We start from the raw sequence: 57671 nt of genomic DNA, 5'->3' as shown, positions 1-57671 counted from the left end.
TTCTTGAGTTCGTCCAACGAATCGCGTTCAATGTCGCCTGCCACCAAGAATGTGAAACGGGCAATATCCTCTTTGAAGATTTCCGAGATGGATTCACGCACCCAGCGTGTTCCGAATGTAACGCGCGGCTGCTGCTCGCGAATGAGCGTGGAACCACTTCGTATATCAATACTCTGCTGGAACAGCGCGATGCGCGTTTCGGCCCAAAGCTCTTTACCTAAAAGCAAAGGTGAATTGGCGCAGACGGCCAGCACCGGACCGGCAATGGCCTGCGCCCAATTGTACATGGCAACGGCATCATCCTGTTCTATCTGCAAATGCGCCTGAAAACTGGTGTTGCATGCTTCAAAGACAATGGAATCGTGCTTGGCAATGAGTTGATCCACCCCTTGAATATTCAACTCGAAATCTCCGCCTTTGTGTTCCCGCATTACGCGGTTCAACTCCGCAAACCGTGGATTCGCGGTCATGTGTTCAAACTCAATATGACGAGGTGTGATCGTAGGAAGAATGCCTGTGAGGATGATATGCATGTTGCGCTTTTCGGCCTCCTTCTCTGCCCTTCCCATCAACTGGCGCAACTGATGCTCCATCCGCTCGAAAGAGTCTTCCGTCAGTCGCTGTGGGTCAAGGTTCAGTTCCAAATTGTACTTGGCCAACTCGGTTGTGAAATGCGGATCGCTGAGTGCTTCCAACAGTTCAGAACTGGCATCTTCCGGTTCCCAGTTGCGGTTGGTGATGCAGAATTCCTGCTCCGCACCAATGCGCTGCACGCCCGATTCGAACAATCGTTTCTCGACCATCAGATCGAACGCATCAATGTCGTGCAGAATATGTCTCAGAAAATTGGCGCGTTCGCGCAGATCGGTAATGGAACGTACAGATTGCTCTCCCATATTACAATGTTTGGCAAAAGGTAGCAATTGCAACAATTTTTACCTTAGCACAAATTCAAATCATCGAAATGAAAAAACTATTACTTCTACTTTCAATTGCGGTAAGCATGACCGCCACAGCTCAGCAGATGGATCACATCTCATGGGATTATCAGGGTGAAACCCGCGAATATTTGCAGTACGTACCAGCTGTTTACGATGGTCAGGAAGCTGTTCCGTTGGTAGTGGCGCTGCATGGATTGGGCGACACCATCGGCAACTTCCAAGGTGTCGGTTTCCAGTACGTGGCCGACACGGCCAATTTCATTGTGGTGTATCCGCAGGCACTTGAGTACATTTTCCAAGGTCTCTTCAATGTGGGAACTGCATGGAATTCGGGTGCGGGGATGGATGTTCCCGGGTTCGGGACCATTTATCCGAATGAGAATATTGATGATGTCGGTTTCTTGAATGCGCTGATGGATACCGTTAGTTCTCACTACAACATCGATCAGAACCGGATCTATGTGACCGGTTTCAGCATGGGCGGTTTCATGACCAATAGAATGGCCTGCGAGTTAAGTAACCGTGTTGCTGCCACGGCCTCTGTTGCCGGAACCATCGGAAGCGGCATCACGTGCAATCCGGGAACTACGATGCGCGTATGTCATTTTCACGGAACGAGCGACACGAACGTTGGCTACGGAACGGATGGCGGTGGTGCTCAGGACAACAATTTTGGCATGAGTGTGACGGAATGGCTCAATTTCTGGACCACGAACAATGGCTGTGGTTCCGTTTCGCTTGAGGGACGTTTCCCTGATACGGCCAACGATGGCTACACGGTGGATTACCTTGAATACGCGGGCTGCACAGATAACACACGCGTGGTGCATTACAAGGTGAACGGTGCGGACCATGTTTGGCTACCCGACAGCCAATCTGGAAGTGATGTTTACTACACGCTGGAAATTTGGAAGTTCTTCCTTGGACTTTCTCCGAACAATTTGAGCTTGGCAGGAATTGCAGATGCAGAAGTTGACCGGATCGGTGTTTACCCGAACCCGACAACAGGAACGTTGCGCATCGATAATGCTACAGCAAAACTGAAGCGCATCGCAGTTTTCAACATGACAGGACAAAAGGTGAAAGAATTCTCCGGGCTTTCAAGGATCATTGATGTGAGCGACCTGCAAACAGGCGTTTACCAGATCATGGTGGCAACGGAAGACGGAATCTTCTCCAATTCGTTTGTGAAGGAGTGATCTGAAACATTCATCCGATGAAATAAGAGGGCCGAAGCGATTTCGCTTCGGCCCTCTTTCTTGCGTAACTACCTCGTTCTTCCCCCCTATCCTGTTTCTTTACTGTTTCACCAGTTTGCGTGTAAACTGCTTTTCGCCTTGCGCAATAATGAGGAAATACATTCCGCTCGGGTGCATGCTGATGTCAATATGGTTGCGGTAACGACCATCGAAGTTGTTGAGGATCTCTTCATAGATCTTCCTTCCAGACTGATCGAAAATGAGAACACGTGTATCCTTGTCCTCTGCCAGTTCGAACATGAGGTTGAACTGTCCGTTGCTCGGATTCGGTGCAAATTCAATCTTGTTTTTCGGAAGATCCTTTTTGAAATTGACTGAGGCTGGTTTCGCCAACATGGCTTCTTCCTCCTTGCTGCAATCCTTCAGCTCAATGACCACATTCACTTCCTTGACAACATCAGGAGCATAACGCATGATGCGCGTATGATGCGGTGCCAATGAGCGCTTTCCCAATTCGCCTTTGGCGGAACTTACTTTCCCATCCCGTTCGAATTCTACGGTCAGTTCGTCTCCAACCTTCTTTTTAGCGATCAACGCAGAAACCTCCTTGAAATCGCTCACCGAACTTCCATCCAATTTCAGTACGCGATCGCCAGCTTGGAGTCCCATCTTTTCGGCTGCGCTTCCTTCAACCACCGAACCCAATTCCACTCCTTCAGCATCGGTTTGTTTTCCTGGAGTTACTCCCAAGAATGGCATCTCGTTATCCTTCACATCAAGATCGAAGTTCATATCCTTCAGTTGCTCCATGAACTCTTCATCCATATTGATGCCGTGGTCGAAGAAGAACTGCTTGTCGTTCGGGTCGAACTGCCTCTTAAAAACCCGAATGTTCTTGGATTCACCCAGCGTTACTTTCTCTTCCTGCTGAACTCCATCGCGCAGATATTTGACAATAATCTCATCACCTACATTTTTGGAAGCTATCAGATCCCGCAATGCTTGTTCCGAAGTGACAGGATCATCATCAACTTCAATGATCACATCATCTTCCTTGAACCCTGCCTTCTCCGCTGCGCTTCCTTCCACAATGTCTATTACCAATGCTCCTCGAATTCCGTTTTCATCATACGTGGAAATGAAAACGCCAAGCTGTGCCTTCGTATCTTCTTCCTCCATATCATCAAACCAAGTAAGATCCTCATCACCGAAAACGCGTACTTTCAGGTCTTTGCTGGTATCTCCGCCAACTTCCTTCTTCACCTTTATTTCGATGCGTTCTCCAGTACCCTGGATGTCAATATCCTTCAGCACATCCAGTTCCCTGAGAATGGCCTGAATATCCTCGCCATCTACAGCATCGAGCTCTTTGGATATTTTCTTGGTCTCACCATTTTCGGAGACCTCAATATCGATTTTCAATTTTTGGCTCTTGCTTTTCGAATCGGCATTCTGTGCCTGTCCGTAAGTGAACAGACCTGCCACCAGCATGGCGATGACCGTACTCGACTGAAATAAAAGGTTGAACTTTTTCATGGCTATCATTTTTTGTTCAACCAAAGTTAGCCGAGACGATTTTTGCCAAATGTTAGCGCATGTTAATGAGTGTTAACCACATAAAAGTGGAACTCTGAGAACTTCGTTTAAAGTAAAATCTTGATGGATAAGACCGTGTCCTTCGAGTAGACCCTTACAATGTAAAGTCCAGGTTGCAAACCTGTAGGAAGCGTGAATCTATCCGAGTTCGGGTTGAAGATCCCAACCAAGCTTCCGTTGGCGGCAAAAACTTCCACCATCTGCATTGCATCCGTTGCCCTCAATTGCAGCGATTCACCATTTCGAATGACCTTCACAGGCGATTCGTTGGATACATCCTGTAGCCCATTCGGTACTTCAGTATCGTTACAGAAATCGTAGAATTGGAAGTTCAGGACATTCCCAGAACTCCAGTTGAACGGTTGACTGATACTTGGTGAGCCGTACCAACTGTCGGCAGCCACCGTCATGGTCGGACCTCCGCCTGACGGCTGACCGAGCGCATAAAGTGTATAACTGTACCGCGCATGTGGGAGACAAAATCCTTTGAACCAGTACTGTTCATTCGCAGTCATGGTAAGCACGCCCGAATCGATGATCGAATTGGTGCTATCAAGCAGGCTCCAAGCGAAATCACCGAGCACCAACGCACCACCCCAATTCTGAAAACCGATGATCAATGAATCGCATCCGGCATTCGGGCAAAATGACTGATCGGGACTCCATTCGCACTCAAGGTTTTGGAAGAAACCACTATATAACCTCAAAGTGCCATTGAATGTCGAATTCGAATCATGAACTCCTGGCCGTACATTCAGCAAATGCACAGATTGTTGTCCAATACCGAAATAATTGACCGTTTCGAGAGCAACTGTATCGCCATTGTCATCCAGCAGAACGAACCCAGGATAATCGAATATCTCGTTGGTATTATGATTCATCACCTTTACCACAATCACAGAATCGGTAAATGAGCTGTACTGAATGGACACGAACTCCAACGAATCGCACGCGGTTTGTGCGTTTGCTAAGGTTGAAATGAGAAAAAGGAAAAAAGCGAAAAGGTGTTTCATGTTGAATGGCTTCAACAAAGAAACGCAATCAAGATCGATAAAACTCAATCAACAGGCATGGAATCACTTATTAGGGAATCTCTCGGTAACGGCCAACCACTCAAGTTGATAAGAGAACCTTGGCAAATCCGTCACCGAGTTCACAATTTTTAACAGAACACAAGAGTTCTTAACGGCAGCTACCGAGGTTGTCCCTTATTTTCGGGCCTTCTATGATAGAACTGTCGGGAATTAGGAAGTCATATCAGGTCGGGATCAATCGGCTTGAGGTGCTCAAGGGCATCGACCTCACCATAAAAGAAGGCGAGTTGGTATCCATTATGGGTTCCTCAGGTACGGGCAAATCCACCTTGCTCAACATTCTTGGAATTTTGGACAGCTACGATTCGGGAACCTACCATTTGGATGGGACCCTGATACGGAACCTCAGTGAGACCAAAGCGGCCCAATACCGCAATAAGTTACTGGGGTTCGTATTCCAAAGCTTCAACCTCGTTGGGTACAAGAATGCGATGGAAAACGTGGCCCTGCCGCTCTATTACCAAGGAGTTGGCCGCAGAAAGCGGAACAAGACCGCATTGGAATATTTGGAGAGTGTGGGGCTGCTTGATTGGGCAGAACACCTGCCAAGCGAGATGAGTGGTGGCCAGAAACAACGCGTGGCCATTGCCCGTGCGCTCATCACCAAACCAAAAGTGATCCTTGCAGATGAGCCAACCGGTGCGCTCGATAGCAGAACATCAAGCGAGGTAATGCAGTTGCTGAAGGATGTGAATGCTTCGGGAATGACGGTGGTGATAGTAACGCACGAACACGACATTGCATCACAGACCGATCGGGTCATTCTTATGAAGGATGGGTTGATTGAAAGCGATAACTATAAAGTAGCTCCGACCAATGTTTGACCTCGACAAATGGCAGGAGATATTTGAAACGATCAGCAAGAACAAACTCCGAACGTTCTTGACAGGTTTCAGCGTGTTCTGGGGCATCTTCATGCTCATTATTCTGCTTGGTTCAGGAAATGGACTCCGCAATGGATTTGAAGTAGAGTTCAAGGACGATGCCATCAACAGCATCTGGATCTACCAAGGGCGCACCACCATTCCGTACAAGGGAATGAAGCCGGGAAGGCACATCAATTTTACCGATGACGATATGGAGGTCATTGACGATGGGAAAGTTGCGGGATTGGAAAACGTGGCCTCCCGCCTTTGGCTCGCCAACCAGAACTTCGTTTACGGTAACCGAAAAGGGAACTTTCAACTTATTTCCACCCATCCGGGACAATTCTATGCTGAGAATGCCACCATGGTCACTGGTCGTTTCCTGAACCAATTTGACATTGATGAGCGCAGGAAAGTGGTCGTTCTGGGAATTCCTGTGCAGGAGGAACTCTTTCCCAATGGAGACCATTTGGGCAAGATGATCGAGATCGGTGGCATCGCTTTCAAGGTCATCGGTACCTTTAAAGATGGTGGTGGCAACCGCGATAACAGACGCGGCTACATTCCCATGACGGTGGGACAGATGGTGTTTGACCGTGGAAGAAACGTACATGCCATCAGTTCTACCATTGGCGATGCCACACCCGAGGAAAGTCTGGTGATCGAGCAGAAGATCCGCGACCGGCTGGCCTCCTTGCATCAGTTCTCGCCAGAAGACAAACGGGCCGTTTGGATTCACAATACAACCGACAGCTTTATGAAGATCGCCAACCTGTTCAGTGGTATCAGCCTTTTTGTCTGGGCCATTGGCATCGGAACCATCATTGCCGGCATCGTGGGCATTGGCAACATTATGATGGTGGTAGTAAAAGAACGTACGCGCGAGATCGGCATCCGCAAGGCATTGGGTGCTTCTCCGTTCTCGGTGGTCTCGCTCATTCTTATCGAAGCCACGTTCATTACCAGCATTGCAGGTTATTTGGGCATGGTGGCAGGGGTCTTCACGTTGGAGGCCATCAGTAATTCATTGGACGACCCAGGCATCTTCCAAAACCCTTCTGTTGACCTTGGAACAGTCGCCATTGCCACGGCCGTTCTTGTGGTTGCAGGTCTGCTTGCGGGGCTCATTCCCGCGTTGCGGGCCGCATCCATCAGTCCCATAGAAGCATTGAGAGACGAATGAGCCTATTTGACCTTGACAGATGGCGGGAAGTGTTTGACACCTTGGGTGCCAATCGACTGCGCACCATGCTCACGGCATTCGGGGTGGTCTGGGGCATGTTCATCATTGTGGTGATGCTGGGCGCAGGTTCGGGGCTGTACAATGGAGCCATGAAAGAGTTCCAAGGCTTTGCCACCAACTCGCTTTACCTCTGGACCCAACGCACCACCATGCCATACAAAGGATTGCCTGCTGGACGCTGGTTCCACATGAGCAATGAGGACACAAAGGCCATTCAGGACCTTGTGCCGGAAGTAAAAGTGATCGCACCACGGAATGAAGTTGGCGGCTGGCGCGGATCGGCCAATGTGACCCGTGGGGTTCACACAGGGGCTTATGGCATAAAAGGCGATTATCCCGAAGTGATAGAGATCCAACCGTTCGATCCGGACCAAGGCCGATTGCTGAACCGCTTGGATGTGGATCAGAAACGGAAAGTTGCGGTCATCGGCTCCAAAGTGGTGAACGATCTTTATGATGAAGGTGAGGAAGTGATCGGCAGCAATGTTCGCATCAATGGCGTGTATTTTACCGTGGTCGGCACGTTCCGTTCGCTGAAAGCAGGGCGCGAGGCGGAGGATGACGCACAGAGCATCTTTATTCCGTTGAGTTCATTTCAGCAGGCGTTCAATTACGGAAATTGGGTGAGCTATTATGGTTTCATGCCCATCGATGGCGTTTCGGTTGCGGATATGGAGGCCAAAATTCTAAAGGTTCTAAAGGAACGCCATCACGTGCATCCAGATGACCCGTTTGCCTTCGGCACCAACAACAATGAGGAGGAATTCCAACGCTACGCGAACATCTTCACAGGCATCTCCTTCCTCACGTGGTTCGTAGGAACGCTGACCTTGGTGGCAGGCGTTATCGGGGTTTCCAATATCATGCTTATCGTGGTAAAGGAACGCACCAAAGAGATCGGCATCAGGCGCGCCATCGGTGCCAGCCCGCTCAGCATCATCAGCCAGATATTGCTCGAAGCATTGGTGCTTACTTCCTTGGCAGGATACATTGGCATTGTGCTTGGCGTTTGGACCGTGGAATATGCCGGGCCGCTGATAGAACATGAGTACTTTGATAACCCCCAGGTGGATTTCAATGTGATCATGGCGGCACTTGGTGTACTTGTGTTCGCTGGCTGTTTGGCAGGGTTCATTCCCGCCTATCGAGCCTTGGAGATAAAACCCGTGGAAGCATTGAGAACTGAAAATTAATGGGTTACGAACTACGAATAAATACGAATATCCGAATGGCGGCCGCAGATCGCGTCACATTCGTAATTCGTCCTGTTCGAACGCATTCGCAATTCACATCAAAAAGACCTGAACATTCAACCTTGAACTTAGCTATATGAAATCATTTGTGAGAATACTGATCGTGATCGTGATACTGGGAGGATTCGGATATACGCTCTGGCATCTGTACGAGAAATCGCAGGAACCGCCTGTGGTATTTGAAACCGCCAAAGCCTTCCGAACGGACATCATCAAAAAGACCGTTGCCACGGGAAGCATTTCTCCCAAAAAGGAAGTGGCCATCAAACCCCGCGTTTCTGGCATTGTGGAAAAGGTTTTTGTGGAAGAGGGCCAGATGGTGAAAGATGGTGATGCCATTGCCAAGGTGAAGATCGTGCCCGATATGGTGAGTTTGAACAACGCCAAGAACCGCGTGCAAATGGCGGAAATAGCTGTGGAGAATGCGCAGCAGAACTTCAACCGACAGAAACCGTTGGTCGAACAGGGCGTGATAGCGCAAGCTGAGTTCCAACCCATTGTAAACGCCTTGATGAACGCCAAGCAGGAATTGGTGGCTGCAGAGAACAATCTTCAACTGATACAGGAAGGTGCGTTGAAGGCCGAAAGCGGAAGTTCGAACACTATCATCCGTTCCACCGCAACAGGAATGGTACTGGAAGTGCCCGTGAAGGAAGGAAGCTCGGTCATTGAGAGCAACAACTTCAACGAAGGAACCACCATTGCCAGCATTGCCGATATGGGCGAAATGGAATTTGAAGGCAAAGTGGATGAAAGCGAGGTGGGCAAGATCAAAGAAGGCATGGATCTGCTCATCACTATCGGTGCGTTGGAAGGCCACACGTTCCACGCCACGCTCGACCATATTTCGCCAAAGGGAGTGGAAGAGAATGGGGCCATTCAATTCAAGATCAAGGCAATGGTCAAACTGCAGAAAGATGTTTTTGTCCGTTCGGGCTACAGTGCCAACGCAGACATTGTGCTTGAAAGACGCGATAGCGTGCTGGCCATTCCAGAGGCATTGCTCATCTTGGGCAAGCATCCCGACTCAACATTTGTTGAGGTTGAAACTTCGCCTCAGGTATTTGAAAAGCGTTTGGTAAAACTCGGACTTTCAGATGGCATCAAGATAGAGGTACTGTCAGGCATCGACACATCTGACAATATCAAGAAACCGATGTGATCAACTTTCCTCCGTTTGCCGAATGGAATCAAACCATTCCAAGGCTTTCGCTTCATTGTCAAACACCTTGGTCGGGTAGCGCTCTTTGCGTGGCTTCAGGTAGAACTTGGCCAAAAGTCGGTGCGCCAACGATTTGATCACAATGGCCTCTGCCCGCTTTATCCTTTCCAGTCCGACATTCTCGTAGGTACGCACGTCAACCGTTATTTGGGTTGAAGCATCTGGGACCAGTAGATTGAAGATCTTCTTGTCTTTGATGTCATTCCAAATGGCGGCAATGTTCTCTTCCGAAGACTCTTCGGTGAACTCGACATCGGCATGCAAATAGGTTTTTACAACATCTCCATCAATCAGAATAAGCGCGGTGGGGGTTGTCACTTTTTTCAAGATGTACTTAGAGGTGTGAGGTTCTGTGGTGTACATGTTCCATTATTCTTTGGAAAACGGTTTCGTCTACTAAAAGTAGTGTTTTGTCGGGTTGAAATTCCCTTTCATCGAAACATTATTGTCATTTATGCAACAATTATGCGCATTCATTCCTTTAAATGGGCTGTTCATTCCTTCCATAAACTCAGCAACCACTTTGTGAGATCCGCGTTCTGAACGCGTAAGACCGCTGGCAAAAGCAATCACGCAAAACAGCCATGTGTTGTAGCTTTGCCGAAAGAACCTCAAACCATGAAAAGACAATTACTTGCCTTCATTGCATTTCTTCTGAGTACAACCGCCATATTGGCCCAATGTCCAACGGGGCAATCGGAAATTGCCATTCAAATTCTTACGGATAGTTACGGATATGAGACGGACTGGATCCTTCTGGATCATAATGGCGATACGCTGACCATGGGTGGACAGAATGGTGCGTATGCCGATACTACTTGGTATGGCGATACTATTTGCGTTCCAGAATCGGAGTGCATGCGGTTTGAGATACATGATGCGTTCGGTGATGGTATCTGCTGTGGTTATGGAAATGGCAGTTACACCGTTTTTGTGGATGGCAGCCAAGTGCTGACAGGTGGTAATTTCAGCAGCCAGGCATTCACCCTTTTCAACTGTCCTCCCGGTTCCGATTGCAGCGATCCGCTGGTGGTTACAGAAGGCACGTATGTTGCTCCATCAAACAACACGTGGTATTCGTTTACTCCTGCACAGAATGGAACGTATGCGGTTGAAACCTGCAATAACGGCTGTAATACAAAGCTTTGGATCTATGACCATTGCAATGGCCTGATCTGGGGCGAGGACAACATTGGCACCATCTATTACGACAACGACCAAGGTGGATGTGCGCCACAGGCCATGATCGGTTCTGCATTGCTTGAGGCAGGTGTGCAATACTGGATACGGATTGGAAGCAACAACGGAGATTGTACGGGAGATATCAATTGGTCGCTGTCGTACAACGGTCCTATCGTTGGTTGCATGGATCCGAATGCCTGTAACTACAATCCCTTGGCCACGGTGAACGACAACAACTGCATCTACCCGGGCGATCCGTTGTGTCCGGATGGTCCCGACCTTACGGTCGATTCGGCCGCATTGGCCAATTCGCTCTATGTGGATCAATATAATGTACCTGCCAACGATTGTTCGGTGGCCGAAGGCTGCATGAACGGTTACGGAACACGTGACATCATCCGATTCTCCACGCACATCAAAAACATCGGAAATCTTGACTACTATATCGGAAATCCAAGTGCCAATCCCGATCAGTTCGACTTTCAGAACTGCCACAATCACGTGCATTATCGCGGCTATGCCGAATACAAACTGTACGACACGCAGGGCAATCTCATCCCCATCGGTTTTAAAAACGGTTTCTGCGTAATGGATCTTGAGTGCAGCGGGGGCGGAACGGCTCAGTATGGCTGTAGCACCATGGGCATCTCTGCCGGTTGCGGTGATATTTATTCCTCCGGACTTTCCTGCCAATGGATAGATGTAACCGACATCGACACGGGTCTTTACACGTTTGTGAACACTTGCAACTGGGACAATTCGCCCGATGCACTCGGACACTACGAGACCAGCCACATGAACAACTGGGCGCAACTGTGCATCTATATTGGTCGCGATGCAAGCGGTAACCTGTTTGTGAACCAACTGCCTGATTGCCAACCGTATGTCGATTGCTTTGGGCAGATATATGGAAACGCCCAACCCGACTGTAACGGGCTGTGTGGTGGCCCTGCACTTCGTGGCGACCTGAACACGGACAGTCAGCAGGACCTTGTAGATGCGCACACGTATGTGAGCAGCATTTTGGCCCATGATATAACTGCCACCAATTGCAACGACCTGAACGCAGATGGCGAGATCGATGTATATGATGCTTCGCTATTGGTGGACTGCTCATTGACCATTGATGGTCAGAACACAGGTTCCAACCACAATCACTGCCATTTTCCTTACGGGACGCTGAATATCTACGACACGGTGGAATTCAGTATCGGAAATGTGGACTATAACCAACAGTACATCGACATCTACATCAAGAACCCCAACAACTTTGTGGTCGCGTACCAGTTCGAGATGTCGGGATTGACCATTGAAAGCGTGGAGAATCTCGTGGATCCCAATGCTTACCCGATAGCACCGCAATGGAGTTTGGGAGGCCGCGAAGTGATCGGCATAAGCTACCAGGATTCATTGGTCCCAAAGTATCAGAACGCTACTCCTTTGTGCAGAATTCATTACTTCTCGCTTACCGACACACTTGTCTGTATCTCGCACATCAAATCTGTAGTGAACCAATATTATGAGGAGACTTTGACACAGGTGGATCCATTCAATACCTGCCTATTGGTCCACACGGGTGTGGATGAACTGGTAGATGGTGGCATTGGGCTCAGTCTGTATCCGAACCCCATGCAGGAAAGCACTACGCTGAAGATCGAAAATCGCTTCAACACGAACATATCAGTGCAATTGGTAGCACCTTCCGGACAACTGGTTCGCAATTACGGAAATGTGACCTCTTCCATGCTCAACATACAGAAAGCCGATCTGAGTCCGGGTATGTATTTCGTGCAGGTGATGGACCGGAAACGTGTTCTTTCGAGAGCGAAGCTGATGGTGCAGTAAGGTTTTGATTCATCTGTCAATTGTGAACCTTCGTGTCTGTGATGGGTTTCACTTATTACGACTCAATTTCTGAATTATGGACGAAAGAGACTGGAAAGAAAAGCTCACGCCAGAGCAGTATCATGTTCTGAGAGAAAAAGGAACTGAGCGTCCTTTCACGGGCAAGTACGACCTGCATTTTGAAGATGGCAGTTACTACTGTGCCGGATGTGGCACCAAGCTGTTCGATTCCGGTTCGAAGTACGATAGCGGTTGCGGATGGCCTGCCTTCTACAAGACCGCAGAAAAAGGCGCAGTAATTGAAAAGACGGACCGAAGCCACGGCATGATACGCACCGAAGTACTCTGCGCCAACTGCGGTGGTCACTTGGGGCATGTGTTCCCCGATGGTCCGCGCGATAAGACCGGCATGCGGTACTGCATCAATTCCGTTTCGTTGGAGTTTAAAAAGTTATAGCGTGTTCTTCCGCTGGATATGAATGCCCAACATCTGAATCTAAGGGAAGATTATCGTATGTGGTTCCTTTATGCAAACTGAAACATTTCAAATTTGGAAAGTTCAAAACAAGAGGCAATTTTTCTGGTTTACCCGACCAATCAAGTAAGAACTCAACTTGAATCCACCTAAACAACCATTCAACAACCGGCCCTTAAAGTCTAATCAATTTTTCTTGCAGCCAACGACTTGCAGCTTGAAACTAAATATCTACATTTGCACTCCCAAAATTTTGGGCTAATACGAAAGAAATGGACGCAATACTTAATCACGTACGAGATACTTACAGCACACGCATGGAGCACCCAGAATTCAAAGCTGGGGATACCGTAACGGTTGAATACCTTATCCGCGAGGGAAACAAAACGCGTCCACAGCGTTTTCAAGGCGTGATCATCCAAAGAAGCGGAACAGGCGCTACTGAGACTTTCACTATCCGTAAAATGTCTGGAGGTGTTGGTGTTGAGCGTATCTTCTCTTTCAGCAACCCAAACTTGACCTCCATTGAAGTGAACAAGCACGGAGTTGTTCGTAGAGCACGTATTTACTACCTACGCGATCTTACTGGTAAGAAAGCTCGTATCAAGGAAAAGCGAATGAAGTAAGCCGAAAGGCTTTTCAGATAGAAATCCTCACCGACTTCGGTGGGGATTTTTTGTTTACAATAGTTGACGCTGTCACTAAAGCGTAAAATCTGTAGAAGTTAAATTCGCACCATGAAAAAGGACGAAGTACCACAGGATGACGAGAACCTTTTCGAGGGCAAGTTCAAAGTGGTGAAATATGCCGTGGATGAGAACGGCAACTACGGAACCGTTGGCAGCGTGGGTTGGGAACCTGAGAACGTGGTGCTCAATCAGGCTTGGGAAGAAATAAACAAGAAGGTTGAGGAAACCAAGAAGAAGATAGCTGCTGGAGAGCTAAGCCCTCTCGCCTATCACATGGAAAAGAACATCATGGATGTGGCCATGTTGGCGCAGTACATGGATATTTCGAAGCGGAATGTGAGCAAGCATTTGGAGCCTGCGGGCTTCAACTCGCTGGATGACAAGACCTTGAAGCGCTATGCTGAAGTGTTCGATATATCGGTGGAAGAGTTATTGAAATGTTAGTTATTGGTTATTGAGTTGCTGATTCTCCGAATAACCAGTAACCAATAACTCTTTAGTACAAGGATGAACGTAAAAATCGACTTTAAACACCGCCAATCAGCTCATTGCGAGACGGGCGTTATTTCCAATTTGATGCGTCACCACGGTCTGGATGTTTCGGAACCGATGGCATTGGGCATCGGTTCTGGGCTGTTCTTCAGCCACATGCCGTTCATCAAAGTGAACGGACTGCCCGTGACCACCTACCGCATCATGCCAGGCGATATTTTCAAGAAGTTCTCGCAGCGAACTGGTGTGGAGATGAAACGCCAGAAGTTTTCTGATCCTGAAAAAGCAATGGCTGAACTTGACCGAGTTCTGGAGCAAGGTCTGCCCGTTGGTATGCTTACCAGCGTGTTCTATCTGCCCTATCTGCCACGTGCATTCCGCTTCCATTTCAATGCACACAACGTGGTGGTCTACGGAAAGGAAGGCGATGATTACCTCATTTCCGACCCCATTTTGGAAGAGCCTGTGACCATTGATCGCAGAATGCTGATCCGTGCGCGGTTTGCCAAAGGAATGCCGAACACCAGCGGCCGCATGTATTATCCGACACACGTTCCGAAAGATGTGGATCTGAACAAAGCCCTCATCAAAGGATTGAAGTACACGGCAAAGGATATGGGAACCATTCCGTTGCCGATTTTCGGTGGACGCGCCATTGGCTTTCTGGCTTCGCGCGTTGCCAACTACGAGAAGAAATACGGCAAGGAAGAAGCGAAGAAGTACCTCGGGAACATCGTTCGGATGCAGGAAGAGATAGGTACGGGTGGTGCGGGTTTCCGCTTCATGTTCGGGGCGTTTTTGCAAGAAGCGTCTGCCAGATTGGGAAATCCTGTCTTGCACAAGAAGAGTTTGGAGATCACCAAGATCGGTGACCAATGGCGCAACTTCGCCTACGATTGTGGACGCATGTGTAAGGACCGCGCAGACAACCTTACCTATCAGGATCTGGCCGACCAGCTTTCGGACATCGGCAGGAAGGAGATTCTGTTCTTCCAGTCCATTCACAAAATGAAATTCTGATTTGGACGCCATTTCCATATCGGGATTGGTGCATCGCTACAGCGGTGCGGCAGAAGCGGCCGTCAACGGCCTCGACCTGCGAATTCCGAAAGGTGCGTTTTACGGTCTCCTTGGCCCAAATGGTGCAGGAAAGACCACAACCATTTCCATCATCTGCGGTATTCTGAAACCGACTGCTGGTGAGGTTTCCATTCTTGGAAAGAGTTGGAAGAATGACGCAGTTGGAATTAAAAAGTCCATTGGCTTGGTGCCGCAAGAAATTGCGTTGTACGATACAATGACGGCTTCGGAGAACCTTCATTTCTTCGGGCAGATGCTTGGATTGAACCGAAAGGAAATCCAGCAGAAAACGGATGAGTTGATGGAAGCATTTGGACTTGCGGAACATCGCGGCAAGCAGTTACAGAATTATTCGGGTGGTATGAAGCGCAGGGTGAACCTGATGGTGGCACTGATGCACGACCCCGAAATCCTCATCTTGGATGAACCGACCGTGGGCATTGACGTACATTCAAGGCACATGATCAACACGTATTTGCAGGAGCTGAACCGTGGCGGAATGACCATCGTTTACACGTCTCACCAGCTGGACGAGACCGAAAAGCTCTGCGATCAGGTCTGCATCATCGACCACGGAAAACTGCTGATCGAAGGCAAAACCTCCGAACTGCTTTCAGACGGACACAGCCTGCATCATCATTTCATTGAACTGACGGGCAAACAATTGAGGGATTGATGGTGTGTGGCAATGAAATATCGAAGTGTCACCCTGAACTTGTTTCAGGGTCTATTCAGATGCTGAAACAAGTTCAGCATGACAGCAAGCGTCTCTGTGCATCTCCATTTCTCAATTTCCCTCTGTGCAATAATACTCTTAGCGTCTTTGCGCCTATGCGTGAAACAAAATGAAACTCCTCGCATCCATAACGAAAGAATGGCTGTTGCTGCTCCGCGACAAAGGCGGCCTCGGCATCCTTTTCCTCATGCCGATGGTGCTCGTTATTGTGATGGCAATCGTGCAGGACGCGCCTTTCCGGGATTATCAGGAACAGAAAATCCCTGTGCTGTTCGTCAATCAAGACAGCGGTGAGATCTCCAAAGCCATCATGCACGCCATTCAGGAAGGAAAAACCTTCGTGGTGGTCGATAGCTTGAATGGAATGCCGATCGATAGCGCGCAACTCGCGAAATCCATCAATTCGGGCGATTACCAAATAGGCATTATTGTAAAGAAAGGTTTGGGTGGTGAATTGAAGCAGATCGTTGATGCACAGGTGGAAGGAATGTTAGCTGGGCTGATGCCAACGGACGAACCGACCGAAGTCGAAAAACCGAACCTCGAACCGTACATCACGCTACTCCTCGACCCTACTACGAAACACACTTTTAGAAGCAGCATCCGAAGTGCCATCAAGCAGTTTTTGAGCGAACTGGAAGGGCGAATGATCATTGATGGCCTCAGTGACCGCTTGGCAGAAATGACAGGCAAACGCCCCGAAGTGGACCTTTCCTCCAACGGAATTGTACAGCTGCGAGAGAAAACCGCCACAGGTAAGATCATGGCAACGGATGTGGCCAATAACTCCACGCAGCATAACGTGCCAGCATGGACGGTCTTCGCCATGTTCTTTATCGTTATTCCACTGGCTGGAAACATGGTGCGCGAACGTACCGCGGGAACCATTACCCGCTTGCGAACCATGCCAACCAGCATGTTCCATTTCTATGCGGGCAAATTGCTGAGCTACAGCGCAGTCGGACTGCTGCAAGCCTTGCTGATGATCAGCGTTGGTTTCTGGCTCATGCCGAGCATTGGCCTTGCCAAACTGGATCTTGGAAGCGGTTTCTTCCCATTGCTTTATGTGGCGATTGTAGCAGGTTTTGCCGCCACCAGCTATGGTTTGCTTGTCGGAACCATCTTCAAAACACTTCATCAGGCCGCCATTTTCGGAATTGTTTCGGTGGTGATCATGGCAGCCTTGGGCGGCATTTGGGTTCCGCTGTACATCATGTCAGACACCATGATCTTCGTTGGACATCTCTCGCCCATGAACTGGGCCATGGAAGCCTTCAATGGTGTTTTCCTGCGTGGCGAAACCGGTTCAGAAATAATTTTGGGTTCGTTCAAACTTTGGGCTTTCGGGATTGTTTGCTTCGCAGGATCACTCTTGCTTGAACGTAACCGACAAAGCTGAGTGGTTCATAATTTTGGTACAGAAAATCTACTTATTCCATGAAAGGAAAATATGATGTTGTAATACTCGGTGGCGGCCTTGCGGGCCTCACCCTTTCGCTTCAACTGAAGAAACAGAACCCCGACATCCGTGTGCTGGTGCTGGAAAAGCGCGATGACGCGGCTCCCGATGCGGCCCATAAAGTGGGCGAAAGCACCGTAGAGTTGGCCACACATTACCTACGCGAGGTGCTCGGACTGAAGGATTACCTCGACCGCGAGCAACTGCCAAAGCACGGACTGCGCTTCTTCTTCTCGCCCAAGCACAAGGAAACCATCCACAAGCGTGTGGAATTGGGACCGAAGGTGCTGCTGCCCGTTCCGAGCCATCAGCTGGACCGTGGCGTGTTGGAGAACGACCTTGTGACGTTCAGTCGCGAAGCTGGGAATGAAGTAATACTCGGTGCTAAGGTGGACAGCGTTGACATGGGCACGGAAAAGCATTCGGTGACCTACACCGTGAATGGTGAGCAAGTGACCACCGATGCGCGTTGGGTGGTGGATGCCTCTGGTCGCGCCAGCATTCTGAAGCGGAAATTCGGTTTCGCACAAACGCATCCGCACGATGTGAATTCGGCATGGTTCCGAGTGGATTGGAAGATCGACATCGACACATGGAGCGATGACCCGAAATGGCATTCGTACGTAGAGCCTGGACTGCGCTATCTGAGCACGGTTCACCTCATGGACAAGGGTTATTGGGTGTGGATCATTCCGCTGGTGGGCGGCAAAACGAGTGTCGGCATTGTGGCCGATCCCGCCATCCATCCGTTGGAAACGTACAACAAACTCGATAAGGCGTTGGCGTGGATCGAGCAGTGGGAACCGCAGCTTTCCAAAGAACTGAAAGCGAAGACGAGCGAAGGCGGCAAGATCCTGGATTTCCTTCAGATGAAACATTTTGCGCACGGTTCGGGCGAGTTGTTCCACACCGACCGTTGGACGGTTGTGGGCGAAGCTGGCCTGTTTGCCGATCCGTTCTACTCGCCTGGTTCCGATTTCATTTCGATGGCCAACACATGGACGGCCGACCTCATTCAGCGCGACCTGAAAGGCGAAGACATCTTCTTCCGCACCAAATTCTACTCGGAAGTGCTGCGCGCGCTGTTCGATAACTGGATGCCGATCTACACGGGCCAATACCCGATGTGGGGCAGCACGCAGGTGATGGTGGCCAAGATATTCTGGGATTGGGGCGCGTACTGGAGCATCAACACGCTGCTTTTCATCAATAACGGCCTCACCAACCTCGACCTGATGCGACAGATGACCGCTGGGCCGAAGTCGCTGCTGCAACGCTATGGCGAACTGAGCCGCCAAATGCAGATGCTGTTCAAAGACATGATGCCGTACGACACGGCCGACATCACCGAACGCTACACCGACCCGTTCGACCTCGATTTTCTGCGCAAATTCCAAGAAGATATTGTGGAGAAGGAATACACTACGCAGGAAATGCTCGACAAGCTTTATTCGAACATCGGTGTGCTGGAACACGTGGCAGCCGAAACGTTCCGACTGTTCAGCAACTTGGCGCACGGAACTTCGATGGATATTGAAGTTGACCCGTACACCATGAGCCTGAACGGTGACCGCAAACTGGAAAGCGTGAACAGCGTGGTGCTACCACGCCACGAACACATTGCAAGTCAGATGAGGCGCATGTGGCTGTATCCGTATCCTGAGACGGTTGAGGTGTAAATAGCTGATACGAATTACCAATCTCGCTTCGCGATACGAATATGACGAATGCCGTAACCTGCAGCCTAATTCGCATATTCGTATTCATTCGTAATTCGTATCAGCCAAATTGAGTATTACCGAGAACATAGTAACCGTAGTGGCCACGTTCCAAAAGGGACGCACGCTCAGCGAACAGGAACTTGGTTTGGATGAACTCATTGCCGAACTGAACAAGTTCGAACCGCGTTACCGTTCGGTGGCATTTGAAGGTGCTTCCGTAGGTGTTGCGTTGGCAAATTCCATGGAAACTTGGAAGGTTTATGCTGAGAAAACGGCAAAGCACGCCACTCAAGTTCATATCGGTTTGGGCTGGGCAATTGCTGAACAACCCCCTAAATCCCCCAAAGGGGGACTTGAACTCCGAGACACACTATCTCAGATCGCACCTGAAATGCAGGTAAAGGTTTTGGATGGATTCGGGTATTGGAATGGGTTGTTTCAAAGACGTGCCACCATTCGAACTCAACAAATTCCTGAGAATATCACACCCGAATACCAAGCTGGATTTGACCAAGGTGTTGGTCGCGCCATTTGGTATGTCACGAAAGGAGAAGTTTCCAAAGTGGTGAACATCCTCAACCATTTTTCTGAAGACCGAAGACCGAACCTGTGGCAAGGCATTGGTGTGGCTTCAACTTATGTTGGTGGCTGTTCGAATGAATTGATTTCCGAGTTGAAATCAGCGGCTGGTGAGTTCAAATTGAACTTGAAAAAAGGGATTGAGGCAGCTGAAGAAAGTTTGCGGAAGGCTCAATCCTGAGCAGCTAGCATCTTTGCTAAGACTACTTCCAGTTTATCAAAATTCTCCTCGTTCTTTTCGGGTGCGAACTTTCGGATGGTGTTGCACAGATCAAGGTCGTCAAAGATCATTTTGAACACAACCGAAGTTTGATCGGCTGAAACTGTGTCAAAACTTACCTCTACTCTGAACAGCGGCTGCGAAAGCCGATACCACGAAAGGAATGTCGGCCGTTCAATACGTTCGAAAACCGCATGGTTCTCATAGTTGCCTTTCTCAGGTCCGTGCATGGTAAAACGCCAATGGCCTTCAGGTCGCAGGTCGTATTCATGGAATGTGTTGGTAAAACCTTTCGGTCCCCACCACGCAGCCAAATGTTCGGGTTCTGTCCACGCACGGAAAACCAATTCCAGCGGGAAATTGAAAACCCGTGTGCTGACGATTTCCAGTTCTGTACTCATGGTCTAAATGTAGCAGAGTTTCGACCACCCCCAACCCTATCTTTTCTGGAAGCTGTCCAAAACCGCTGTCACCGAAAAAGATGGCGTATCAAAATCAAATAAAGAGCCCCTTCCTTCGTCAGGGAAACACGCGGACGAGTTGGTGCTTCGATTTGCTTCGCTGAGGAACGAAGCGTCCCACATATACAAGGGATGTAACCATCCGGACAATCGTCTTACAAAGATGGGAGTTGTCCCCCTTTGGGGGATTTAGGGGGTTGCTACCAATACAAATCCGTGCTGGTTCCCTTGGTAATGATTGTAAATGAGAATGGTCTTCAGGTCGCCTGAAATGGGTTTCTGAACCGCCATTTGAGGCACAGGTTTTCCGTTGACCAATTGTGCTGCAAACCACGTGGCAAAGGCACTTGCCGAAGGGTTTTCTCCAAACAGATTTTTAAATGAAAGGATTCCAGTTTCTGGGAAAAGTTGCTTCGCAAAATCGTCATACCAGTTATCGGAATTGGCATCGCCCGAATAGCCGAGCATCAAAGCATCAATGTCTGAAACGCTCAGACCGTTACGTTCCAACAGCCGTTTGGCCTTGGAAGTAAGGTCATCCAAGGTCGGATAAGAGATCATGTCGGCATCAACAATTTCCGCAATCGCGTTTTCGGAAGTCGGTTCGAGGATGAACATGGCCGCTCCTTCGCCATTCACCGCGCCAGACGTTCCGCAACCGATGAGTTTGTCGGTAGAAACCTCCTCTTTCTTGATAAAACCTGCCAGCGTTTCGATACGGTATTGTGCCTGAGAGATTTCTTCCACACAACCGACCATCAGGCTTTTGGCTCTTCCTTCAATGAAAAGCAGGTCGGTATCCATCAGGCAATTCTCGAACGAAAGTCCTTTATTGCTGTGCGTGTTATTGTAACCGCTGTTGGCAGCCATCAGTGCCAATCCACCAGCAGGAGAACTGGGCGCGCCCTGCACAAAACCCGTTGGTGTAAGTGTTCCTTCTTCGTATTGAATGATCTGATTGAGGAAACGGTGGCACTCTTCCATGCCGCCATCAGTCGTTCCGATGATGATGCCATCGGTCTTCCATTTTTGAAGCAATGGCATTCCCGCGCCCGTGGCCATTCGGTTCGATTTGCCCATTCTGCGGAGTTGACCGCGTGGAATCTCCTCATAGCTCGGTTCTACGGCCTGCAATTGCGAACCTGCGTAAACGAGAGGTTCGGTTGAGAAGAAGTCTTCGTCAAAAGTTTTCTGGGGCGATATACAGGTCAGGTCTTTAATAAACATGATTGCGTTTTTGACCCCCTCCCTCCGCCTTAGGCGGAGTACTCCCCCTTTCGAGGGGGAGAGCTGGCACGCTGATCAAATGTTGGATCGAAGACCAAGCTCCCCTCCTTTTGAAGAGCTCGCCCTGAGCTTGCCGAAGGGAGGGGCTGGGGGTGGTTATTTGAAATCCGTAGTTCAAACCTTTGAAAGAATAAGTGAACTGCAATTGCCACCGAACCCGAACGAATTGGAAAGCACATGATCGATCCTGACTTTGCTGAATTCCGTTTGTGGTTTGGAATTGAACTCAGGCATTTGCGTTTGCCAGTTCAAGGTTGGGTAGATTTCCTGATGCTTGATGCTGAAAAAACTGAAAACAGCTTCAATTGCTCCTGCCGCAGCAAGTGTATGACCTGTGAAGGATTTCGTGGAAACATACGGTGGAATCTCCCCGAATATCTGCGTCATTCCATGTACTTCGGTGTAGTCGTTATTCTCTGTTCCTGTTCCGTGGGCGTTCACGTGATCAATGTCGGAAGGTTGGAGACCGGCCGTTTTCAATGCGCCATTGATGGCGCCACGAACACCAACTGCCTCTGGCGACATGGAACTCGGATGATACGCATCGTTGGTGTTTCCGTAGCCACGGACCTCGCCCCAAATTTCTTTTCCTACGGCATCCTCTTCCCTCTCCAGAACCAAGTAGGCTGCGCCTTCGCCCAAGTTCAAACCTTTGCGGTTGGCATCGAACGGGCGCGTGATCTCATCCGAGAAAATTTGCAACGAATTGAACCCATTGACCGTGTATTTCGCCAAGCTGTCCACTCCGCCCACAATAGCCCTTTTGGCTTTCCCTGCTTTGATCATCCGCGCACCGAGCATGATGGAATTGGCTGATGACGAACAGGCCGTGTTCATGGTATCCGTGTAACCACGCAACCCGAATGCTTTGACCAATTGCAGCGTGTGTGCCCCACTTCGGTACGAATTGACGTAGGGCGATGGCTTCTCATTCGTATTCGCATCCGCATAAATGGCATCCATCTCCACCATGCCGCCAACGGTTGTTCCTGAAAGCAAAGCCGTGTCGAACGATCTTAGGTCTTCTACTGAAAGGCCAGCGTTGGCTACTGCTTCGCGGAAAGCCACGAATGCCAACAGTTCTGTACGTGTGAGACCTTGCTGGTTCAGATGATCGAATTCCTTCCGCAGTTCCTCATTGCTCAGTTTCACTTCTCCGAAAAGCAATTCATCCGCGTAGCGCGAATCGAGGAACTTGGCCTTGCCAATTCCCGTTGTGCAACTTCTGAGGCCTGCGAGATTTTCTGCTGCATTATTCCCGATGGCGGAAATAACCCCAATGCCGGTGACCACCACACGGCCCATTGGCTTACGCTTCGGCTTTCTTGGCCAAGATGTAATCGGCCATGGTATTCACAGTAACCAGCACTTTGCGTCCTTCCTGCGGGTCGGTCATTTTAATGCCGTACTCGCGCTCCAAAAGCACGCTCAACTCCAACGCGTCAATAGAATCCAGGTCGAATTTGGGACCGAACAACTGATCATCATCGTCAATATCCTCCGGGGTAAAATCAAGTAAATTCAGATACTCGATGATCTGCTCTTTCAGTTTGGTCTTGAGTTCGGCTGCTTCCATCTAATAGATTTGGGTGAGTCGGTTATTGGGCTGCAAATTAAGTTACAATTGATCAGATATGCCATTAACCAAAGTCAAATGGAAAAGTTCTGATCATTGGATCAGTTTGACGTGATCACAAACTCGGTGCGCCTGTTCTCTGCCCTGCCAGCCTCGGTATCGTTCGATTTCACAGGCTTGGTCTCTCCGAACCCTTTATAAGAGAGGCGCGATGCGCTGATACCGTTCTTCACAAGAATATCGTAAACCGCCTTTGCCCTGTTTTCGGACAGTTTGAGGTTATCCGCTGGCGAGCCGACATTATCGGTATGGCCGTGGATGGCCACTTTCATCTTCGGATTCTTCTTCAGGTACTCCGCAAATTCGCCCAGCAGATTGATGGACTCTTTGTCGAGGTTGTAGCGGTCGGAACCGTAGTGGATATCGTGCAGTTTATATGCCTCGCCCACCTTCACCTGCTTCACTTCCACATCCACTTTCTTGATGTCGTTGAGGCTGCTATCGGCCGTGGAAAGGTAGCGTGATGTGAACGCGGAACCTTTCTTCTCCACGGTCATCACCAGGTCGTTGCTGAAATTCATCACCGCCACGTACTCGCCCGTCAGGGTGTCGACATCAACCTCATGCACCTCCTTGGTCTCCATGTTCTTGAATTTGATGGTGGCATCGGTGATGCGCTTGTTGTTCTCGTCCTTCAAATGGCCTTTCAGGAAGAGCACCTTCTCTGGCCGCGCCTCCCTGTAAAGCGGAAAGCTGAACATGTCCCAACCGCCCACGCCATCCTCGCGCTCGTTGCTGCTGATGAAAGCCGTCTTTCCGTCTACGGCCACAAAGAAGCCGACATCGGCACCTTCTGTATTGATGGGAAAGCCGATGTTCTGCGGTTTGGTCCAATGGCCGAGCGAATCGTGGCGGGTGTAGTAGATGTCGAAATCTCCGATGCCATTGTGGCCATCGGAACTGAAGTAGAGCGTGTGGCTGTCCTCGTGGATGAAGGGCGATTTCTCGTGGCCTTTGGTGTTGATGGTGGTGCCGAGATTCTTGGCAGGGCCCCACGTTCCGTCTTCCTGTAGTTCAGAAACGTAAAGGTCCATGTTGTCGATGCTACCGATGGAATCCTCGCGGATGGAAACGAAATAGAGCGTTTTACCATCGGGCGTTACAGCTGGCTGTCCTTCAAAGGAGTTCTTGCCGTTGATGTTCTCTCCCAAGTTGATCGGCTCGTCCCAACCGTGATAATGCCAGTCGGAATAGAAGATGTCGCAGTTCTTGTAGCCATCGGCATTGTCCTCGCAAATGGTGAGGAACATGCGCTTGTTGTCGATGGTGAGGGTGGCGCTGCCCACATTTTCGGTCACGTTGAAGGGTTTGGGCATGGGCGTCCCGTCATCGAACTCGCCATTCGGTAATCGCTTGCTGCGCATGAACTCTTCTATCTCGCGTGGCGTGAGGTCGTTCTTGCGCTTGACGAAATGCCTTCGGATGTACAGCGCCACTTCATTATCGGGCGAGATGATGCCGAGGTAATCGTTATCGCGCGAGGAAATGCCCTTGACCACCGTGGGATTGAACGGCACGGGGTGCGAATACAGCGAATCGTAATAGGCGCATTGCGGCACCCATTGCTCCGCTTGCAGATATTTCTCCTCATAGTCTTTGGGGTACCATTCGGGGTTGTCGAATTCCATCTCCAGAAACTTCTTGAAATTCTCCCCTGCCTCCTTGAACTTCTTGTTCTGCATCTCAATGAGGCCCATGTAGTAGTAGGGGTACATGTGGTAGGTGGGACAGAGGTCGGCCACCTCCTTCATGGGCTTGTAGCCGAAGCCGATGCCTTTGCTGAACGGGTCTTTCTCTGCCCTGCTCAGCTGGTCGTATGCCTTGGCGAAGATGGCCCCGAAATGCTCGGGTTCCTGCTCGATGATCTGGTTGTATAGCTCTCTGCGCACCGATGGTTTGCGTTCGTTCTGCGCTTCCTCCCAAAGTTTCTGAACCTTTTTATTGCCTGGCATGTCGCAGGCATCGGGGTTCTGCGCCTGGAGCGTGAACAGAGACAAGAGACACGGTATAAGGACGGAAATTCTTAGAACAGGCATCTTTCGCTTCAAAATTGGTATCTGATATCTATATTGACGGTTGGCAGAAGGGGGCAAGAAAGCGGGACGACCGCAAACCGCGAATCATTTACTGTTGACAGTAGACCATTATCTGTTTGCAGTAGGTCTTCTACTGTTGGCAGTAGACCTTCTACTGGTGACAGTCGGTCTTCTACTGTTTGCAGTAGGTCCTCTACTGCTGCCAGTGAGCCTTTTACTGTTTGCAGTAGATCTTCTACTGTTGGCAGTCGACCTTCCACTATCGATAGAAAACCATCTACTGTTGACAGTAGCTCATCTACTGTTGTCCGCAGATGGCTTCTTTTCTTCAATGACCGTTGACCGTTGACCATCGACTATTGACCTTTACTTTTTTGGTTTACCGAACAGTCCTTTCAGCGCATTCTCCGCCTCCTTCTTGGCGCGGTCCTCGGCCTCTTTCTTCAATCGCTCTGCCTCTGCACGGGCGCGCTCCTCTGCTTCGCGCTTGAGGCGGTCGGCCTCTTCCTTGGCTTTGCGCTCCAATTCCTCCTGCTGCTTTTTCAGTTCGTCCTGTGCCTGCTGCTTCAGGTCTTCCACCACATTGCCCGTACCGCCACCGCTGGTGCCTTTGAAGGCAGGCGTGATCTTCGGATCCTTGAAAGTTCCTTTTACGAGGATGTCCACATCGATGCTGTTGCCCGCGCTGAACTTGGCCCCGAGCGAATTGGCCTGCGCCACCAGTCCGTTGATGACCGCATTGGCCTGACTGCCGAGCGCGCTGGTTGGCACGCTGGTGCTGATGACGTAATCCATGGTCTCATCGAAACCGTGGCTGCCGAAGATGTTGGCCGAAACGGGTCCGATCTTCACATCGAAAGGCGAAACATTGACGCGGCCGTTCAGGAACTTGAAGCTAAGATTCACATCCTTCACTTCAGGATTTTTGAACGCGTTGATCTTTACCACCTGCGCGATCTTGTCCAGTGCTTCCGTTCCAGTGATCTTCAGGCTTGGCGACATCAGTCTTCCCCCGCCCGTAAGCGAATTGTAATCGACCTCGGTGCCGCTCTTCATCGCTCCCATCACGTTGAATTTCACAGATACCTTGCCCTCGGTATGTTCGGCAATGGGCGCCAACTTCTTCACCGTTCCAAAGGTGTTGTAAGCCTCTTTCAGCACCACGTTCTGCACGTCCAGATCGTAGTTGAGTTTTGGTTTCGCCTCGTTGCTGCTATCGTAATAGCCGCTCATGGCCACCGAGCCGCCAAGCGTGTTGAAGGTGAGTCCGCGCAGATCGGCCTTGCCGTGGCGAACCGTGATCTGCCCTTTGGTGTTGAGCAGGTTGATGTTGTCATACACCACTTTTTTGATGTCGGTATTGAGCGAAAGGTCGAGGTTCTTGGGAATGACGAACGGCTCGTTCGATGTCTCACCGCCCTGTGGCGTTCCTTCCGTTTCGGCAGGAGCCTCTTCCGAAGTGCTGAGCCCCGCCAACTCGTTGCCTTCAAGCAGCGTGCTGTTGAAGGTGAAATCGCCTTGCAGAACGCCATCGCTCATCACATAACCAAGGTAGTTGGTGATCTTTCCTTTCATCTTGAAATCGGACTTCCCTGCCTTGGCATCCAATGAGGCCAGCTCCAAGAATTTGGGCGCAAACTTGAACTGCGCGTACTTCACCTCTACGGGAACGGCCACCGAGGCGGTGCTATAAACGATGTCCATCAGAATGAACTCGCCCGTGGCATTGAACTTGTCGTAGCGGCCTTTGTCAAGGTCCGACTGTCTGCCTTTCATCTGCGCATCCGCGATGATGGTCCCCGAAAGTTTGTCGCCCTCCTCCATCGGAATGGCATCGGCCAAACTGGTCAGGTCGATCTTGCCTTTGAAGGAGGCATCGATGTTCGGATCCGAAACAGGGGTTTTCACCAGCGCCCTCACATCAAACGGATTCTCCGCCAATTGGAATTTGAACTGCTTGAGGTCGATGACCGTGAAATCGACATCGCCACCCGGATTCATCACATTCAGGTCGATGGCAATGTTGTCCACACTCTTCGGTAGATCGGGATATTTGAACTGCCCGTTGCCCACTTTCAGATTGGTGGTGAAACCGGGGATCGTGTTGTCGTTGTAAGTTCCCTTCACAATGCCGTTCAGTTCCAGCGAACCGCTGGCCTGCACATCGGCAAAATCTTTGGCGTAGATGGCCGGTACCAGCGACAGCACCTCTTTGAACTCCGTTTTGGCCGCAGCATAAGCAAGATCGAGATTGATGTCATTCTCGTTCGGCATGCTGATGGTTCCATCCCAAGAAAGATGCAGCCCGTTGATGCGGAATTCGTTGTTCTTCAGCGTGTAGCTGTTATTGGCGAGGTCGGCATCCACAGCCGCGTCCAAGGCCAGTTCCACTCCGTTCAGGTAGGAGATTCCGCCCATGGCGAGCTTGGTATTGTCCATCGTCACGTTGGTTTTCATGTTGGTCTGGTCGGCAGAGAAATCGCCACCGAGGGTCAGGTTCAGCGCATCCGTGCTAAAGGTCATTCCGCCTTGCTTATCGGTATACATCACCTCCAGCCCGCTTATCTTGAATTCCTTGAGCTTGACGCTGAAAGCACCCGAAGATGATTCGGTCGTTTCCGCCTCCGCAGCATCCTCACTTTCTGGAACGATGTCGTAGTTGGCTTTGCCGTTCTCGAGCACGATCACATTCGCCAAACCATCCGCCAACGTTATCTGGTTGACAACGGGCGAACCGTTGAAGGCACTCATCAGATCCACATCCAATGCCAATGTTTTCAGATATACGAGTGTGCGACCTTCAAAATCGCCCTTGCCTGTAACGGAAAGCTCTCCGATACCGACATACAGATCGGGAAAAGAGCGCAACAGAGAAATGTTGACATCACCGAAATCGATGGTGGCGTTGAGGTTGGCGTTCGCCTCCTCTTTCACCGCTTTGGTGATAGGTTCTTTCAATACAATTGGCACCACAATAATGGCCGCCACAAGAAGTACGAGTATGACTCCGAATGCGATAAGTAGTTTTTTCATGGTCTTTTGGTTGATGTTCCTGTAACAGTAACTATTGTTCTTGTTTGATGTCGAGACCTTCAAGATGTTTAGAACCTTGAACGTCTCATGTTATTATGGTTTTTCAGAGAATTCCTTTTGAAGGATCTCGATGAGCAATTTTTCCAGCATGGGCAGTTCATTCACCGTAGTATCGTAAACTGTTGTAAGAGCTATGGAGTGGTAGTCATGAAGAATGAAATTTCGAAAAGATTTGACCTTGTACCACGGGTATTCATATTTGGAAAGACGGTCAGAATCAACATGCGACAATGCCTCGGCTATGATCGTATATTGATAAAGACAAGCTGAATGCACAACCATATTTCTTTCAAACTCATCACGACCAATTCCTTCACAGAAGCCTGTGACCTTGCGAATAGCTTCAATGGCATGTCTGACCCTGTCTGCTTCGGTAACGCGTTTATCCCTCATAGATGATCTGAAGATCTTTGGCAATGTTCTTTTTGAATGCTTCTCTCAGAGCACCTGTCATGGCAAGGTCAACTTTTCTGTTCAGTTGATTTTGAAGCACATGCTGTATCTCTGCGAGATCGAACAGCGTGAATATCTGTTCTCTCGGCACCTCGATCAGAATGTCCACATCACTGCTCTCGTCCTGATCTCCTCGTGCAAAAGATCCGAACAACCAAGCCCGCTTCACGGCCTTCTGAGTGGCAAAATAGTCGTGTATCCGTTGACGCACCTCCGCAGGCGTAAGCGAGACAGAATAGCCGAAAACGGGTTCTTCAACCTTGTTTCCATCTTTACTATCCGAACCGTTGTCGCTCATTTTAGCTTGTCCTTTATAGAGAATTTAAAGGTACGTGAATCGATACATCTATATTGTTCTCAATCTAATTTCGTCCAAGCTTCACGGTCGAGTTGATCTTCGGAAGCCGCCACAATGGTAGCAACAGTACAATCGCCCGTAACGTTCACTACCGTTCGGCACATGTCCAAAATCCGATCCACGGGAAAGATGATGGCGATCCAAGCAGGATTCAACCCAACGCTTTCCAGCACAATGATCAACATGATCAACCCTGCACTTGGCACGGCAGCCGAACCGATGGAGGCAAGCGTTGCGGTGAGAACAATGGTCAATTGCTGTGTGAGGTCGAGATTCACCAAATGGAACTGCGCCAAGAACACCACAGCGATCGCTTGGTACATGCTGGTTCCATCCATATTCACCGTGGCACCGATAGGCAGTACGAAACTGGTCGTTTCCTCACTCACACCCAGATTGTCCTGTACGCATTCCATGGTCACAGGCAGCGTAGCCGCACTCGAACTCGTTGAGAACGCCAAGAACTGCGCAGGCGAAATGGCACGGAAGAATCGCTTGTAGTTCATCCCTTTCACCATCAGTTTGGCCAACATCGGATAGAAAATGAAGATCATAAACGCTAAACCCACAACCACCGTAAGGCTGTACCAACCCAAACCTTTGAAAATTTCTATCACGGCATTCGGGTCGTCTCCAGCCATTTTGGAAATGACACCCGCCAGCAGCGCAAACACGAAGAATGGCGCGGCCTGCATCACGATGTCCACCATTTTCAGGAAGACCTCATTCATGCCATCCACAAAGTTGATGACAGGTTGCGCTACATCGCGTGGAATGGATATGAGCGTAACTCCGAAGAAGATGGCGAAGAAGATGACCTGCAGCATCAATCCGTTGTTGTTCAGCGAAAGGAAAATGTTGCTCGGCACCATGTCTACTACAAACTGCAACGGGCCGTCATCCTTCGTTCTGTGTGCCGATTGCATCTTGGAAGCAAGGCTGGCATCTGGTTCTTCAGCCGACATCAAACCACGGACGGTTTCTACTCGCGCAGAATTCGTCTCATCGCACAGCAGACACTTCTGGTCTTTCACCTCCACTTGTTCCTGCTGCGCCCAAAGTTCGTAGCGGATGCGGTTGTCCGTCCGCTGTTCCTCATCCACCAATTTTCCTGGTGAGAACGAGTTGACCAACAGTAACCCGATGGAAACAGAAAAGACCGTGGTGAGCAGATAGAATAGCAGCGTCTTGGCGCCCATTCGCCCAAGCTTGGCCGTGTCGTGCAGGCCAGAGATTCCTTTGATGATGGAGAACAGCACCAACGGCACAGCGATCAGCTTCAGCAGGTTGATGAATATCTTCCCCCAAGGATCGATCCAATTGATGGTGAACTCACTCCAACCGAGTGCGCTGGAGACGAAAGCGAAGATCACACCGAGCACAAGGCCAATGATGATCTTCCAATGCAATGCGAGGTTTTTCATACGGTTGTGGTTGGCTTCGAAATTAAGGAACTGACATCCGAAAACCGACCTTTTCACCAAAGCGTTTCACTAACTTTATACACATGAAAATTACCGTGGACATTGACGACCAGCACTATGATGAATTCATGGAATTGCTGAAGACGCTTGATTATGCAAGAGCAAGTCAGGAGTATGAAATTCCGCAATGGCAGCAAGACATTGTAATGGAATGCGCTGCGAAGATCGATAGTGGCGAAATGGAATTGCATGATATAGATGATGTCATGAAGCGGGTTTTTGATGATAAATGAGGTTACGAATTACGAATACCGCAAGCGGTACGAATATGACGAATGCTTTCTCCCCTGCCATTGGTTTTCTTTTAAGCAGGTTCGCATATTCGCATTCAATTCGTAATTCGTAACGCAGATGTCAGCACTTCTGATAAAGAATATCAAGCAGCTTGTTCAGGTTCGGGAAGAAACCAGCGACCCCGTTCGTGGAAAGGAAATGGGGGAACTTCCAAGCATCGATAATGCTTGGGTGCTGATCAAGCACGGAATCATTGAAGATTACGGTTCGATGAATGATGGTAGGGGCTCGATGCATCAAGCCCAAACAGTGATCGATGCTTCTGGAAAACTGGTACTTCCCGCTTGGTGCGACAGTCACACGCATTTGGTTTTTGCGGATACGCGAGAAGAGGAATTCGTTGGTCGGATAAAAGGTTTGACGTATGAACAGATCGCAGCGGCTGGTGGTGGTATTCTGAATTCAGCTAAGAAACTGGCGAACACCTCATCAGACGAACTCATTCGTAGCGGTATGATGCGGTTGAACGAGATCATGCATCTCGGAACGGGCGCTGTGGAAATTAAAAGCGGTTACGGACTTTCCGTGGAAGGCGAGTTGAAAATGCTGCGCGTCATCAAGCATTTGAAGGAAAACCATCCGCTCACTATCAAAGCCACTTTCCTTGGGGCGCATGCCATTCCTGCCGAATACAAACAGAACCGTGAGGAATACATCCGACAGATCATTGAGGAAATGCTGCCCGTAATTGCCAAAGAAGGTTTGGCCGATTACATCGATGTGTTCTGCGAAACCAATTACTACACGCCTGAAGAGACTTCGCGCATTCTGGAAGCGGGCAAGAAACACGGACTGAAACCGAAGATCCATGTCAATCAGTTCACTTCCATTGGCGGTCTTCAGGTTGGAGTTGAGCACCAAGCCATTTCCGTGGATCACTTGGAAGTAATGACCGAACAGGACAAGAAGGACCTTGCCCTCAGTAATGTCATTCCAACAGTGCTTCCCTCCTGCTCGTTCTTTTTGGGAATTCCGTATGCACCAGCACGCGAACTGATCGAGGCCGATCTGCCGCTTTGCCTGGCTACTGATTACAACCCAGGCAGCACCCCGAGCGGAAACATTCCATTCGTGGTTTCATTGGCCTGTCTGCGGATGAAATTGCTGCCCGAAGAAGCCATCAATGCAGTGACCATGAATGGTGCCTTTGCCATGGAATTGCAGCACGAACTCGGCTCCATCACCAAAGGAAAAAAGGCCAACCTCATCATTACCAAACCCATCAATTCCATCAATAATATTCCCTACAGTTTTGGGAGTAATTTAGTGGAGACGGTTATCATTAATGGCTATGCTGTAGGGGCGTATGGCAATACGCCCGCATGACCAATCCGTATTATAAACTGGGCGTATTGCCATACGCCCCTACATTAAGAAAATGAAACAACTCATAGAATGCGTTCCGAACATCTCTGAAGGACGCGACAAAGCCAAGATAAATGCCATTGCCAGCGTGGTGGAAACCGTGGAAGGCGTCAAACTTCTGAATGTCGACCCTGGTGCGGCCACCAACCGAACGGTGATCACGTTTGTGGGCGAACCTGAACCTGTGATCGAAGCAGCCTTTCTGCTCATCAAGAAAGCGGCAGAGCTCATTGACATGAGCAAGCACACAGGCGAGCACCCGCGTTTTGGCGCTACAGATGTGTGTCCACTGATTCCAATTGCGAATATTGAGATGGACGAAGTGGCGAAATACGCCCATAAACTGGGTGCGCGTGTTGGAAAGGAATTGCTCATTTCAGGGTATTACTACGAGAACGCAGCCTCAGAACCGAAACGCAGAAACTTGGCTGCTTGTCGCGCTGGTGAGTACGAAGGGCTGATAAAGAAACTGGCCGACCCTGCGTGGAAACCCGACTTCGGACCAGATGAATACAACGACCGCGTGAAGTATTCGGGCGTTACCGCCATTTCCGCGCGTGATTTCCTTGTGGCTTACAATATCAATCTCAATACAACTTCCGTGCGCAGGGCCAATTCCATGGCATTCGACCTACGGGAAAATGGTCGTGTGCTGCGCGAGGGCGACCCGATCACGGGCGAAATCGTGCTGGACGAGAAAGGCGAACCGAAGCGCGAACCAGGTGCGCTGAAAGCCGTGAAAGGCATCGGTTGGTACATTGAGGAATACGGCATTGCGCAGGTTTCGCTCAACCTCACCAACATCAGCATCACTTCGATGCACGAGGCGTTTGACACCGCTTGCGAGAAGGCCAACGAGCGTGGCATCCGCGTAACGGGTTCGGAGTTGGTCGGGTTGGTGCCGCTGAAGGCTATGACCGCAGCAGGCAAGTATTTCCTGCGCAAGCAGCAGCGTTCGGTGGGTGTTTCGGAAAGTGAATTGGTGAAAATTGCGGTGAAGTCATTGGGATTGGATGACCTCGCTCCTTTCGACCCGAAAGAGCGCATTATTGAATACAAGATGCGGCAGGAAGACACCAGCAAGAAATTGGTAGACATGAGCCTGACTGCGTTTGCGGATGAGACCGCGAGCGAAAGTCCTGCGCCCGGTGGCGGTTCCATTTCGGCTTATGTGGGTGCGTTGGGTGCTTCGCTGGCCACGATGGTTGCCAACCTCAGCAGCCACAAACGCGGTTGGGACGACCGTTGGGAGGAGTTTTCCGTGTGGGCCGAAAAAGGTCAGTCCATCAAAGACGAGCTGTTGCACTTGGTGGATGAGGACACGGCTTCGTTCAACGCCATTATGGCGGCTTTCGGGCTACCGAAAGGAACCGATGCCGAGAAGATTGCGCGTTCGGAGGCCATTCAGACGGCCACCAAATATGCCATTCAAGTGCCTTTCCGTGTGATGGAGGTTTCGCACAGTTCGTTCGGGTTGATCAAGGCCATGGCCGAAACGGGCAACCCGAACTCCGTGACCGATGCAGGTGTTGGTGCGCTCTGCGCTCGAACTGCCGTGATGGGCGCGCACCTCAATGTGAAGATCAATGCCGCTGGCCTCAAAGACAAGGAATTTGTGACCGACATTCTTGCACGCGCCAAACGCCATGAAGACGAGGCGATTGAAATGGAGCAGGAAATCTTGAAGATTGTGGAGGGGAAAATCAAATTGCCCACGGTTTAAACCGTGGGCAATAGAATCGTAGGCAATGAAATCGATGGATATTCAATGACCGATAGCCCACGAATTAATTCGTGGGCTATGAGAATGCCCCAGAGACACCAACCATTTCAATGGTTTTTCTAAATTCAGCGTATGCATTCGTACAATCAAATATGGATACATGCCATTTGGGCAACCAAAGACCGCCAACCGTTCGTTACGTCCAGAATAGAAAAGGCCGTTTTTAATTTCATGCGCAAACAGTTCGAGGAATCAGGGTGCCCTGTTCGCATCATAAACGGCATGCCAGACCATGTTCATTGTCTGTTTCTGCTGAACCCGAAAAAATCGGTTGCAGAGGTCATCAAGCAGATTAAAGGCAGTACATCGCATTTCATCAATCAGAGTAATTTTATTGAAGAGCGGTTTTCGTGGCAAACCGGATATGCGTGTTTTTCGGTGAGCGAATCGGTTGTTGATAAGACGTTCAGATACATTCGAAACCAAAAGCAGCATCACGCCAAAAAGACATTCCAAGAGGAATACAATGCGTTTTTAGATCTGTATGGTCTGAACAAAAATGGTTGAAACCCGCCAGCCCACGATATTAATCGTGGGCAATAACGACCGAACCCCAATTCCATGACATGAATTGAAGGTTGAAACCATTTCCGTGAACGATGCCCACCCATAGCCCACGGTTTAAACCGTGGGCTATGCGGATGCGCCCGAAAACGAACCATTTCAATGGTTTGTCGGTATCTTACCCGCGCCAAACGCCACGAAGACGAGGCCATTGAAATGGAGCAGGAGATTTTGACAATCGTGGCGGGGAAGATTTAACCAACGAATATTCAATTGCATTCAAACACAGCAATTCTATATGAGTAGTACCAGTAATAAATTCGAGTTGTGCGATTCCACTTCAATTGGAAAAGCCATGTCCATTATTGCGGAACTCCATTCGAATAATCAATCCGATAAACGCTATTACAAATCTCTCCAATCCCTTAATTGCACGATTGAAGATTTGCAGAGAAGTTTTTACTTCCTCTTCGACTGTATCAACTTTTGTACGAAGGAAACCAAGATTCATAATAATCTCGAGTATCAACAATCGTTGGAAGTGCTTCAGAGCATTATGATGCTAACATACTTGGGCGTGGAACCCGATGACATTCCGTTTGAATTAAGGGGAAATCTTGCTTTTGGAAAGCATTTCGAATTAGACAAAAACCTTGATGAACGGGAGTTATCTTACCTTGAACTAATTACTTGGCGGAAAAAGGAACACTGGTCATATTATGCAATCGCCTATGGATTAGAATCGAAATTGGGACAGTATTGCGCAAAGAAGGCTTCTGAATAAAAACTGAGAAATGACCTCCAACCACATCAACTACATCGAACTCTACGCCAAGGATCCGGAAGCGGTAAAGGCGTTCAGATGCGCGTCATGCTGAACTCGTTTCAGCATCTACAGAAAATCAGATCAGACCCTGAAACAAGTTCAGGGTGACGGGCTTGGCGGGCGTATCGCTGAACATCGATCACTCCAACCTCTCAATGGCCCACCCGGTGCCATCGGCCACCAGCCAGGTCTTGAATTTGAGTTTGGTGTTCTTGTTCAGGTCGCTCACAATGCGGGCGGGGCCGTTGGCCTTCCCTTTCCAATTCCATTCGTTGCGGTGCACAAAGTAGAGTTCGCCTACTTCCAGGCGCTTCAACTCGTTGCGTACCCAATGGCCGCGCTTCGATTCGAGCAGGCCGCCCTTGGCGTCCAATGCTTCCCTATCCATTTTACCCGAATGCTTTACAACAGGTGGCGGTAATCGTTTTACTGGTCTTCCCATGACGAAGGTGTTTTTTGAAACCTTATCAAAGGTAAGAATTCCCTTCTTCAATACGCATGCCTCGTTATCCGTACAATTGGTAGAGTTAGCAGTTCATTTAGAAGAGTCAGTTGAACACCTATGGAAGTTAAAAGCATACTTTATAGAGTTAGCAGCACATTACATAGAGTTAGCAATTCATTCCGTAGAGTTTTCAGTTCAATTAGGAGAGTTAGCTGAACGTATAAGTACTTTATCCATACGTTACCATACGTTAACAGCACGTTTTGGACCGTCTAAATGCTCAGCTAAGCAGAAGAATTTAACGGCTATAGGTGTGAAGCAGACAAAGAAACCCCATAACCTTTCCGTTAAACGGTTTTTCTTTCTTTACTGACCAATTATGGATCTATGACCTCCAACCACATCAACTACATCGAACTCTACGCCAAGGATCTGGAAGCGGTAAAGGCGTTCTACTCCACGTGCTTCGGGTGGAAGTTCACCGATTATGGCCCTGATTATGTAGCATTTTCCAACAGTGGTCTGGAAGGTGGTTTTGAGAAAACGGACAAACCCATTGTAAACGGTGCGCTGGTGGTGCTCTACCATGAGAATTTGGAGTACATCAAAGACACCATCCTACAAGCTGGCGGTACCATCATTCAGGATATTTATTCCTTCCCAGGTGGCAAACGGTTCCACTTCGCAGACCCTGCTGGCAATGAGTTGGCCGTTTGGTCGGATAAATAACTTACCGTTAGCTTTGGTTCTTCCTCTAACAGAAAATCATGCGAATGAACATCCGTCTTGCCCTCCTGCTGTCCGCCATTGTATATGTTTCGGGCTGCAAGAAGAACACCGAAACCCCGCCCGATTCGAAACTGCTTCATGCCATGCGGGGCGAAAACCCTGGCATCTATGATGTCAACGACCGATACGTCATCCTCCGTGGTGCGAATTACAATGCCTTGGGCGATTACTGGCAAGGAGACCCGAATGTCCCGCCCACCAAAGCCTACGACCCGCAGGATCTCGCCATCATGGCGCAATATGGCCTCAATTGCATCCGACTGTTGTTCAGTTGGAGTGCTGTGGAACCCGATCGGGGAGAATACGACCAAGCCTACATACAGCAGCTACAGCAGGTGATCCAGGAGGCCGCCAAGTACGACATCTACGTCATCCTCGACATGCATCAGGACGCATGGGGAAAGTACATTGCAACTCCACCTGACTCTGTATGTGAATACCCGAACAAGGGTTGGGACGGAGCCCCTGAGTGGGCCACGATAACAGACGGACAATCGACCTGTACTGTGGACGGTACGCGGGAGAACTCACCTGCCGTCATCCATGCGTTTCAGAACTTTTGGGACAATACCGATGGCATTGCCGATGCCTGCATTGCCAGTTGGCAGCAGGTGATCCAGGCCACGGCACAGTACGAGAATGTGGTCGGTTATGACCTGATAAACGAACCGAGCCTCGGCTACAAGGAACCCGTTGAGAATGAACGGACAAAATTCACCGATTACTATTTGCAGCTCATTTCTGCCATACGTCAGGCAGAAGGTTCAGGAGATCAGCATATCATTTTTGTCGAGAATGGAATCATGTTTCAGGGTCAACCGACACTATTCGCCATTCCGGAACCGTCATTGATAACCGAAGCCAATCTGGTATTGGCTCCGCATCATTACTTCGAGTCGTTCGGCTCCTTCTCCGAGACAATTGAACAGGGTTATGAGCTCATAAACACTATTGTGGGAAATTTTGAAGCTTTGGCATTTATTGGCGAATGGGGCTACTTCGGTGACCCGAACGCAGACATCAGCAAGGTGAAGCGGTTCGCGGCCATCGAAGATGAATACTTCGGCTCTTCCACATGGTGGCAATGGTCGCAATCGGTCGGTGACCCGCATAGTTTGGAATGGGGTGGAACTGCCGGTCCCGGACCGGGAATGATGCTGATCGAGCTGGATGGCTCCGCCAACTTTACAGGAACGGTGAACGAACTGTACCTGCATGTGCTGGGAAGAACACGGCCCAATGCCATTCACGGCATTCCAACATCGCTTGTCTGCAACCCCGATGATGGCACCATGACACTGGAAGCAGAGGCCACCACCACTGGAACCACCGAAGTGTGGATCCCGAACCGGTTCGGCACTCCGACCATTTCAGGACAAAATGCCGAACTGAAGGAACTGGAAACCGTAACAGGAGGTTATTTGGCGCAGGTGGAAGTATCGGGCGAATACGTGATCAACGTTTCTTTTTAGTGTAGTAATTGATCAACTTTATGACCTCCACCCACATCGAACTCTACGAAAAGAACTTGGAGGAGATAAAAATCTTCTGATCTACTTGCTTCGGATGTCAATTCACCGAATATGGCAAATAGTTCCATTTTGCAGACCCTACTGGAAACGAATTGGTTGTTTGGTTGGAGAAATGACCTTGAAGCTATTGAATCAACAAACTATTCAGGAAAAGACCGTTGCATATCAATAGTCCAATAGACCTTTCACCTGCTTCGCGAAACGGTCTTTCGGCAGAAACTGCCATTCCAATTTGCTGGCAAAGGGCACAGGCGTATCCAAACTTGCCGAACGGATAACAGGCGCATCCAAAAACTCGAATGCGTTCTCGGTAATGAATGCGGAAAGCTCGGAGGCAAAACCACCGATCAGCGTGTCTTCATGCAGGATGATGACGCGTCCCGTCTTCTTTGCGGTTGCCAGCACAGCTTCCTTATCGAACGGCAGCAAGGTGCGCAGATCGAGCAGATCGGCAGAAACATCCGTGTTGGCATCGAGGAATTCCATGGCCCAATGCACGCCAATTCCGTAGGTGATGATGGAAACATCCGAACCTTGGCGCACCAGCTTGGCCTTGCCGATCTCTACATTATAATACCCTTCAGGAACTTCCTCCTTGATGCTTCTATAAAGCGCTTTCTGTTCGAAGAAGATCACAGGGTTCGGGTCTTCGAAGGAAGAGATGAGCAATCCTTTGGCATCGGACGGAAACGCAGGATAGACCACTTTCAGTCCTGGTGTGTGTGTGAACCATGCCTCGTTGCTCTGCGAATGGAACGGCCCCGCTCCTACTCCTGCACCTGTTGGCATGCGTACCACCACGTCTGCGTTCTGTCCCCAGCGGTAATGCGATTTGGCCAAGTTGTTCACGATCTGATTGAAACCGCAGGTCACAAAATCTGCGAACTGCATCTCCACCATCGCCTTCTTGCCAGAGATGGAAAGGCCGAGCCCCGTTCCGATAATGGCCGATTCGCACAGCGGTGTGTTGCGAACGCGCTCCTTCCCAAAAGCATCCACAAAACCTTCGGTGATCTTGAAAACGCCACCATACTCGGCAATGTCCTGTCCCATCAATATCAGCTCTGGGAATTGCCTCATCGCCTCGCGCATGCCATCCGAAATGGCATCGATCAATCGCATTTCGGTTTTAGCACCATTCGGATCGGCAGGTTGATGAACATGTGTCGCATAAATATCACTCAGTTCCTTTTCAGGCGATGATTCGATCTCACCCTCCGCAAAGGCTTTCTCCAAACCTTCGGTGATCTCTGCTTTGATCTCTTCGCGCAGCCGATTGTCAATCTCTTCCGTCAGAATTCCTTCTGCTTTCAGAAATGCCTCAAAGTTGTTCACGGGATCCTTATTGGCCCATTCCTCCATCAGTTCGTTCGGCACATACTTGGTTCCTGAGGCTTCCTCATGTCCGCGCATACGGAATGTGAGACATTCCAAGATCACAGGCTTGGAATCCTGCTGCATCTTCTGTTTGATATGCGATACCGCAGAATAAACTTCCAAAATATTGTTGCCATCCACCTGCACGCCTTCGATGCCGTAACCGATGGCCTTGTCAATGAACTGCTTGCAACGGAACTGCTCATTGCTTGGCGTGCTCAGTCCGTAACCGTTGTTCTCGATAATAAAGATGACAGGAAGGTCCCACACGGCTGCCACGTTGATGCTCTCGTGGAAATCGCCTTCGCTGGCACCGCCATCGCCTGAAAACACAGCGGTTACCTTCTTGGTGGCATCCAGTTTCTGCGCCAGCGCAATGCCATCGGCAATGCCCATCTGCGGCCCCAAGTGCGAGATCATCCCAACGATATGATGCTCCTTCGTTCCGAAGTGGAAACTGCGCTCCCGCCCTTTGCTGAAACCGCTTTCTTTTCCTTGAAACTGCGCAAAGAGCCTATTTAAGGGAAGTTTGCGCGAAGTGAAAACGCCCAAATTGCGATGCATGGGCAGAACGAACTCATCCTCCGCCAAAGCCGCAGCCACACCCACCGAAATGGCTTCCTGACCGATTCCTGAAAACCACTTGCTGATCCTTCCTTGACGCAGAAGCACCAGCATCTTCTCCTCTATCAATCGTGGTTTCAGCAGCTGATGATAGAGTTCCAGCAGTTGCTCGTCTGAAAGATCTTCCCTTTTGAATTTCATGGCGTTGAGAATGCGCCCAAAGGTAGGAAAAGGCCAATCCGATGTTTTCAACCAAGTAACGCTCCGATGGTCATTTCTCAGAAAGGCACTTCGTGGTTTTTGGAACAATGACCATCGATTATTTCACAGAGATGTTTGACCTAAGTGAAAAACCGTTGCTCTTCAATACACGACCGATCGCGGGCAATCATCAATTCGTAGCTGTATCTTTTGGTCATCAGCATTCATTCCCAACTATGCTGATCCGCTAATAGGCACAGAGACACAGAAATAGTTGCATTTTCTCTGTGAAAACCTCTGTGCCTGCTGTGCCTCTGTGGCTAAAAGCATGTTTTTCATAAGGTAGTGTACACAAGCAGACCGACATATTCCCAATTGACCATCTCTGTGCATCTCCATTGCTCATTTGCTCTCTGTGAAACAGCTTTTCAAAATCCTGTGCAACGATCCGTTTTCTAAATTTGGCCGAAATCAAACCTTCTTCCATGCGCAAACTGCTTCTTCCTCTTTTGATCATTCCCGTTCTCTTTGGCTGTAAGAGCGACCCATGTAAAGATGTATCGTGCCAGAACGGAGGCATCTGCTTTGAAGGAAAATGCGTGTGCCCAAATGAATATGAAGGCGTGAACTGTGAAACAAGAAAAATGGCCGACTTCACAGGAAGCTATTCCGCAACTGAAACCTGCAATCTGGGAAATTTCACCTATAGCATAGAAATATCTTCAGATTCTACCAACGAGCAGGGAATCATCATCTCCAACCTTGCCGACCTTGGACAATCGGTGAATGCCGTGGTAACGGGAACCACGTTTGACATTGCTGCGCAAGTTGTTGATAATGACACCATTTCGGGCTCGGGAGAACTGATGGAGGACATCCTGAACATCAGTTACGAACTGGTACCCGATTCTGGACAGACGCTCACATGTACCGTGGAATGCGTTATTCAAGAGTAGGTGGTTGACCATCCGCAAGATCATTCGGAAGCGTGATCGTTCGGACATCATTGAAACGCTTCCCGTATGGCATATACGAGAGACCGTTACCTGAGAGACACCTGTAGTTGCCTCCTTTCTCCATATCTCCCATGATGCGGCCTCACGCAACGGCCAAAAACTCCAGTTTGGGCAGGGTGCAAGCCCTCGCAATAGTAGAAAACTACAGTTTGGGTGGGGTGCAAGCCCCCGCAATGGCCAAAAACTGCAGTTTGGGTAGGGTGCGAGCCCCCGCAATGGTGAAAAACTGCAGTTCGGGTGAGGTGCGAGCCCTCGCAATGGCCAAAACCTACAGTTTGGGTAGGGTGCGAAACCTCGCAATGGCCAACATGTGATCATATTGTGGGTTATTGACAATCCCTTTTTCAAAAACTGTCAATGTGACCAAATGGTTAAGCGCAGGATTTGATACATTTGCCTTCATTCAATCAAAAAACTAAAAACATGAAAACAAGATTATTTCAAATTTTGGGTGTAGCTGCAATTGCTTCACTTGGGCTGGCTTCTTGCGAAGTTGACAACTGTAAAGATGTTACCTGCGACAATGGTGGAACATGCGTTGATGGAACATGCGTTTGCGAAGCCGGATACGAAGGAACAAGCTGCGACACGGAAGAAAGAGCAAAATTCCTTGCCAGTTATAGTGTTTCTGAATCTTGTACTTCAGGAAACTACACTTACTCAGTAACTGTTACGACTTCTTCTACAGACGTAACCAAGATCATTATTGGCAACTTCGGTGATTACGGTGTTGATGTTGTTGCTACAGTAAGTGGAAGCAGCCTTACTATTGCGAACCAAACTGTTGGTGGCGGTACTTTCAGCGGTTCTGGTCAATTGTCTGGAAACATTTTGACTGTAACTTACACAGTAACAGCTGGAACAGATACTGATAGCTGTACAATGACCTGCACCAAGCAGTAATTGACGGTTTCGTTAAAATTCAAAGGGCATCCGAATCGGATGCCCTTTTTTTGTTTCAACTCTTTGGGATCCACACCCAATATTGGTGGACAACCGTCAATAGATAGGTAACCTTCTGAGCGTATTAACCAAACAAATCAGGCCTTCAAGAAGGTCTGAGTCCTATTCCCTCAAAGGGAGAGTTTTTCCCGCTAAATCTTGAGCAAAAAAAAGGAGGCCATGGCCTCCTTTCAATCTTGAGAACTGCTATCTCAGTTAGCTCCTTTCTTTTTCTTGCTGATGATGCTTTCTCCGCTTGTCTTTTCTTCTTCAGCTTTCGATTTCTTCGACTCAATGATATTGGTCTTAGATGCATCGTCTGCTGATTGCTTCTTACCCTGAATGATGTTCTCAGGTTCTTTCTTCTCCACTACCTCTTCCACTTCTTCGGTTGCATCGGTTACAGCTTCTTCAGCCTCATGAGCAGCAGCCTTCGCCTCAGCTTCAGCAGCGGCAGCGGCAGCATCGATCTTCGCTTGCTCGGCAGCTTTAATAGAATCCAATTTAGCTTGCTCCATGGCAGCTTTTTCTTCAGCGCTCGGGCCACCTCCGCAGGAAGCCAGCGCGATCATTCCTCCTACAAGAGAAAACAATAGTACTTTTTTCATAGTTGATCTTTGTTTTGGGTTATCGTTGGGCGCAAAGTTAATGTTTCCCATAAAGCCTTTCAACTCGTTATATTTGGCTATTCGATTTTTAATGAACATGAAACGACTTTTCCTCATTCTGCCACTACTTGTGCTTGTCATTTGGTCTTCATCTTGCAACCAGCACCATGGTTGTACGGAACCGACCGCGGACAATTACGATCCTGAAGCGAAGAATGACGATGGAACGTGTATTCCTGCAAGGGATAAGATGATAGGCAACTACACGTACACCCGTTTCTGGGTTGAGCCTGTGACCGAGGCCGAAGGTATGGACATGGGAAGTTTTCAGGTATCGGAGGCCAATACGGCCGACAATGCCTTCAACATGTTTCTGAACGGCAATGAGATCATTCAGGGTGCAGTATCCGCCAATAACATTGCCATCGAGAACTTCACAAAGGAAGGTACCTGGTTCGGCATCAATTATCCGCAACCCTTTACCGGTTCGGGCCAATGGTTGGTTTCCGATTCTGTCGATTTCACGTTCAGCCTCACCACCATGCTACCGGTTGACATTACAACTGGAACTCCGCCACAACTGATCAAAGAGCCGCTTACCTACCATTACTATTGCACCAAGGTCGATTAAGGTGTAACCATGTAACGCTTACCTCGTATGCTGCCCAAAACCTGACCAACTTTGGGCTTTCGCTTTCCCTACATCTGCATCGGCATATTCATGCTATTTGCGGCCTCTGGCTGTAAGAAGAACGCTGGCTGTACCCAGTTCGGTTCGGAGAATTACAACCCAGATGCGGTATTTGATGATGGTTCATGTATTTTGGAACGGGACAAGTTTCTGGGAACTTTTCATGTTTCATCCGATTGCCAGAATGATTATTCGTGCGTCATATCCGAAGGCCCAGGCGATTTTAAGGTAGTGTTCCTTGGCCTGGCCGATACGTTGGGCGAAGTGGATGCGAAGGTGTACGGACAGAACATCACCATAGAACAACAAGTGGTGAACTCACACGTTACGATAGAAGGCGCGGGAGTTTATGTTGCGGACAATGGCATTTCGCTTTCATATCGGATGCGCTACAATTCGGGCGGAACCGAGACCATCTACGATTGTCTTGAATCGATGACGAAACAATAAACTCAAAACGGGCAACTTTTGTTAAAGTTAAATTCACATTCTTTACCTTCACCGATTAAATCTGCACCGACCAAGCAGCATTAGACATGAGAAAAAACCTCTACATACTCTACGTTCTTATCGCTACCGTGGCGGTTTCTATCGGTTGCCAAAAACCGCGCGGTTGTACCGACCCCTACTCTGACAATTACGACCCTGAGGCCAAGCAGGATGACGACACCTGCATTCCGACCCGAGACAAATTCCTTGGTCAGTATTTGGCAAATGGAACCATCGAGATCGGACAAGACACATTGGTGCCTTACGAGCAGATAGGAATAAATATTGAGGATTCTACAGCCATTGGAAATACAGGTTTGATCATCGGAGTAAGCGACTTTGACCAACCATTGTACGCTTTGAGAGGTACAGTAAACAGCACTTACAAATTCTCGGTGGACAGACAAACGATCGGAAACTACACCTTTTATGGCGATGGCGAGGTCAATGGTCGCGTATTGGAAATGCATTACACGCGTTTGGAGCTGATAACCTTGCCTGATGCGACCACTTACAACGATAGCATCCGCCTGAATCTCTATGCGATAAAAGAGCCGGAATAACCAGAACGATGAGAATGAAAACTTGGAATCATATCAAACTCATAAGTGTACCACTGTTGCTGGTAGCTGTTCTTGGTGCTTCATCCTTTCTTTCGGGATGTAAGGAAGAAGTAGGTTGTACCAACAGACGGTCTGACAACTACAATCCAGACGCTGTGCGCGATGACGGTTCATGCATCAATGCACGTGATAAGTTTCTGGGAGTTTACAATCTGTTGCACATCTGTTGGCCAGATACCTTGCTCCCAACTCCACGCTATATGACCATTGCCGAGGACAATCTGAGAACCGATGAGAAGGACGACATCAAAATGCTGAATTTCAGCGATGATAGCATTACGGTCCGTGCGCTGGTTGACAGACATTCACTGACTATTCCCACGCAAAACTTAAGTGTAAGAGGCGTTCCTATGACCTTTAAAGGGGAAGGACATATTGATGATGATGGTTACTTGACCATCCTCTACTCTACCTGGTTGATGAACGGTCAGCCTGTGAAAGAGGATTGCGTGATCTTTGCGCAACGCTACGACAACTGATTCATTTCCGAATTCTGCAATAAGGTATGAACCGATCGTTCTGGAAAAGATTCATCGGCTCGCTTCTCATTGCATTCCTTACGCTTTCGCTGTCGCGATTCCTGTTTTACATCAACCTTACAAACTATTTCAGGGGTTCGGTTTCAGACATTCTGAGTGCATTCGGCTACGGACTGCGTTTTGACGCAGTAACGATCGCCTACCTGCTCGGCCCGTTCTTCCTTGTACTTCCCTTTTTGCGGGGAGGAGTTTTCGAACGGATAACCATCTGGTTCTACCTCGGCATGCTTGGTGCCATGAACCTTCTGAACTGCATTGATGCCGAGTTCTTCAAATTCACGGCACGCAGATCCACCGATGACCTGTTCGAGTTTGCGTTCATCAGCGATGACCTATTCAACATCGGGCCCAATCTGCTTACGCATTTCTGGTATCTGCTGGTGGTATTCGCGCTCATCATGTTGCTGGCGCTTTGGTTAACGATGCGACTTTTCCGAAGTACGGTTCCTGAAAACCCGACTTGGAAGAATGCGCTCCTTCTCCTTCCCATCGGTCTGCTGTTGGTACTTGGTGCGCGCGGTGGCATGCAGCGCATTCCGTTGACGATCGTGGATGCTTCCAAAACTCAATCACCTGAACTCAATCCAGTAGTTCTAAGCACACCTTTCACCATCCTCAAAACAATCGGCAAACCTGAACTGAAACGTTTTGAGTTTCCAGCGGCCGAGATCGTCCCATTGAGTCCGATCATTAAACCCGACAGCACAGCATTTGCAGGACGGTCGAAAGGAAAGAACGTGGTCATCATTATCGTTGAGAGTCTTTCCACCGAATACATCAAAGCGCTGAACGGTCTGGAGGTTGGTTACACTCCGTTTGTGGATTCATTGTGCAACGTGGCCATGGTCTTCGATCATGCCTACGCCAATGGTCATCGTTCCATTGAGGGAATTCCGGCCGTGGTGGCATCCATTCCAACCTTAATGTACGAGCCGTTCACTACTTCACGCTACGCGGGAGACAGGATCAACAGCCTCGCCAATCTGCTGAAGCCGCTTGGTTACGAAACGGTGTTCATGCACGGAGGAAACAAGAATTCCATGAACTTCGAATCGTTTGCAGGGCAGGCGGGCTATGATTCCTTCTACGACCGTGACCATTATCCTTTCCCAGATGAGCATTACGATGGTTTTTGGGGAATTTCCGACCACTACTTCCTGAACAACTGCGTGGATAAACTGAGCGAATACCAGAAGCCGTTCTTCGCCTCCATTTTCACGCTTTCGAGCCACCATCCGTATGCGTTGCCTGACGGATACCGCAACCGATTTCCGAAAGGAACACTGCCTATACACGAAAGCCTTGGCTACGCGGATGAGTCGCTGCGCCAGTTCTTCGAGAAAGCATCCAAAACCGATTGGTTCAGCAACACGCTATTCGTGATCACGGCCGATCACACCTCGCTTTCTGAGCACGAGCAGTATCAAACGAAGCTGGGTTCGCTGCGCATTCCGATCATCTTCTACCAACCCAGCGATAGCACCTTCAGCGGTCGGTTCCATCAGGTGGTACAGCAGGCGGATATCATGCCCACAGTTCTGCGCATGCTCGGCTATGAGAAACCCTTCTTCGCCTTCGGCACCGATGCCTTCGACCCGAATGCGGACCGCGTGGCCATTGCTTTCAAACACGATCAGTATCAGGTTTTGAGAAACGGCCAGCTACTTTGCTTCGATGGCGAAAACCCCACTTTCGTGTATGATATTCAGTCAGACCCTTTACTGAAACAGAATCTTCTTGATGATCCGAATGTGCCGATCGCGGAAAATGAGGCATATTTGAAGGCGTATCTGATGAACTATTCAACCGCGTTGAATGACAATCGAATGACAATCGAATGACCTTCGATTCTTGGAACGCCAATCACCCATGAAACACAAGATCCGCATCATTGTCAACCCCGTTTCCGGTAGTGGAAGACGGAAAAAGATGCTGAAGGCGATCGAGACCGAACTTGACAGCAACAAGTTCGATTTCGAGGTGGTGCGCACCGAATACCACCGGCATGCCATTGAACTGACGCAGGAAGGCATCGATTCGGGTTGCGAGGCGGTGATCATTGCCGGGGGCGATGGCTCCATCAATCAGGTTGGGCAGACCTTGGCAGGCACCGATGTGGCGTTGGGAATCCTCCCTGCCGGATCGGGAAACGGACTTGCGCGTTCGTTGGGAATTCCCATGAACCCGAAGAAGGCCGTGCAGAACCTGAACAACTTCCATTTCAGAACCATCGACACCGGACTTGCCAACGGCAAAGCCTTTATGAACATGGCCGGGGTCGGATTCGATTCGGCTGTTTGCGATGCATTCCATCAGCAGAAAACCCGTGGACTGTTCAAGTATTTCGTTCTGGGTGTAAACCTGATCTGGAACTATAAATTGCAGACGTATAAGGTGACTGCCGATGGCCGTGAGTTTGAACGGAAAGCTTGGCAGATCGACCTTGCCAACTCATCGCAATACGGAAATGATGCCTTAGTGGCCCCGAAAGCGTTGGTAGATGATGGCATGCTGGATGCCGTGGTGCTGAACCCGATGCCGATCCCTCAGATGTTCATCAATTTCTACCGCCTGTTCCAAGGAACGCTGCATCAGAGCAAATACATCAAGACCTTCAAGTTCAAGAAGATGACCATCACACAGGAACGACCCGATGTGTCACATCTGGATGGCGACCCCTTTGACCTTGGAAAGGTGGTGGAGATCGAGATCAATCCGGCATCTTTGAAAGTAATTGTACCGAATGGGAAAGAATAAACCGCAATCTGGCAAAGGGCTGGAAAGCCTTGGAGCGCTCTTCAATATCGACCCGAACTCAGTTTCTAACGAGCCGCTGGAGTTGGAGGAGAACGATGCCGAACAGATCGAACCGTCCAAAATAGACCTGCGGGTCACTTTGGATAAGAAAGGCCGCAACGGAAAAGCCGTGACGCTGATCACAGGTTTCGGTGACCTGCACGAAGATGACCTGAAAGACCTCGCCAAAACCCTGAAGACCAAGTGCGGTGTGGGCGGTTCCTCCAAAGATGGCGAGATCGTGATACAGGGCGACCACGTGCAGAAGGTGATGAACCTGCTGAAGGACGAAGGTTTCAAGGTGAAACGAAGCGGTGGCTAAGTGCGCTATTTCCTCAAACTGGCATACAACGGAACCGGATTCAACGGTTGGCAGATGCAGGACAACGCGCCCAGCATCCAGCAGGAGCTGACCGAAAAATTAAGCACCATTCTTCAGGAGGATATTTCCATTACCGGATGCGGGAGGACCGACACGGGCGTGCATGCCCGCGAGTTCTACGCGCACTTCGATGTGGAGGAAAAGATTGCCATGGATGCATCACTGCTCATCCATAAACTGAACACGCTTCTGCCTTGGAACATCGCCATTTACGAACTGCTTGAGGCGAAAGATGACGCCCACGCGCGGTTCGATGCCATCAAGCGCAGCTACGAATACATCATCAGCCAGCAGAAAGATCCTTTCAGGCCGGACCAGACCTACAAGTTCAATATCCCGCTGAATGTGGACCTGATGAACAAGGCTTGCGCAATGCTGTTAGGGGAACATGACTTCGGTTGCTTCTGCAAATCGCACGGCAATAACAAGACGAACCTCTGCCACGTGTACCATGCCGAATGGGTTGAAATGAACGGACTTACCACTTTCCACATCACCGCCAACCGCTTTTTACGGAACATGGTACGCGCCATTGTCGGCACCATGCTCGACATCGGTCAGGAACGCACCTCGCTGGAAGAGTTCCAGGCCATTCTCGCCTCTGGCGACCGCACGCAGGCCGGACGGTCGGTTCCGGCACACGGGCTATATTTGACGAAGGTTGAATATCCACCGAACATATTTTCCCGATAGACCGTGAGCGAAGTAACCGGAAAAGCCTTTGACCTCGACATTCTTGGTCGCGTACTCAAGTACGTGCGCCCGTACAGGTCGCGGTTCGTATTCACGTTCTTTCTTACCGTGGTCATAGCAGCCGTTTCTCCGCTGCGGCCCATGCTCATCCAATACACCTTCGACCATTACATCGTAAAACCCGATGCAGAAGGGCTGTTGCGGATGACGCTCATCACCATCGGAGTATTGGTGCTCGAAGGCGTGCTCTACTACTTCTACACCTACTCTGCCAACTGGCTGGGACAAACGGTGATCAAAGACCTGCGGATGGAGATCTACCGCCACATCAACAGCCTCAAGCTCCGCTTCTTCGATAAGACCGCCATCGGAACGCTGGTAACCCGCGTGGTATCGGACATCGAGACCATTGCCGACATCTTCTCGAACGGAATTCTCGTCATCTTCGGAGATATTCTCAAGCTCATCACCGTCATTGCGGTCATGTTCTGGTTCGATTGGCAATTGGCGCTCATTTCGCTCTCCACCATTCCGCTGTTGCTGGTGGCCACCTACATTTTCAAGAATGGCATCCGTTCCTCTTTTCAGGATGTGCGAACACAGGTATCGCGGCTCAACGCCTTCTTGCAGGAGCACATCACAGGTATGCACATCGTGCAGATATTCAACCGCGAGGAGAAGGAAATGGAGCGTTTCAAAGTGATAAACGCACAGCACCGCGATGCGCACATCCGCTCCGTTTGGTACTTCTCCATCTTCTTGCCAGTGGTGGAAATCCTCTCCGCCACCTCGCTCGGACTGATGGTGTGGTGGGGCGGCAACCAAGTAATGGCGCACCAGACCACCGTGGGCGAACTGGTGGCCTTTATCCTCTACATCCACATGCTCTTCCGCCCCATCCGCGAACTGGCCGACAAGTTCAATACGCTACAGATGGGTGTGGTGAGTTCGGAGCGCGTATTCAAGATCCTTGACACCACCGAGCATATTGAGGACAACGGCACCGAGCGCGACAAGCCGCTGTACGGCAACATCGAATTCGACCATGTGTGGTTCGCCTATAATGAGGAGGAATATGTGCTGAAGGATGTCTCCTTCTCGGTGAACGTGGGCGAAACCTTGGCGTTGGTGGGTGCCACGGGGTCGGGAAAGACCAGCATCATCAACCTGCTGAGCCGCTTTTACGAGTACAACAAGGGCGAGATCCGCGTGGATGGCAAGAACATCCGCGAGTATTCGAAGGAGCATCTGCGCAAGAACATCGCGGTGGTGCTGCAGGATGTGTTCCTCTTCTCCGACACCATTTACCGCAACATTACCTTGGGCGATGATTCCATTACCATGGAGACCGTGATGCAGGCCGCCAAGGATTTCGGGGCGCACGAGTTCATTTCCGAACTGCCGGGTGGCTACGAGTACAACGTAATGGAGCGCGGGGCCATGCTCTCGGTGGGGCAACGACAGCTCATCTCCTTCATCCGCGCATACGTGCACAACCCCAGCATCCTGGTGCTGGACGAGGCCACTTCTTCCATTGATACCGAAAGCGAGCACATTATACAGAAGGCCTTGGCCAAGCTGATGGAAGGCCGCACGTCCATCGTTATTGCCCACCGTTTGGCCACCATCCAAACGGCCGATAAGATATTGGTGATGGAAAAAGGCAAGGTGCTCGAAATGGGATCGCACCAACAATTGCTGGGGAACGAGGGGCACTATCGCACCCTCTTCGAGTTGCAGTTCAGTTGAATCTGAATAATCCTAAAATGGCTGAGGTGATCACAAAGGATTTGGTTTTGGAGTTGATCTCTAAACATGAGATCGAACTCAAACCAACGCAAAACTCGCTGTGCATTCCAATCATCTCAAGGATTTACAATAAGATGCTGCACGAACTCAGGTTCGATGACATCAAGGTTTGTGACGGACTCATAATAGACGGTCATCACAGATACATCAGTTCTCTTTTGGCACAAAAACAACACGGAACTGTTCCTTCTTTGAAAACCTCCGCTACAAAAGTGTATGATTGGAACGAAGTTCTTTTCGTTGAAAATGATTGGGATACCGCTGACAAAATTGAGAAACTCAATCGGGATGATGCAGCGTTCAATGACCTTCCTGTTGAAGTGATTAGGAAAATGACGCATTGATCACGTACCTTTGTAACGTGTTGATTTTCTTGGATATAGACGGTGTAATGGTTCCAGCCAACTCTTGGAGACAACCCGAGTTGATGGAAGACGGATTTCCTGTGTTCAGTTCGAAAGCAACGGCCGCGCTGTCAAAAATTCTTGACCGCTATAATGCATCGTTGATACTGACCACTTCTCACAAGTACCGATTCAGTTTGGAGGAATGGCACAACATCTTCCAGCGCAGAGGATTGACTGTAAACAACATTGACAGACTGCCTGAAAACAAAGACGGTTTGAGCAGGAAAGAAGAGCTTATCAATTGGTTCCAGCGCAATAAGACCGATGATGACTTCATCATCATTGATGATGACCGCATGCTCAATGCGCTTCCCGGTTTTCTGAAACAGCGGCTCCTGCTTACCAATAGTTCGGTAGGGCTGACAGAAAGATGCTTGGGAGACATCGGAGGCCTTTTAGCTGCTTGACCGAACCACCTTTTCAGATTTCTGAAGAAAAACCTGAACGCCTATTCTTTATTCCTTCACCACCTTTACCACCGAGCGGAGGCCTTGGGCATTGGCGGCACGCAGCAGGTAGATGCCGCTGGGCCAGGTGGAAGTGTCTATGGTATGAATCCCCCGCCCTTCGGGCACCCCCTTTGAAAGGGGGATTGAGCGCCCCAGCATATCGGTTACCTCGATGGTCATTCCGTCCGCCTGTGGCGGAGAGGAATCTTGAAGTCTGATGTTGAGGACGTTTGTGCAGGGGTTGGGGTAGATGGACACTTCTGTTCCATCCTTCTCCAATTCCCCGATGCCTGTTACCGTGTCCTCGATCACACTCACATCATCTATATAAAACCCCGCAGAATTGTAGTCCGCTGTGATCTCCCCTTGATATACCGGGTTGCTTTCCGAATCAGGTCTGAAATTGGCTATGTAGATCTTGTCCTCCCCTCCTTGCGCTGTGTAAACCCCTTCCAAATGATACCACTGGCTGGTATCGATCTCATTCTCCGCAATTACCAGCTCTATATCAGATGCGTTTTGAATAAACGGTGGCCCTGGAGGATGTGTGAATCGTACGCCCAAACAACAGCTTATATAATTGTAAGCGTCCATTGGACTTGCCCAAAGAGACACTTGATATTTTATGCCTCCTCCCATCGGGTTAACAAGTTCAACCGCTAAAACCTCTCTTCCCTCAGAAAAGACAGCAGTATAGGTAGCAAGACCAGCATAGGCACTATCAGAATGAGGTATCTGGTAGCCCGCAAAATTTATTGGTACACCACCTTCTCCCGTACCACATTTATGAAAATAATTCGTTGAACCAACATAGGAAAGCCAATTATGACATGAACTGAAGCTGGATGCGCTGGTTGGACAATAGTCATGTTCCTCAAAATCCCCATTTGGAACCAGATTAACGGGCGTATTCTGGGCCATGGCACCACCAGTCATCGCCAACCCAAAAACCAAAAGAAGCCACCCACGCAACATGGGCTCTAAGATAGTGTTGTAAACGGCTTGTTGTGCGGAGTGTCAACGCAGGCGGTCTGCCGACCGAACCAGGGCTTCATCTTTCTTAATGCCCCGGTAGGCCAAGATGCACAGGATGATATTGACCACAAACGTGGCCAGCAGTGGGCTGTACGAGACGGCATCCGATTCGGCCATGTCGGCCATCTTGCTGGCATAGAAGAACACCAACGCGGGCACCACCACCTGCAATGCCATGGCGCCCTGCACCAGTTTCATCTGAAACTTGCGGTTCTTGAACTGCAGTATGGCATACACGGTGATCAACAGCGCCAGGCCGATGGCTGCGGCTATCAGAAATGCCCCGCTTTCCACTTCGGTCACCACGCCCGTTCGGTTAATGGAGACGGAAGAGAGCGCGAACGAACCTTCTTCCGAATCTACACTGGCCCAATTGAGGTTGAACACGGTGGGCACGACAAGGAGAATGGCCGCCAAGGCAAGATAAACGGTCTGTATGCGCTGGATCATGGTCTGCGTTCTGGTTGTGTTGGCAAAGGAAACGATTGTAGCTGAACTTGAAAAGGCATGTTGCAGATAGACGATGATCCTCGGTCCACAGATGACGGAACTTGCATCTTGCCGTTGAGCCACTGACCATCAACCGTAAACCATGGACTGTGGACCATCGACTGTGGACCATCAACCGTCAACCGCCCCACTAAATTTTCTTCATCAATGCGCACTATTGAATTAATATGTATTATTGCTCCGTAATCAGTTCCGATTCGTTCTGAGTCACGGAGCCTGAATCAATCAGATCATCGACAGTAAACAGCAGAGCCACTCTGTTCTTTAATCACATACTTACAACACAATTTCATTAATGTACAGTCAAGAAGACCTATCCAACATGCTGGTAGCGGATCTGCGCAGCATTGCCACCAAGTTGGAAGTTGAGAATGCAGAAGGCTTGCGCAAAGCCGACCTTGTATCTGCCATCATGAAGCAGAGCGGAACATCCTCCGCATCTGTGGAAGTAGCCACCGAGGAACAGGAGAAACCGAAGAGAAAGCGTGCCCGCGTTCCGAAAGGTGAGGAAGCTGCGGATGAATCGCAGTCGAAGATGGATTTCGAACCGAAAAAGGACGGTGGGGAAAAGGCGGAGAACGCCTCTACCCCAACCAATGATGCTGACAACAACGGTGAGCGCAACCAAGGCCGCCAGCCGCGCAGCAACAACCGCAACCGTGACAACCGCAACAGCGGTGGCGATAGAAACAATGGGGACAGAAACCAAGGCAACGAGCAGAAGCAATCGGAGCAGGACGCGTTCTACAACTTCGATGGCGCGGTCATTTCAGAAGGCGTTCTGGAGATCATGCCTGATGGCTACGGCTTCCTCCGCTCTTCCGATTACGATTACCTGTCTTCGCCAGATGATGTGTACGTCTCGCAATCGCAGATCAAGCTTTTCGGTCTTAAAACCGGAGATACCGTCCGTGGCGAGGTTCGCCCACCGAAACCCGGCGAGAAGTATTTCCCGCTGATCAACGTGGAGCGCATCAATGGCCGCGATCCGGGCTATGTCCGCGACCGTGTTTCGTTTGAGCACCTCACTCCCCTGTTCCCGCAGGAGAAATTCAATATCGCTCCATCGAACAGAGCGGGCATGTCGCCTCGCATCATGGACCTTTTTGCCCCTATCGGGAAAGGTCAGCGTGGATTGATCGTGGCGCAGCCGAAAACAGGTAAAACGGTACTTCTGAAGGAAGTGGCCAACGCCATTGCCGAGAATCACCCAGAGGTGTATATGATCATCCTTCTGATAGATGAGCGCCCAGAGGAAGTAACCGACATGGCCCGTAGTGTGAACGCGGAAGTGATCTCATCCACCTTCGATGAGCCTGCCGACAAGCACGTGAAGATTGCCAATATCGTTCTTGAGAAAGCCAAGAGACTGGTAGAATGTGGCCACGATGTGGTTATCCTTTTGGATAGTATCACGCGTTTGGCGCGTGCATACAATACGGTTCAGCCAGCGTCTGGTAAGATCTTGAGTGGTGGTGTGGATGCAAATGCCTTGCACAAACCGAAGCGCTTCTTCGGTGCGGCCCGTAAGATCGAGAAAGGCGGTTCGTTGACCATTCTTGCCACGGCCCTTACCGAAACAGGTTCGAAGATGGATGAAGTGATCTTCGAAGAATTCAAGGGAACCGGTAACATGGAACTTCAGTTGGATCGTAAGATCGCCAACAAGCGCATCTTCCCAGCCATCGATATCGTTGCTTCGAGCACACGTAGAGATGACCTTCTGGTGGATAAAGACACGCTTCAGCGTATTTGGATCCTTCGTAACCACTTGTCGGATATGACGCCTGTGGAAGCCATGGAATTCCTTCGCGACCGTATGAACGGAACGCGCAGCAACGAGGAGTTCCTCATTTCCATGAACGGATAATGGACAAATTCGTAGAAAGTAGAACCCTGATCGACAACGGTCAGGGTTTTCTTTTGCGGTAAACTCTTACGTGCTAATTCGCATGCGGCCATCTGGTCGCGCAAATGAATTCAAGTTCTGATACTTCATGGTTCTTAGAATCCCCCGCCTCGATTCCTCGGCACCCCCTTTGCAAGGGGGAACCGCGCCCATTCCCCCTTCAAAAGGGGGTGGCCGTAGGCCGGGGGATTTATTCTAAGCATGGAAACAGATCAGCATAAACTCTTATGTTTAGCTATGGCAAAATCAGAAGGGAATAAATGGGTGCTTTGGCTGTTTCTGGCGGCCGCTACGGTTTACTCCGCTTTCTTCTTCGCACGACCGATCAACTTGGCCACAGCCGACCTTGGCCGTCATATCGTGAACGGTGAATTGATCGTAAACGGAGTGACCGATGTGCTCTACAAGAACTACTACTCCTTTACCGAGCCGCAACACGAATTCGTGAACCACCATTGGGGTTCGGGTGTCATCTTCTACTACATCCATAAACTCTTCGATTTCAAAGGGCTTTCTGTGCTGTACGTGCTGATGAGTCTGTTGGCCATCGGGTTTATGGTGGCCGCTTCGCGAAATGAGAACGCCAAAGGGCTTTCGCTGGTGGTGGCTTTGACCTGCGTTCCGCTGTTCGCCTACCGTGTGGAGGTACGCCCCGAAGGATTCAGCTACGCACTCATTGCGTGCTATTATTTCCTGCTATCGCGGTTCCGTTCGGGCAAACTGAATTGGAAACCATTGCTCATCATCCTTTCGGTGTTGCAATTGCTGTGGGTCAACATCCACATCTTCTTCTTCTTCGGAATCATGGTGGCTGGTGCTTTCCTGCTGGATGCGCTGCTGAACAACCGTGAAAACGTGAAGAGTCTGGCCATTCTTGTAGGAGTGCTGATTCTGGTGAGTCTCGTCAATCCGCATACCTACAAAGGGCTGTTGGCTCCGCTCACCATTTTCAACGAATACGGCTATATGGTTGCCGAGAACCAGACCATTCTGTTCATGCTCGACCGTTTCGAAAATCCAGAACTCACGCATTTCGTTGTATTCGGAATTCTTGCGGTCGGTCTCATCGGTCTTGCCTTCTGGAAGAAACTTTGGAAACCACTTTTTGCGGAGATCCTGTTGGTGGCTGTCTTTGTTGTTCTTGCAGCGATGGCCGTTCGAGGGATTCCGCTGTTTGCGCTGTTCCTTATTCCGCTGGTGAGCGGCATTGCGGTCCGTCTCATCGAGAACCTCAATTTCAAAACCCGACAGTCTGTTTCCAAGATCTTTCCCGTTGCTGGAATCGTTCTCTGCCTTCTTTTTACAGGTTTGAAAGGAACATACGCCTCAGCACGCAAAGGCTACGAAGGTCTTGGACTTATTGAGGGAATTGATGCCTGTGGGAAGTTTCTGCACAACCAGCGCATTCCTGGGAAGATGTTCAACAACTACGATTTTGGCAGTTACCTTATCTACTTCCTCCATGACCAACAGAAGGTTTTTGTGGATAATCGACCAGAGGCCTATTCCGTGGCTTTCTTCGATTCCATCTACAAACCAATGCAGGAAAATGAAGCGGTTTGGAAGCACAAAAGCCTTGATATGGGCATCAATTCCATCGTGTTCTACCGACTCGACAACACGCCTTGGGCGCAGCCGTTCCTCATTGAACGGACGCAAGACCCTGAGTGGGTTCCGATCTACGTGGATGGTGTTTCGCTGATTCTGCTACGGAACACAAAAGCCAACGAACCGTGGATCAAGAAGTTTGCGCTACCGCGTGAGATGTTCTCTGGAGTGCCGAACAAGTAAGAGCAAAATACCTTCAAGGTTTTTGGAAGCAGGGGTGTCCGAAAAAACTATAATCACGCTTGCCAATGCATAGACCTGTCTTCAAAACGGTTGGTGCCCTTCTGACAATCATAGCCCACGATTTAAATCGTGGGCTATGATTGAATAAGCATTTTCAGGAATGGTTTCAACCATTTTCCACATCTTCTTCTTTTTAATAAGAATCAATGGATTGATTCACAGAACCTGCATTTCCGACACCCCTGTTTTGGAAACCTTGAAGGTTCAAAATGAATGGGTCTGTTGGTTACTGCGCGTGCCAATTCTATGTTAAGACCAAATTGATAGCTTTCCGGTCAATCACGGATAACCGTCACAACTCCCTTGTAAACGTGGCGGTCGAGGTCGGTATATTCGCGGAATTTGATCAACCAGACGTACGTGCCTACCGGAACGTCTTTGCCGTTCAGATCCTTACCATTCCACTTTTTACTGAAATTTCCTGTTTGCCAGATCATCTCTCCCCAACGGTTATAGATGAACATATCGTAGCTCTCCTCTTCTATACCTTCACCCTGCGGGAAGAAATAATCGTTCTTGCCATTGATGCCAGGAGTGAACGC

At 49.6% G+C, this 57671-nt stretch carries 55 protein-coding genes (1 of these 55 running past the window's edge); 36 read left to right on the top strand and 19 right to left on the bottom strand.

Going from position 1 to position 57671, the window contains the following annotated elements; translation table 11 throughout:
• A protein-coding gene (locus GC178_17275) for a CBS domain-containing protein (GenBank protein MBI1289322.1) crosses the window boundary here: on the bottom strand, positions 1-896 show its 5' portion. Its footprint begins 979 nt before the window's first position; only the first 896 of its 1875 coding nucleotides appear in the window; it begins with the start codon at positions 894-896; its stop codon lies beyond the left edge, outside the window.
• Between the two features lie 68 nt (positions 897-964).
• Between GC178_17275 and GC178_17270 the strand changes: the two genes are divergently transcribed.
• The gene (locus GC178_17270) at positions 965-2140 is read left to right on the top strand and encodes a T9SS type A sorting domain-containing protein (GenBank protein ID MBI1289321.1); all 1176 of its coding nucleotides are present in this window, start codon (positions 965-967) and stop codon (positions 2138-2140) included.
• A gap of 99 nt (positions 2141-2239) precedes the next feature.
• Here GC178_17270 and GC178_17265 read toward each other — a convergent pair whose 3' ends face one another.
• Entirely contained in the window at positions 2240-3685 is a 1446-nt protein-coding gene (locus GC178_17265) for a PDZ domain-containing protein (protein ID MBI1289320.1), read from the bottom strand.
• A gap of 98 nt (positions 3686-3783) precedes the next feature.
• Positions 3784-4749, bottom strand: coding sequence for a hypothetical protein (locus GC178_17260; GenBank protein MBI1289319.1), 966 nt, complete (start codon positions 4747-4749; stop codon positions 3784-3786).
• Between the two features lie 212 nt (positions 4750-4961).
• Between GC178_17260 and GC178_17255 the strand changes: the two genes are divergently transcribed.
• The 4 genes from GC178_17255 (at position 4962) to GC178_17240 (ending at position 9354) form a co-directional block, all read left to right on the top strand.
• Positions 4962-5654, top strand: coding sequence for an ATP-binding cassette domain-containing protein (locus GC178_17255; protein MBI1289318.1), 693 nt, complete (start codon positions 4962-4964; stop codon positions 5652-5654).
• A complete protein-coding gene (locus GC178_17250; GenBank protein ID MBI1289317.1) occupies positions 5647-6879 on the top strand; it encodes an FtsX-like permease family protein in 1233 nt (410 codons plus the stop codon). The genes GC178_17255 and GC178_17250 overlap by 8 nt, the downstream gene beginning before the upstream one ends.
• Complete coding sequence (locus GC178_17245) at positions 6876-8132, top strand: FtsX-like permease family protein (protein ID MBI1289316.1); 1257 nt, start codon at positions 6876-6878, stop codon at positions 8130-8132. The genes GC178_17250 and GC178_17245 overlap by 4 nt, the downstream gene beginning before the upstream one ends.
• 136 nt (positions 8133-8268) lie before the next feature.
• Positions 8269-9354, top strand: coding sequence for an efflux RND transporter periplasmic adaptor subunit (locus GC178_17240; GenBank protein MBI1289315.1), 1086 nt, complete (start codon positions 8269-8271; stop codon positions 9352-9354).
• Here GC178_17240 and GC178_17235 read toward each other — a convergent pair whose 3' ends face one another.
• The gene (locus GC178_17235) at positions 9355-9777 is read right to left on the bottom strand and encodes a hypothetical protein (GenBank protein ID MBI1289314.1); all 423 of its coding nucleotides are present in this window, start codon (positions 9775-9777) and stop codon (positions 9355-9357) included.
• 255 nt (positions 9778-10032) lie between these two features.
• Here GC178_17235 and GC178_17230 point away from each other — a divergent pair, with 255 nt between their 5' ends.
• The 9 genes from GC178_17230 (at position 10033) to GC178_17190 (ending at position 19853) form a co-directional block, all read left to right on the top strand.
• On the top strand, positions 10033-12441 hold the full coding sequence (locus GC178_17230) for a T9SS type A sorting domain-containing protein (protein MBI1289313.1): 2409 nt from the start codon (positions 10033-10035) through the stop codon (positions 12439-12441).
• A 76-nt stretch (positions 12442-12517) separates the two neighbouring features.
• Entirely contained in the window at positions 12518-12898 is a 381-nt protein-coding gene (gene msrB, locus GC178_17225; GenBank protein MBI1289312.1) for a peptide-methionine (R)-S-oxide reductase MsrB, read from the top strand.
• Positions 12899-13188: 290 nt separating this feature from the next.
• A complete protein-coding gene (locus tag GC178_17220) occupies positions 13189-13542 on the top strand; it encodes a 50S ribosomal protein L19 (protein ID MBI1289311.1) in 354 nt (117 codons plus the stop codon).
• Positions 13543-13653: 111 nt separating this feature from the next.
• The gene (locus GC178_17215; GenBank protein ID MBI1289310.1) at positions 13654-14049 is read left to right on the top strand and encodes a hypothetical protein; all 396 of its coding nucleotides are present in this window, start codon (positions 13654-13656) and stop codon (positions 14047-14049) included.
• Positions 14050-14112: 63 nt separating this feature from the next.
• The gene (locus GC178_17210) at positions 14113-15117 is read left to right on the top strand and encodes a DUF4872 domain-containing protein (protein MBI1289309.1); all 1005 of its coding nucleotides are present in this window, start codon (positions 14113-14115) and stop codon (positions 15115-15117) included.
• A 10-nt stretch (positions 15118-15127) separates the two neighbouring features.
• The gene (locus GC178_17205; GenBank protein MBI1289308.1) at positions 15128-15853 is read left to right on the top strand and encodes an ATP-binding cassette domain-containing protein; all 726 of its coding nucleotides are present in this window, start codon (positions 15128-15130) and stop codon (positions 15851-15853) included.
• 169 nt (positions 15854-16022) lie between these two features.
• Positions 16023-17312 carry an ABC transporter permease subunit gene (locus GC178_17200; GenBank protein ID MBI1289307.1) on the top strand — a complete coding sequence of 430 codons (1290 nt, stop codon included), beginning with the start codon at positions 16023-16025 and terminating at the stop codon, positions 17310-17312.
• A 38-nt stretch (positions 17313-17350) separates the two neighbouring features.
• Complete coding sequence (locus GC178_17195; GenBank protein MBI1289306.1) at positions 17351-19051, top strand: NAD(P)-binding protein; 1701 nt, start codon at positions 17351-17353, stop codon at positions 19049-19051.
• A gap of 109 nt (positions 19052-19160) precedes the next feature.
• Positions 19161-19853, top strand: a complete 693-nt coding sequence (locus GC178_17190) for a DUF1702 family protein (GenBank protein ID MBI1289305.1) — start codon at positions 19161-19163, stop codon at positions 19851-19853.
• Here GC178_17190 and GC178_17185 read toward each other — a convergent pair.
• From GC178_17185 to GC178_17165, 5 genes are all read right to left on the bottom strand, one after another.
• Entirely contained in the window at positions 19844-20293 is a 450-nt protein-coding gene (locus GC178_17185) for an ATPase (protein ID MBI1289304.1), read from the bottom strand. The two genes, GC178_17190 and GC178_17185, sit on opposite strands and share 10 nt — an antisense overlap.
• Before the next feature lie 249 nt (positions 20294-20542).
• Positions 20543-21580: a hypothetical protein gene (locus GC178_17180; GenBank protein ID MBI1289303.1), complete on the bottom strand. Its 1038-nt coding sequence runs from the start codon at positions 21578-21580 to the stop codon at positions 20543-20545.
• A gap of 174 nt (positions 21581-21754) precedes the next feature.
• On the bottom strand, positions 21755-22945 hold the full coding sequence (locus GC178_17175; GenBank protein ID MBI1289302.1) for a beta-ketoacyl-[acyl-carrier-protein] synthase family protein: 1191 nt from the start codon (positions 22943-22945) through the stop codon (positions 21755-21757).
• Positions 22946-22949: 4 nt separating this feature from the next.
• Positions 22950-23216 carry an acyl carrier protein gene (locus GC178_17170; protein MBI1289301.1) on the bottom strand — a complete coding sequence of 89 codons (267 nt, stop codon included), beginning with the start codon at positions 23214-23216 and terminating at the stop codon, positions 22950-22952.
• A gap of 101 nt (positions 23217-23317) precedes the next feature.
• Positions 23318-25312 carry an OmpA family protein gene (locus tag GC178_17165; GenBank protein ID MBI1289300.1) on the bottom strand — a complete coding sequence of 665 codons (1995 nt, stop codon included), beginning with the start codon at positions 25310-25312 and terminating at the stop codon, positions 23318-23320.
• Positions 25313-25406: 94 nt separating this feature from the next.
• On the opposite strand from GC178_17165, the gene GC178_17160 reads away from it, so the two are divergent.
• Positions 25407-25661 (top strand): hypothetical protein, encoded by a 255-nt coding sequence (locus GC178_17160; GenBank protein ID MBI1289299.1) that lies wholly within the window; start codon positions 25407-25409, stop codon positions 25659-25661.
• 17 nt (positions 25662-25678) lie between these two features.
• On the opposite strand, the gene GC178_17155 is transcribed toward GC178_17160, so the two are convergent.
• The 4 genes from GC178_17155 to GC178_17140 all read right to left on the bottom strand — a co-directional run bounded on the left by GC178_17155 (position 25679) and on the right by GC178_17140 (position 30640).
• Complete coding sequence (locus GC178_17155; protein ID MBI1289298.1) at positions 25679-28345, bottom strand: AsmA family protein; 2667 nt, start codon at positions 28343-28345, stop codon at positions 25679-25681.
• Positions 28346-28438: 93 nt separating this feature from the next.
• Complete coding sequence (locus GC178_17150) at positions 28439-28798, bottom strand: DUF86 domain-containing protein (protein MBI1289297.1); 360 nt, start codon at positions 28796-28798, stop codon at positions 28439-28441.
• Complete coding sequence (locus GC178_17145; GenBank protein ID MBI1289296.1) at positions 28788-29156, bottom strand: nucleotidyltransferase; 369 nt, start codon at positions 29154-29156, stop codon at positions 28788-28790. The genes GC178_17150 and GC178_17145 overlap by 11 nt, the downstream gene beginning before the upstream one ends.
• A gap of 59 nt (positions 29157-29215) precedes the next feature.
• The gene (locus GC178_17140) at positions 29216-30640 is read right to left on the bottom strand and encodes a cation:dicarboxylase symporter family transporter (protein MBI1289295.1); all 1425 of its coding nucleotides are present in this window, start codon (positions 30638-30640) and stop codon (positions 29216-29218) included.
• An 83-nt stretch (positions 30641-30723) separates the two neighbouring features.
• Here GC178_17140 and GC178_17135 point away from each other — a divergent pair, with 83 nt between their 5' ends.
• The 4 genes from GC178_17135 to tnpA all read left to right on the top strand — a co-directional run bounded on the left by GC178_17135 (position 30724) and on the right by tnpA (position 34649).
• The gene (locus tag GC178_17135) at positions 30724-30933 is read left to right on the top strand and encodes a hypothetical protein (GenBank protein ID MBI1289294.1); all 210 of its coding nucleotides are present in this window, start codon (positions 30724-30726) and stop codon (positions 30931-30933) included.
• 118 nt (positions 30934-31051) lie between these two features.
• Positions 31052-32320 (top strand): imidazolonepropionase, encoded by a 1269-nt coding sequence (locus tag GC178_17130; protein ID MBI1289293.1) that lies wholly within the window; start codon positions 31052-31054, stop codon positions 32318-32320.
• Positions 32321-32372: 52 nt separating this feature from the next.
• Positions 32373-34082 (top strand): glutamate formimidoyltransferase, encoded by a 1710-nt coding sequence (ftcD, locus tag GC178_17125; protein MBI1289292.1) that lies wholly within the window; start codon positions 32373-32375, stop codon positions 34080-34082.
• Between the two features lie 132 nt (positions 34083-34214).
• On the top strand, positions 34215-34649 hold the full coding sequence (tnpA, locus tag GC178_17120; protein MBI1289291.1) for an IS200/IS605 family transposase: 435 nt from the start codon (positions 34215-34217) through the stop codon (positions 34647-34649).
• 962 nt (positions 34650-35611) lie between these two features.
• On the opposite strand, the gene GC178_17115 is transcribed toward tnpA, so the two are convergent.
• Positions 35612-35914 (bottom strand): hypothetical protein, encoded by a 303-nt coding sequence (locus GC178_17115; GenBank protein MBI1289290.1) that lies wholly within the window; start codon positions 35912-35914, stop codon positions 35612-35614.
• Between the two features lie 390 nt (positions 35915-36304).
• On the opposite strand from GC178_17115, the gene GC178_17110 reads away from it, so the two are divergent.
• Positions 36305-36646: a VOC family protein gene (locus GC178_17110; protein MBI1289289.1), complete on the top strand. Its 342-nt coding sequence runs from the start codon at positions 36305-36307 to the stop codon at positions 36644-36646.
• Between the two features lie 38 nt (positions 36647-36684).
• Positions 36685-38178 carry a cellulase family glycosylhydrolase gene (locus GC178_17105; protein ID MBI1289288.1) on the top strand — a complete coding sequence of 498 codons (1494 nt, stop codon included), beginning with the start codon at positions 36685-36687 and terminating at the stop codon, positions 38176-38178.
• A gap of 225 nt (positions 38179-38403) precedes the next feature.
• Here the strand turns inward: GC178_17105 and GC178_17100 are convergent, their stop codons facing one another.
• Complete coding sequence (locus tag GC178_17100; GenBank protein ID MBI1289287.1) at positions 38404-40380, bottom strand: dehydrogenase; 1977 nt, start codon at positions 40378-40380, stop codon at positions 38404-38406.
• Positions 40381-40865: 485 nt separating this feature from the next.
• Between GC178_17100 and GC178_17095 the strand changes: the two genes are divergently transcribed.
• Positions 40866-41336 carry a hypothetical protein gene (locus GC178_17095; GenBank protein ID MBI1289286.1) on the top strand — a complete coding sequence of 157 codons (471 nt, stop codon included), beginning with the start codon at positions 40866-40868 and terminating at the stop codon, positions 41334-41336.
• Positions 41337-41819: 483 nt separating this feature from the next.
• Positions 41820-42299, top strand: coding sequence for a hypothetical protein (locus GC178_17090; GenBank protein ID MBI1289285.1), 480 nt, complete (start codon positions 41820-41822; stop codon positions 42297-42299).
• Between the two features lie 251 nt (positions 42300-42550).
• Here GC178_17090 and GC178_17085 read toward each other — a convergent pair whose 3' ends face one another.
• Complete coding sequence (locus tag GC178_17085; protein MBI1289284.1) at positions 42551-43045, bottom strand: hypothetical protein; 495 nt, start codon at positions 43043-43045, stop codon at positions 42551-42553.
• Between GC178_17085 and GC178_17080 the strand changes: the two genes are divergently transcribed.
• The 11 genes from GC178_17080 (at position 43044) to GC178_17030 (ending at position 51782) form a co-directional block, all read left to right on the top strand.
• On the top strand, positions 43044-43577 hold the full coding sequence (locus GC178_17080; GenBank protein MBI1289283.1) for a hypothetical protein: 534 nt from the start codon (positions 43044-43046) through the stop codon (positions 43575-43577). The two genes, GC178_17085 and GC178_17080, sit on opposite strands and share 2 nt — an antisense overlap.
• 51 nt (positions 43578-43628) lie before the next feature.
• On the top strand, positions 43629-44087 hold the full coding sequence (locus GC178_17075; protein MBI1289282.1) for a hypothetical protein: 459 nt from the start codon (positions 43629-43631) through the stop codon (positions 44085-44087).
• Between the two features lie 86 nt (positions 44088-44173).
• On the top strand, positions 44174-44689 hold the full coding sequence (locus GC178_17070; protein ID MBI1289281.1) for a hypothetical protein: 516 nt from the start codon (positions 44174-44176) through the stop codon (positions 44687-44689).
• A 14-nt stretch (positions 44690-44703) separates the two neighbouring features.
• Positions 44704-45228 (top strand): hypothetical protein, encoded by a 525-nt coding sequence (locus GC178_17065; protein ID MBI1289280.1) that lies wholly within the window; start codon positions 44704-44706, stop codon positions 45226-45228.
• A gap of 26 nt (positions 45229-45254) precedes the next feature.
• Positions 45255-47129 carry a sulfatase-like hydrolase/transferase gene (locus GC178_17060; GenBank protein MBI1289279.1) on the top strand — a complete coding sequence of 625 codons (1875 nt, stop codon included), beginning with the start codon at positions 45255-45257 and terminating at the stop codon, positions 47127-47129.
• A gap of 28 nt (positions 47130-47157) precedes the next feature.
• Complete coding sequence (locus tag GC178_17055) at positions 47158-48045, top strand: YegS/Rv2252/BmrU family lipid kinase (protein MBI1289278.1); 888 nt, start codon at positions 47158-47160, stop codon at positions 48043-48045.
• Complete coding sequence (locus tag GC178_17050) at positions 48032-48406, top strand: translation initiation factor (GenBank protein MBI1289277.1); 375 nt, start codon at positions 48032-48034, stop codon at positions 48404-48406. Before GC178_17055 ends, GC178_17050 begins: the two co-directional genes overlap by 14 nt.
• On the top strand, positions 48407-49159 hold the full coding sequence (gene truA, locus GC178_17045) for a tRNA pseudouridine(38-40) synthase TruA (protein MBI1289276.1): 753 nt from the start codon (positions 48407-48409) through the stop codon (positions 49157-49159).
• Between the two features lie 3 nt (positions 49160-49162).
• The gene (locus GC178_17040; protein MBI1289275.1) at positions 49163-50908 is read left to right on the top strand and encodes an ATP-binding cassette domain-containing protein; all 1746 of its coding nucleotides are present in this window, start codon (positions 49163-49165) and stop codon (positions 50906-50908) included.
• Positions 50909-50925: 17 nt separating this feature from the next.
• On the top strand, positions 50926-51312 hold the full coding sequence (locus GC178_17035) for a hypothetical protein (GenBank protein ID MBI1289274.1): 387 nt from the start codon (positions 50926-50928) through the stop codon (positions 51310-51312).
• 17 nt (positions 51313-51329) lie between these two features.
• Positions 51330-51782, top strand: coding sequence for a hypothetical protein (locus GC178_17030; GenBank protein MBI1289273.1), 453 nt, complete (start codon positions 51330-51332; stop codon positions 51780-51782).
• A 48-nt stretch (positions 51783-51830) separates the two neighbouring features.
• On the opposite strand, the gene GC178_17025 is transcribed toward GC178_17030, so the two are convergent.
• Together GC178_17025 and GC178_17020 are read right to left on the bottom strand one after the other, a co-directional pair.
• Positions 51831-52799 (bottom strand): T9SS type A sorting domain-containing protein, encoded by a 969-nt coding sequence (locus tag GC178_17025; GenBank protein MBI1289272.1) that lies wholly within the window; start codon positions 52797-52799, stop codon positions 51831-51833.
• 42 nt (positions 52800-52841) lie between these two features.
• Positions 52842-53432, bottom strand: coding sequence for a DUF4293 family protein (locus GC178_17020; protein MBI1289271.1), 591 nt, complete (start codon positions 53430-53432; stop codon positions 52842-52844).
• 232 nt (positions 53433-53664) lie between these two features.
• Here GC178_17020 and GC178_17015 point away from each other — a divergent pair, with 232 nt between their 5' ends.
• A complete protein-coding gene (locus GC178_17015; protein ID MBI1289270.1) occupies positions 53665-55239 on the top strand; it encodes a transcription termination factor Rho in 1575 nt (524 codons plus the stop codon).
• A gap of 276 nt (positions 55240-55515) precedes the next feature.
• The gene (locus tag GC178_17010; protein MBI1289269.1) at positions 55516-57069 is read left to right on the top strand and encodes a hypothetical protein; all 1554 of its coding nucleotides are present in this window, start codon (positions 55516-55518) and stop codon (positions 57067-57069) included.
• A 335-nt stretch (positions 57070-57404) separates the two neighbouring features.
• Here GC178_17010 and GC178_17005 read toward each other — a convergent pair.
• The coding region (locus GC178_17005; protein ID MBI1289268.1) for a T9SS type B sorting domain-containing protein at positions 57405-57671 on the bottom strand (267 nt) is incomplete at its 5' end.

This window comes from Flavobacteriales bacterium, from assembly GCA_016124845.1.
In the GTDB taxonomy this organism is placed as follows: domain Bacteria; phylum Bacteroidota; class Bacteroidia; order UBA10329; family UBA10329; genus UBA10329.
This window is presented reverse-complemented; position numbering and strand designations above follow the sequence as displayed.

What these genes read in the sequence shown, in the direction of transcription:
- GC178_17270 (MBI1289321.1), top strand. Translation starts at nt 965, where the DNA reads ATGAAAAAACTATTACTTCTACTTTCAATTGCGGTAAGCATGACCGCC.
- GC178_17265 (MBI1289320.1), bottom strand. Translation starts at nt 3,685, where the DNA reads ATGATAGCCATGAAAAAGTTCAACCTTTTATTTCAGTCGAGTACGGTC.
- GC178_17260 (MBI1289319.1), bottom strand. Translation starts at nt 4,749, where the DNA reads ATGAAACACCTTTTCGCTTTTTTCCTTTTTCTCATTTCAACCTTAGCA.
- GC178_17255 (MBI1289318.1), top strand. Translation starts at nt 4,962, where the DNA reads ATGATAGAACTGTCGGGAATTAGGAAGTCATATCAGGTCGGGATCAAT.
- GC178_17250 (MBI1289317.1), top strand. Translation starts at nt 5,647, where the DNA reads ATGTTTGACCTCGACAAATGGCAGGAGATATTTGAAACGATCAGCAAG.
- GC178_17245 (MBI1289316.1), top strand. Translation starts at nt 6,876, where the DNA reads ATGAGCCTATTTGACCTTGACAGATGGCGGGAAGTGTTTGACACCTTG.
- GC178_17240 (MBI1289315.1), top strand. Translation starts at nt 8,269, where the DNA reads ATGAAATCATTTGTGAGAATACTGATCGTGATCGTGATACTGGGAGGA.
- GC178_17235 (MBI1289314.1), bottom strand. Translation starts at nt 9,777, where the DNA reads ATGTACACCACAGAACCTCACACCTCTAAGTACATCTTGAAAAAAGTG.
- GC178_17230 (MBI1289313.1), top strand. Translation starts at nt 10,033, where the DNA reads ATGAAAAGACAATTACTTGCCTTCATTGCATTTCTTCTGAGTACAACC.
- msrB (MBI1289312.1), top strand. Translation starts at nt 12,518, where the DNA reads ATGGACGAAAGAGACTGGAAAGAAAAGCTCACGCCAGAGCAGTATCAT.
- GC178_17220 (MBI1289311.1), top strand. Translation starts at nt 13,189, where the DNA reads ATGGACGCAATACTTAATCACGTACGAGATACTTACAGCACACGCATG.
- GC178_17215 (MBI1289310.1), top strand. Translation starts at nt 13,654, where the DNA reads ATGAAAAAGGACGAAGTACCACAGGATGACGAGAACCTTTTCGAGGGC.
- GC178_17210 (MBI1289309.1), top strand. Translation starts at nt 14,113, where the DNA reads ATGAACGTAAAAATCGACTTTAAACACCGCCAATCAGCTCATTGCGAG.
- GC178_17200 (MBI1289307.1), top strand. Translation starts at nt 16,023, where the DNA reads ATGAAACTCCTCGCATCCATAACGAAAGAATGGCTGTTGCTGCTCCGC.
- GC178_17195 (MBI1289306.1), top strand. Translation starts at nt 17,351, where the DNA reads ATGAAAGGAAAATATGATGTTGTAATACTCGGTGGCGGCCTTGCGGGC.
- GC178_17185 (MBI1289304.1), bottom strand. Translation starts at nt 20,293, where the DNA reads ATGAGTACAGAACTGGAAATCGTCAGCACACGGGTTTTCAATTTCCCG.
- GC178_17180 (MBI1289303.1), bottom strand. Translation starts at nt 21,580, where the DNA reads ATGTTTATTAAAGACCTGACCTGTATATCGCCCCAGAAAACTTTTGAC.
- GC178_17175 (MBI1289302.1), bottom strand. Translation starts at nt 22,945, where the DNA reads ATGGGCCGTGTGGTGGTCACCGGCATTGGGGTTATTTCCGCCATCGGG.
- GC178_17170 (MBI1289301.1), bottom strand. Translation starts at nt 23,216, where the DNA reads ATGGAAGCAGCCGAACTCAAGACCAAACTGAAAGAGCAGATCATCGAG.
- GC178_17165 (MBI1289300.1), bottom strand. Translation starts at nt 25,312, where the DNA reads ATGCCTGTTCTAAGAATTTCCGTCCTTATACCGTGTCTCTTGTCTCTG.
- GC178_17155 (MBI1289298.1), bottom strand. Translation starts at nt 28,345, where the DNA reads ATGAAAAAACTACTTATCGCATTCGGAGTCATACTCGTACTTCTTGTG.
- GC178_17150 (MBI1289297.1), bottom strand. Translation starts at nt 28,798, where the DNA reads ATGAGGGATAAACGCGTTACCGAAGCAGACAGGGTCAGACATGCCATT.
- GC178_17145 (MBI1289296.1), bottom strand. Translation starts at nt 29,156, where the DNA reads ATGAGCGACAACGGTTCGGATAGTAAAGATGGAAACAAGGTTGAAGAA.
- GC178_17140 (MBI1289295.1), bottom strand. Translation starts at nt 30,640, where the DNA reads ATGAAAAACCTCGCATTGCATTGGAAGATCATCATTGGCCTTGTGCTC.
- GC178_17135 (MBI1289294.1), top strand. Translation starts at nt 30,724, where the DNA reads ATGAAAATTACCGTGGACATTGACGACCAGCACTATGATGAATTCATG.
- GC178_17130 (MBI1289293.1), top strand. Translation starts at nt 31,052, where the DNA reads ATGTCAGCACTTCTGATAAAGAATATCAAGCAGCTTGTTCAGGTTCGG.
- ftcD (MBI1289292.1), top strand. Translation starts at nt 32,373, where the DNA reads ATGAAACAACTCATAGAATGCGTTCCGAACATCTCTGAAGGACGCGAC.
- tnpA (MBI1289291.1), top strand. Translation starts at nt 34,215, where the DNA reads ATGCATTCGTACAATCAAATATGGATACATGCCATTTGGGCAACCAAA.
- GC178_17115 (MBI1289290.1), bottom strand. Translation starts at nt 35,914, where the DNA reads ATGGGAAGACCAGTAAAACGATTACCGCCACCTGTTGTAAAGCATTCG.
- GC178_17110 (MBI1289289.1), top strand. Translation starts at nt 36,305, where the DNA reads ATGACCTCCAACCACATCAACTACATCGAACTCTACGCCAAGGATCTG.
- GC178_17105 (MBI1289288.1), top strand. Translation starts at nt 36,685, where the DNA reads ATGCGAATGAACATCCGTCTTGCCCTCCTGCTGTCCGCCATTGTATAT.
- GC178_17100 (MBI1289287.1), bottom strand. Translation starts at nt 40,380, where the DNA reads ATGAAATTCAAAAGGGAAGATCTTTCAGACGAGCAACTGCTGGAACTC.
- GC178_17095 (MBI1289286.1), top strand. Translation starts at nt 40,866, where the DNA reads ATGCGCAAACTGCTTCTTCCTCTTTTGATCATTCCCGTTCTCTTTGGC.
- GC178_17090 (MBI1289285.1), top strand. Translation starts at nt 41,820, where the DNA reads ATGAAAACAAGATTATTTCAAATTTTGGGTGTAGCTGCAATTGCTTCA.
- GC178_17080 (MBI1289283.1), top strand. Translation starts at nt 43,044, where the DNA reads ATGAAACGACTTTTCCTCATTCTGCCACTACTTGTGCTTGTCATTTGG.
- GC178_17085 (MBI1289284.1), bottom strand. Translation starts at nt 43,045, where the DNA reads ATGTTCATTAAAAATCGAATAGCCAAATATAACGAGTTGAAAGGCTTT.
- GC178_17070 (MBI1289281.1), top strand. Translation starts at nt 44,174, where the DNA reads ATGAGAAAAAACCTCTACATACTCTACGTTCTTATCGCTACCGTGGCG.
- GC178_17065 (MBI1289280.1), top strand. Translation starts at nt 44,704, where the DNA reads ATGAAAACTTGGAATCATATCAAACTCATAAGTGTACCACTGTTGCTG.
- GC178_17060 (MBI1289279.1), top strand. Translation starts at nt 45,255, where the DNA reads ATGAACCGATCGTTCTGGAAAAGATTCATCGGCTCGCTTCTCATTGCA.
- GC178_17055 (MBI1289278.1), top strand. Translation starts at nt 47,158, where the DNA reads ATGAAACACAAGATCCGCATCATTGTCAACCCCGTTTCCGGTAGTGGA.
- GC178_17050 (MBI1289277.1), top strand. Translation starts at nt 48,032, where the DNA reads ATGGGAAAGAATAAACCGCAATCTGGCAAAGGGCTGGAAAGCCTTGGA.
- GC178_17035 (MBI1289274.1), top strand. Translation starts at nt 50,926, where the DNA reads ATGGCTGAGGTGATCACAAAGGATTTGGTTTTGGAGTTGATCTCTAAA.
- GC178_17025 (MBI1289272.1), bottom strand. Translation starts at nt 52,799, where the DNA reads ATGTTGCGTGGGTGGCTTCTTTTGGTTTTTGGGTTGGCGATGACTGGT.
- GC178_17015 (MBI1289270.1), top strand. Translation starts at nt 53,665, where the DNA reads ATGTACAGTCAAGAAGACCTATCCAACATGCTGGTAGCGGATCTGCGC.
- GC178_17010 (MBI1289269.1), top strand. Translation starts at nt 55,516, where the DNA reads ATGGCAAAATCAGAAGGGAATAAATGGGTGCTTTGGCTGTTTCTGGCG.